Below are 54,659 nucleotides of genomic sequence, written 5' to 3' on the forward strand. Positions count from 1 at the left end.
GGAGGCTACAAAGACAACAGAATAGTGGCCCAGAAAACTTGGAAGCGAGTTCAGCTTGGGCTCTAGGAGCTCAATTGTTGCCCACTGCCCAAACCGCGCTGTATAGTACAAATAGACGACAGCCATACAGGAAATACTCAGTAGAACGCTCCAAGCTACTGTTTCAGTTCTAGAGAGAGGATCTGCCTTCTCAGAGGCTTTGAAATATGCTCGAATGCCCATCAGTCCTGGCAAAATGAACAGAATAACGCTAATGAGGCCTAATCTCGGTACGACCGGTGGCATCGGTAATAGGACTATTCGAGGACCCGTAATTTACTATTTGGTATCTTGTCAAAGTCGATTAAGAGACTGTCTAAGCACGTGTTCTCACAGTTCAACAGCAAAAATGGTTGTCACAATATGATGCGCCAACCGGTTGAGCAGATATCTCTATTGCACGGTGGCCCCCTCGGGATCGGGAGTGGCAGTCTCAGCGACATCGCCCTCGTACACGACGGGTTCGATCAGAACGGTGTCGTGGGTGAGGACGGGGCGCTTCGACCGACCGTCTTGCTCATAGTCGATAACGCGCGCCTCGAACAGGATGTCGAGGTCGCGACTTACGATGCTGATATCCCGGTCGACGGCACGGGCCAGTTCACGCTTCGACGCGGGCTCCTGGTCAGCGATCACGTCGACCAGCTCCATCCGCTTGTCAGTGAGCACTTCCTGCGCGGTATCACGGCGCAGGATCAGGGCATCGTCCAACCCAGCGGTACTGAGTTGCTTCAGGAACGCAACGTTCGTGAGTCCATCTTTCGTATTCATAGTGCTGTCACACGAGGCACCGAATCCATGTTGACATAGTAGGTCAACATATAAATACTTGCGGGATCAAAGGCCCGATAGACGGGTACACCAGCAAACCAAACATACCCGGAATACACAATGACTCGGCCTGTGGATTACGATTGGGCGTTAGACGAGTATCGAGGACGTATGTACTACATACACGCATACGGAGAGCAAGACGACTTCTCGGTCTCAGTATACTTCGCGAGTGGCGACGGCGACGACAAAACGGAAATCGTACGCGTCGACACCGCACACGGGACGACTCATTTTCACAAACTCTACCGTCGGGACGAACCCGCTCCAGAAGTCGACTGGGGACTCTGGGAGACGGTCACCAAGTTCACGGAGAACTGGCGGGAGTACGCACGTCGCTACGAGCAACGATCAGGGTAACAATTACACGGCACCCAATTCGTCTGAATAGTATACAGCTGGAAATGGCAAATCCTAACTCTGCCCCATCGGACGATGGAAACCCCGATCCAGACGACGACTCGTTTCGTACCCACTACCCTTCGGGGTGGCTCATGATCGCACAACACGAAAGCGTCGCGCTCATGGTCGACGCTCTGCTCGATCTCCCACCCCACCGGGAGTTCAACCAGTCGGAACTCGCAAACCTCGCTGGCGTCAGCCGACAGTCGGTAAGCCGGCATCTGGATCTCCTCACGACACTTGGAATCATTGAACCGGCGGAAAACCCGGGCACACCGCGTTACCGGTTCAACCCTGAATCGGAGGTCAGCGAGGCGCTGATCCGCCTCGACGGCGCGGTCAACGCTGTCGGCGCGGAGACTTCGTCGTAAAACACCGTCCCGTGGTTGGCCTCCCACCCGCTGGCCCGACCGGGACCGGACGAGGTGTTTTGCACACCGATGCGAGGTCATTGCCCGTCCACGGCGTTATCGGCGTCTGGGTGTACATACGCGATTGGGAAAAGATCACTCACCGTCAAGTGCATCGCTAAAGTCATCGCGTGACGGTAGATCCGCAAGAACTGCGCCAGATCCCTGCATGAGGACGTCGTCGAGGTCGTCGGCGGTCGCAGCCTCACCGTCTGCGAGCTGTTGTATCGACTCTTGCACGGCCTCCGCGAGGGACGGCTCCCGGTCCTCAAACGATCTGACAGCGTCGACAACCGCTTCGTCCGACGCATCATCGTCGGGATCCGATGCTGGAGGGCTCATCGCATCCCAGAGAAACTGCCCACTCAGTCTTGAATGTGTTGACGGATGGACTACAACCGTGCTTTCAGATCCCGAAGCTCGTCGACACTCAGCGCCTGCTGGTCGGCAAGATATGCTTCGACGTCGTCGACGGATTCGATCGGATTGAACGCCGCGACCTTCCGGCACGCCCGCGCGTCGAACTTGCCGAGATTCCGGTACCGATGCTTCTTGACCGCAAACACCCAGAGGACGACATATTCGGGAATGTCGGTGACGAGTTTTACGTAGATACGAAGATCGCCCTGTCGAAGCTGTTCGAGCTCCTCGCAGGTGGCATAGGCTTTCTCGACGACTGACTCGGGTGCCGGACTCGCGAGACAGGTGATCATCGCCGAGAGCGCGTTTCGGGACTTAGTGGCGTCGAGATCGTGGATTTCGGCTGCAGCCTTCTCGTGGAAGATCGCAACGCCCTCGTCGGTATCGGACAACGAATGCTCGCGAACCACACCTACCGACTACTCCACACTACCGGCGAATAAAAGATCGGGATGCAAAGAGAACCAGTCTGGCGTCAGGACGACAGGAAGGCCTCTTTCACGTCCTCGGCGTCGGCCACTTCCTCGTCGGAAAAGTCTTCAACACGTCGCTCAAGCTCGTCAGCCAGCGACTCGTCGTCGCCGCCCTCCCGCTCCGGCGTTGAATGACTCATTGAGTTACTAGGTCAATACCGGCCCATGTGTATAAATGTGTATGCCGACCGGCACACCGCGTTACCGTTACAACCCCGAATCGGAGGTCAGCAAGGCGCTGATCCCGCTCGACGGAGCGGTCAACGCTATCGGCGCAGAGTAACAGACTACGATCGTACCCACACGGAATCCCGCGCCCGCTCGTTTATCTTAGCGGCCGTTTCGTCGGACGGTTCCGGAGCCACCCGCGCCGACCAGACGGCCGGCGCTCCCTGGCTGTCACGTCGCGCGACAAGCTGTTCGGCCTCCATCCGATCGAGAAGTCGTGTTGTCGTCTCGACTGTCTGATTGATCCCGAACTGTTGAAGGCCATCGGCGACGTCCTGGGCCGTCAGTTCAGCATCATCGGCGTAGTCAAAGACCTTGAGGATCGCCTGAAAGCTAGCAGACGCTGCGTCCTGTCCGTGGTGCTCGCGGTCGTCGGCCATAGTTCACGCCACCTCTGGGATATTTTCTTTAGCTATTCGTTGAACTCAATGCTATTAACAGTTGCTGAACCACCGCCAGCATATGCGAACAACGGCCGTTTCACAGATCCTCTAGAGTCTGGTTCTCGTCGAGTACCGCGTCTGGGGGTGGCGAATAACTGGGAGAAAGCCCCAGCCGCTCCCGGAGTTCGTCAGTCGAACACGCCGATGCATCGTCGCAGCCTATCTCCGCGATCCGTTCCGCAAGACTATCCCCGTTCCCCAGCTCGATGCGATCCAGATCGTCGTGTTCGTCGTCAGCCATACGGACAGCCTACGGTACGGTGGCCTTTCACGGTACTGGTGCCGATCGGTTCGGCCGAAACTTCGATCGATATCTCGCGAACTTCGATCGGTTTCCCCTAAACTTCGATCGGTTCGGCGCGAACTTCGATCGGTTTTCTCGGAGTTTTGAGAGTAAAGACACGTCTCACCGTCGGTTGAAACCCCGGCATGCTGGGAGCGAAACTGAATCGCTCCACCGATGACCTCTATTCGGAAGGCCGGCCCGACGCCGGCCCCCTTTACCATAGTGGGCACCCTTGCGGGTTACCCGAGCGCAAGCTGCAACGCCGTCGCGATGATGCCGGCGATATTGACCACGATCGCCAGCAGGATCACCGCCGTCGACGGCGTACTGCAGCCCGCATGAAGGAGGTCAACCAGCATGCGGGTTGAGGGCATGAACTGCCCTCGATAATCTCTATGCGGAGTTCCGCTGAAAAATGTATCGGCACCCGATACGCGTCGCTCACCGGCGGAGACTGCTGCGGGTGAAAAACGCCCTCACCCGCACGCTGGTTGACCCAGGTGGATATGGGGCGAGATATTACTTAAAATCAACGGTTCATAAGGTTTTCAGGCAATTTCCGGCACACCACCCGGCACCTCGGTCGCGCGGTAAACGGTCCCGCTCGTCGCCCCCTCGGCGACGACACTCTCGTACTCTTTCAGCTTCGCGACCGCGCGGGTGAACTGCCCGCGGGACAGCTCCTCGCCGAACGCCTCGGCGTATCGCTGCCGGACTTCACGTGACCCGATCGGGCCGTCGGCCTCAATGATTTCGAACACGCGGCCGTGCCGTTCCGGCAGGCGTTCGATCGCGTGCTTTCGCAGCGTCTCGTAGACCTCCTCTTTGGCCTCGGCGACATCTTCGGCTGTGATCGGTGGGGACTGCACCTCGTCGGCGGTCGTCTCCAGATACGTGACCGCCACGCGTGCGTTGCTCGCCGCCACGGCGATCGTCCGGAGGGCGCGTTCGTTGATCGCACCCTCCGCAAGCCCCGCCTCCTGGCGCGCTTCGATGATCCGATAGAGTTCGCGGTCAGAATACGGTTCGAAGTGGATCTCTCGTGAGCCTTCGAACCGAGACTCGTAGATGCCATCCAGCCCGCCGAGGAACGTATCGCGGTCGTTGACGATCAGGATCAGCGACACCCAGTTGATCCCATACAGGTTGTGGAGAACGTTGTACTCGCTCGGTTCGAGTGTGTCGACCTCGTCGATGACCACGACGAACGGCTCGTTCACACGGTTTTTGATGCGCCGAACCAGCCCCGACGCGCTTTCGGCGTCGAGCGCCGAGCTGTTGATGGGGAGTTCCTCGGCGACGCCGCGGAGGATCGACCGCCGGTCAGTCGCGTTGATGCAGGATACATAGGCGGTTTTGAAATCCGCCAAGCTGTTCTCGTCGAGATTCGCGAGCATATATCGCGTCGTCGCCGTTTTCCCCGTGCCTGTCCCACCAAAGAGAACCGTGTCCGTGGCCCGCTCGCCGTCCGTGATCGGGTCGAGAACGCTGGCGAGGGCCTTTTTCTCGGTCCGTCGCCCGACGATCTGGGGGACGTAGGCCTCGTCGAACACCCGGGAGTTCTCGATCATACTGGTAACTATCTGGTACCTGCGAAATAAACCCACGCCGACCGGAGTAAAAGTATAATTCGGTGACAACACCGACCCACCCGCGTCAGACACACCGATTTGCGAGTGTCCACACTCACTGTTGAGCCAATCCCAAAGTGGGGGGACACACCGATTTGCGCGTGTTCAGCCAAACACACACCGTCTTGCACGTGTTCCACCCCACCCACACACACCGTTTTGCGAGTGTCCACGGGCCAGCGGGTACCCATCCGTTTGGAGAGTGGCAAAGACTCGACGTACGACGGCCGAGGGGCGGTGCCTCCACGAGGACAGGAAACCAGCAGCAAGCTCGGGGAAGCGGCCGGACAACGTCCGTCCTTGCTTCCCACTTATCGCTCGTACGGTCCCTGTTCAGAACAGCGCAGTATAAAACTTTCCACTAGTGGGAAGTTTCTGACATGGACGGGGACCGTGATCCTCCGCCGCTACCGACCGCGTAGCTCGGGTTCACGCACCCGCCCTCCGCCACTTCGGGATGAACACTTGCAAACCGGTGTGTCTGTGTTTTATAACGACCGGGACACACGAAACACTCGCAACACTCGCAACGGGGGTTATTTATGCCCGGGCTCTGTGACATCTCTCATGGCGCGGTTCGCTCAGGGAAGCGATATCTTCGACAACGAGGACGCCCTTCGGGATAACTACACGCCCGACGAACTGATCGAGCGCGACGACGAAATCGAAACGTACGAGGCCGCCCTCCAGCCGACCGTCAACGGGGCGCGACCGCGGAACATCTTCGTCTATGGCGAGACGGGCGTCGGGAAAACCCTCGCGACGCGGTACATCCTCGACGACCTCGAAGCAGACCAGGAACACTTCGAGGGCGTGTCGATCCGCGTGGAGTGGTTGAACTGCAAGGACCTGACGAGTTATCAGATCGTCACCCAGCTCGTGAACAAGTTCCGCGAGCCACCGAACGAGATCAGCCCGTCGGGGTACGGCCGCGGAACCGTCAACCGGATGCTCTGGAGCGAACTCAACGACCTCGACGAGACGCACGTCCTGTTCGTCCTCGACGAAGTGGACTCCATCGGCAGCGACGACGATTTGCTCTATCAACTCCCGCGGTGCAACGACAATCAGGTCACTGAGACGAAGGTGGGCCTGATCGGTATCTCGAACGACTTTACCTTCCGCGAATCCCTGAGCGCACGCGTGCAGTCGAGTCTCTGCGAGCACGAGATTCACTTCAAGCCGTACGACGCGAACCAGCTTCGCCGGATCCTCGAACAGCGCGCCGGCGAGGCCTTCCTCCCGGACGTGCTGGCCGACGACGTGATTCCGAAGGTCGCGGCGCTGGCCGCCCAGGATACGGGGAGCGCCCGGCACGCACTCGACATCCTGTACAAGGCCGGATCGCTTGCTCGCGAACGACAACAAAGCGACGTCACAATCGAGAACGTGAACGAGGCAAAGGATCTGGTCGAACGGGGCGTCATCGAGGACGAACTTCGGGCACTGCCAACCCAGAGTCACCTCGTCTTACTCGCGATCCTGCGGCTCCATCGGGAAGGCAAGGACCCCGTCCGTCGCAAGACGATCTACAACGTCTACGAAAACGCCGCGGAGATGATCGACACGGACGTCAAAGCCTCCCGGACGATCCAGAACCGGCTCAGTCAACTTTCGCTGAAAGGCTTCCTCGCTGTGGATGAACGGAACGAGGGCGTCAAGGGCGGGAAGTACTACCAGTACAGCCTCGACGTCCGCGAGGAGATCGTCGAGGATGCGTTGCGACAGGATCGGCGGATCGAGGATCTAATCTAAATCCAATTTCTGTTTGAGAAGTTCTGTACGGTACCAAAACGGCATATTTAGAGCGGAAACGTGGGGTGTGGGCGTTCCGACCGCGATCCCCTCGGAAATCGCACCGGGCTTTTTCTGCACCCGCGACGCAGTCACACGTGCGTGTTTCTCCTCGGTTGGGGGAGCGTGCATCAGCGAAGTGATCGCCGGGCTGCTGGTGACAGCCCGGCGACTGGGGGCCTACCCCAGGCTATTGCTGGCGAAAACGCCACTATCGGTTCTTTGCGGTTTACCCAACGTCCTGCCCATCCGGTGGCAGTGGCGGGCAGGACTGACCCATTGTTGATTAGTTTTGTACAGCCCACAAACTATTAGTTGGTTCCCGGCTGTGTATCGATCGTAGGACTCACGCCATCACCTGTGAGCCTACAGCTGAACGGGCAGTTCGAACAGACTGCGACCAACAGCCAGCCAACCAGCCAATACACCCATCCCGTTTTCAGCCCTTGCCGACACCACCGAAAGCGACTACTGACTTCTGGTGACAGGCCAGCGGCCGTTCGAGTAACGCTGTCGACTCGTTAGGTACGGATCGAATACCTGTTTATATCCTAGAGGATAATAGCCGGAAAGTTAATGTGAGCCTAACCATGAGCTAACATGTAGAACTACCCGAGAAGTCCGTCCGTAACAAAGGGAAAACACAGCATGACTCAAACTGGGATGCCCAACAGCGGCGATCGTGACGGTCGGCCAAACGGCGGCAGTGGTGATCTATCGGAGATCATCCGCGCCTATGCAGCCGAGGAGCTGTCGCTGGGGCAGGCCGCGAACCGGGCCAACGTGTCGCGGTTCCGAATGCGGGAGATCCTCCACGAGAACGGTGTCGAACTCCGTCTCGGACCGGGTTCGATGGAGGAGCTCAAGCGGGAACTTGAAGTCGCTCGCAACGCCGGCGAGGAATGAGCCCGGGCGGGTCTGCGAGCGGGCAGCGCTACATTCTTGACGCGACGGTCCTTTCGAACTTCGCCGCTACCAACTCACTACAGATACCTGATGCACTCTTCCCTTCAGTCGCCACGACGCGGACTGTCCACCAGGAACTCAAAGATGGTGTCGAGCAATATCCCTATCTCAGGGATGCACTCGTCTGGGCAGAGACTGAATGGGAAGTAATCGAACCGAATGAACTAGCGCGTGCGAAACGGGCTGAATTATCCGGCCACATAGATCTCGGCGAAGCGAGTGTGTTGGCAATCGGGGCGATCAACACTGATCCGGTCGTCACCGATGACGGCGAAGCCCGTGACCTGGCGAACGCGATCGATGTTGAGTACACCGGCTCTATTGGGATCCTCCTGCATGCGGCCGAGCGAGAAATTATTAGCCTCGCTGAAGCAGAGAGATTACATCACAAATGGGTCCACGAACACGGGTTCCGATCTCCTGTTGAGAGTCTGCTTGAACTGGCCGACACCCACTGATAGAATCCGTCTCTTTTCATGACCGTGGCAAAACACGCCGCTATCGATTTGTTCCGGGCTTAACCAACACGTCTGGCGGAGACTGCCCGACCGTTGGTTAAGACTGCGGCTTGCACCCCCGCGTTTCCAGTGCAATATTCGCCCGACCTATCAGATTCTCGACTGTGATTAGATAGATGGCCTAGACGAACACTCACGAGTGTGCAACAGCGCTGAGACCGTTGAATTCGAACCCATGCTATCCCCGAACCTATCGGCTCATAGTAACTACTAAGTGGGTGGCCGCCAACTAGAGAAATGACTCACACGGGCTTGCTCGGCAAAAGCCCGGGCCGGTGGTGGGACACCGAGCCCGTGTGGTCTACGACAAGACCATGAGCAAATCTACGCCCGCCGCTCAAAAGTCTAGCGGCACGACCCGCACCGACACGTACGACCAGTCCCGCTTTACCGCCGTCGACGAGATTCCGCGTTGCCTCGACGCGAACGACCTCGACGCGTGTGCCCCGCCGCGGGCTCGCGAGGGCGACACCGAGCGGTTCTACGCCGTCGGCCGGCTGAACGGCGTCATCTCCTACGGCCCGGACGAACTGCAGAACGCCGACGGCTGCCGGGTGCTCTACATGTCGCCGGGCCAGCGCGTCGTCGAGTACCAGTTCGCCGCGACGGCCGACGAGTTTGCGGACATCCCGGTGTCGATCGACGTCCCCACCGACGCCGAGGCGATCGCCACACCGGCCGACCGCGTGGCTGACCGCTACGCGCCGGTCCTGGCGATCCACGCCGAGCGGGAGGGCCGGTAGATGTGTCGCTACTGCGACCGCCCTAACGACGCCCACGAGGGACGGTTCTGCTCGACGCGATGCGAACTGAAGTTCGAGCATCTGATGGCCGAGGCCCGTGAAGCAGAGCGTGACGCCCGACGATCTCGCCGGCATCAAGAGTCGTGAGAGCGAGGGTATCACGCTGGACCAATCGGCGCTCGCGACGACGTCCATCCGCCAGCAGCACTGGCTCTCGCTAGTGCTGGTCGACGTACTGGAGTGGCGCGAGCCGGCTGAGTGAGTAGGTGGGGCTAGTGCCGGATCGATTCCAGTTTGAAATCCGGACGCCGATATGACATGGATAGATCGAGAACGCGATTCGTGAGTTCTTCTAGGTCGTCTTTCACGTTTTCTGGGATCGGTTCGTTTTCCTCCATCGTTTCCCACGTCGACATTCGGGAGAGGATATCCAGCGAGAACGATCAGACTGCCAGAGTATTCCCATTTATTCTGAGCTATTCGCGGCGTTCTTCGTAGTCCGGGATTAGAGCACCAACCGTACTCCAGAACGAGTCAGAGTGCTCCTCATGTGCTGAGTGCGCCAACTCGTGAACTTTGACGTAGTCCTGAATGCGGACGGGCACCTGTATTAGCAGCCAATTGAGGCGGCCAGTGTCATCGTCGTATTCTCCTCCTAGCCATCGATTTCTCCAACCTCGCTGTGTCTCTTCCAGTCCCAATCTCGATCTAAAACGGGATGCTCGTTCTGGAAATTCCTCTTCAGCACGTTTGACGAACCAGTCAACAACGGTCTAGTGCTTTCGGCGAACACTGACCTTGTCAGGGTCTGCATCGAAACGGTGGACACGGAGCGTAAACGTCTGATCGTCAAACGATAGTTCAGGCTGGGGAACATCCACATCAACGACTTCGAGCGGGTACTGCTTCCCCCTGTCTGTTGGGAAACGATCTTTCTGCTATAGTCTGTCAGCAGGATTTAAGATGGTCACCTAAGAAAGGCTGAACAACCGAGTGCTCGCGTCGTTCCGATCACCAGACAGCGGGCCAAGAGGAATCAGATGTCCACTGATGAATCCCTATCCGAGATTGAACAACACGTTCGTAACATTGCTGAAGGCTATGTCGATGAACTAAACGGCCGACTCTCTACGCACGACCTGGAAGCCGTCCTGCACGGAGAAAAAGACGACCTGACGAGTCGGGACCTCGGATCGAAACCTGAGACGCACGTTCAAAACAACTTCATCCACCCGTTACTCGACGCGATGGGCTTAATGTACACCGAAGAGCCCTACGGTAGTGGCGGTGGTGGTGACAACACACGAGACATCGTCTGGCCAGATTTCGAACTCGACAACATCACTGAATACACCATTGGAGAGAACAAAGCCCCAAACAATCTCGAGGAGTCGCATCAGCAAGTGCTAGATTACCTCGACCGGCGGTCTATTGGGGCAGACTACGCTATCGCCACGGACGGACTTCGTTGGCGAGTGTACCGTGTTGAGCAGGGCGGAGACACGACTGAGTTCCCGATTGTCCGGTGCATCGATCTGCGCGACCTGCTATGCGAGATAGCGCACGAAAAATCCTATATTGCGGCAACAACGCTGAACAATGTAGAAATTCCTGAAGAAATCAGAAGGTTCACCAAATTGTTCGAGCACGAAGCGTTCGAGCAGTTCGTCACGCAAACTGCACCACAGGAACTTCGAGACAGTCGGCAGCAGGATGTCGAGGAGTTCTATCAGCTTTATATTGAGTACCTGTTCGGAGAATCGAGTGAATACGACGAGGCGACATGTCTCATGGACGATATTCGTGCGCCTGACGAGGCGACCGACCACGAACAGCGTCGGTTCGCGGTCACGCTGATGAACCGGTTGCTGTTCATCAAGTTCCTGGAGAAGAAGGACGTAGTACCGCCAGGAACGCTGATTGACCGCGTAACAGCGTACGAAGAGAACGGCGACCAGTTCGCAGGGAACTTCTATGAGACACAAATCAAACCGCTGTTCTACGACCTGTTCAACCAGCGTCGCGGCGAACGCGAATCCAAACACCAGACTGGCTGGTTCGACGACATCCCGTACCTAAATGGCGGTCTATTCAGGCCGAATGTAACCAACGAAGGTGACTACCGACTGGAAGACCGCACGCTGCCAGACATCATCCGCGAAGTCGTGGAAGGTGAGCGGCTGTCCGACCCAGATGGGACGCTCGATCCCGCGATTCTCGGTAGTGTATTCGAGATGACTATCAACCATATCGGTGGAGAGTTCGGATCGCAAAAGGACATCGGGGCGTACTACACGCCGGGTGACGTAACTGACCACATCACCAAGAAGGCAGTTGATCCGAAGGTCAAAGAAGTGGTCGTCGACGCGTTCGCCGAAGATTACGACGACTCCGTCAGGGAGCAGATGGAGTCGTACTCGCTCGGTGACATCCTACGGAAGGTTGAGGAAGGGGAAGGGTGGTTCGGTGACCCCGAGGCAACACAAGATGCCTACGACAAGCTCGGCGAACTGCGTGTTGTTGACCCCGCGTGCGGTTCTGGCCACTTCCTCACGACTGCCATGGAAGAAATCCATCGTGTCCGGCGTGGGCTGCTCCGTGGACTGAATCGTGGTGATGCGCCGAGTGAAGCAGACGACTACGAGTCGAAGAAAGAACTTGCGCTAAACAGCATCTACGGCGTCGACGTAGACCCCATTGGCGTGGAGATCGCGCGGTTGCGGGTATGGCTAAAAATCATTGAGGACGAGTGGCGTGAAGAGTTCGGTCGCCTGCCGAACATCGAATTAAACGTTGTTGCTGGAAACAGCCTCGTTGGTCTACCGGTCGAGCAGGAAGGACAGATTCAGGCGGACGTCTGGGATGACAGCTTGGATGAGCTGGTTGAGCTTCGGCGGCAGTACAAAGACGAAGACGAAGAAACGGAGAAGTCGGAAGTCATCGATGCACTCAATGACATTCGTGGTGACCTCGACGATGAATACCTGAAGCGCCTGACGCACACATATGAGTCCGAAATCGAGACAATAGAGGAGTGGGAGAGCGTCATCAGTAGCATCCAAGGCAGTACGCTGCATCCCACAATCAAATCGATTCAGATTCAACGGGAGGATGGCGAACCGCTGACCGACGATCAGATAGAGCGCCTCGACTCAATGGATTGTCGGACACACACTTATTCGGCACGTATGGACGTACAGAGTCGGCATGAGGATTTAAAGGAAGTCGACGGAAGGAGTACCCGATCACATGCTAGCGTTCGTGATGAGATTGTCGAAGAACTAACTGAGTTGTTTGAAGATGGGTTTGTGTTCTCTGAGGTGGTGAGGCAACCGGTCAAGTACGACCTTGACGAGATTCTGGGTGATCCGTTCCACTGGATTGCCGAATTTCCTGAAGTCGCTGCTAAAGGCGAGAATGGTAGTCATGATATTGAGTTTGACATCGTCGTTGGTAACCCTCCATATGGCGATATTATGGGCGATGCGTCTCAATTATTGACGGACGGGTTCGAAACTGGAGGAATGCAGGACATTGCTGCTCACTTTGTTGAGCGGCAAATCCAACTTCTCTCGAATACTGGATATTTTGGAAATGTCACTACGCTAAAACTCATATACCGATCGAATCTAAAAAAGTTGCGTGATCACCTACGTGGCCACTTCGAGCAATTGGATGTCGCATGTTTCGCTCATCGTCCCCAGCAGGTCTTTCCGAATGCAATTGTCCGTGTAGCAATTATGACCGGTCAACGGATGGATATGGATGGCGACGGAACGATTAGGACCTCTCAGTTCCTACAATTCAATAAAGAAAACCGTCAAGAGGTATTTAATAATATCTCGTTCAAGAGTGTTGAGGGGTACGAATTACGGGACTGTATTGGTGGTTCTGCGGATACTGATTACGAGGTAATTCCAAAGATTGGTACAGATATCAATATTTCATTCCTTAATAGTCTCAAGGATAAATCTGATAGAATTATTGCTGATGTCGAATCTGAGGGAGAAACGCCAAACGTTGTCTATCGTCGTCGTGGAGGTGGCTACTGGCTGAACGCTGTTCCGGAGAATATTCATGGCGAAGATGCGACCACTATCGACGAATTGTATTTTGACGACAGGCTCACACAGAATATGGTTTTTCTAATTGTGAACTCTTCAACCTTCTATGTCTATTGGGTTGTTTATGGGTTCTTCTACGTTCTTAACACCGGGCATATTACGAGGTTCCCCATTCCCGAAGAAGAGACGCTTGAAGAGAACTCAGATGAAATTAATCAACTGGCGGATGAACTGTGGAATGGGATGCAGAAAGTGTATAGTGGTGGTTCACGAGACCAATTCAATATGCCTGCATTGAAACCGATCATTGACCGTATCGATGATCTATTTGGTGAATTGTATGACTTCGATGAGGATGTGGTGGAGTACCTGAAGGATTATAATTCAGAATACGGTCGTAAGGGTAGCGATTCAGAGGAACTCAGCTCGTACATAGAGGCAGAAAGTGTGGACAGTTAACAAAGACAGGTCCCAACCAGTTTCAGGGCGTATGACCCGAGGGGAGTGGGTCCAAGTATTGTTAGTAAGACTCCATGCCCGCGTCTACGACACTCGTTGTTCGGTTGTCTATGTTTTTGGATATGACTTAGACTCCGCCGTCACCTATCATCGGAAGGCAATCCGGGTTTGATTCGATACCAGAACCTAGGACAGGCTCAGTTGTAAGGATTCGAACCTCGGAAGTCATAGTCCCAAAGCGGAGTTACGAAGAGATCTACAACGAAGGGAAGGTAAAGATACTAAGAAACGAACCAGAACCGGAAGGAATGGACGATGCAATGGAGTTGCGCCTCCAACGTCTTGATGAAGCGACAGACGGAGCATTGGACGGTTAAAAAGTGCAGGACGGTGACCTAATTGAGGACGGCGAGATGGACCATGAAAAACTGTATGAAGCAACAGAGATTTCACGCCTCTAAGCAGCTAACTCTAACCCGCGAAGATCATACCATTATGATCACCGTGTCCTCAGTGGCATGATCAACTCTACTCACAGTTTTCTCTCGCTCATACCGAGAAGAAAACGAGAAGTGATCACACCTCACAGTAACGAACCGTTTGTACGGCATCAGGCGGGAGGCAATTTACCGTTCCGCTTTCCCGCCCTCATCTGTGAGGGGATCGTCAGGGGTTGCGTGATCAGGCCTTCGTCTACACGGCGATCATAACGGTGTGATCACTCGGCGGTCTCACCACTGTCCTCACCGTCGTCATGGGCGGCGTCCATTACGTCGTTGGTGTACTCGATCCAGCGGTCGCGGTCGCCGACGAGCCGATTCGTTTTCTCGTCGGTGTCGAACTCGATTATCCCGTCGCTGTACTCGGCGATCCACCGCATCACCTGTTTCACCGTTTCGTTGTGTGGCTCGACGATGTCGAGTCGGTCTTTGAGCCGCCGCGTCGGCAACTCCCGTTCGATGATGTCCTTCACCTTCGTCGACGGCAGGACGAGCCGCCCTTCGTTGCTGTAGGCGTAGTCGTCGAAGTAGGGGAACACCCGCGCGGCGAGTTCCTTCCGCTTGGGCACGCCATGGTCGCTGGCGTCGAGTTCCGTCACCGTGTTGTACATCTGGTGGATCGGGAGGAGGTCTCCGGGATCGGGGCCTTTGCCAGCCTCGGCGACGACCTCGCCGGGATCGATCTCCCCGATCTCAATATCGTACACCCGATCGTCTAGCTCTTTCACTTCCCGTTTCCGGTTGGTGACCATATTCCCCATGGGAAGGCCACCGATCCAGATATTCCCGATTTCTTTCTTGTCGCCCCGCATTTCGACCGCGGGGCGTTCCTCCAGGTCGGCGACGCGCTCGCGAAGGGCGTCGCGTTCGTCCTCCGCTTGCTCGCGCCGCTTTCGTTCTTCGGCCAGCTCGGTGGCGAGCCCTTCGACTTGCTCTTGCAGATCCTCGACGACCGCGGCGAGTGACTGGCCGTCGGCGGCCGGGCCGGCGTCGACACTCATGCCGACACCCCGGCGACTGATCGGATACTCTTACAACGATACGTCGTGGTAGTTGTGACTGGTGGCATTGGAATCACCTGTGACATTGGAAATCGGATCGATGCCACGGGACCGCGCCCGCGGCGGTTATCGCGGGTCACCGTCATGGTGACTGAAGCGTGTGTCTCGCCCGGCCGCACCCGCTCCAACGGGTAGCCGGGCCGTGCCCGCTGCAACGGGCACTTTCTGCCCCGAAACGCTGGCGACGAGATGCCTCCGTGGGTTGGGACACTGCTGGGTTTGAACCATTCCGTAGTGCCAGCGAACCGGGGCGCGTGGTTTGACCGGGAGACCGTGATCGCTGTTGCACCGTCGCGGCGGTGTGCCATCACCGCCGCGGGGGAGTCGGTATGTGTGATCGCCCGGGCCGCTGGTCCCAGCCCGGGACGATCCTGATGTAGGCTCTGCTGCCTCACTCTGATCCTCGCTTGGCTGAACGCCACTATGGACGGGGGCGCAACCCCACGCGGGAAAACGCGACGGTGCCCAAACACCGCCCAAAGCGTTTTGTGCGCCCACCTTGCAGGACCACACGGCGGTTCTGCCAGCCACAGACGCCACTCTCCGGGGGCTCCTGATACGCCCGCCCCCGGACATCCTGCCTTCGGTGACAGTCGGTGTGAGCGACATCTGTGACAGTAGACCAGTCATAACGCAAGTACAATAAACCTACCGCTGGTAGGCTACCAATAAGCACCAATCGATAATACCCAACCAGTAGCATGAAATCACTGGATGACCAAAACAATCTAACGTGATCTCTGAGATGGGTAGAACACCGATGAAGCTCCGCCCTGTGGACTTTTCACTACTTGATGAGCTTACTGAGGGGCGGAATGTTGCGGGGAATCTCCATCAACTATTGGACGTATCCCGTCAGTACGTCAACGAACGCATGGGCCTTCTCCACGACTACGGCCTGATTGAGCGTGTAGGCCCGAATGAGAGCGTTGGCCTGTATGAGATTACAGAGTCGGGCCATGCTGCACTGGAGCTACGCGAGTACTATGGTGAAATTGAAGACTTTGATGCAGCGATCGAGGACTATCTCGCGGGTAACTTTGATCCGGGCGAATTAGAGGAGTAAATCGCTACGATGCCCCGAACCCGTGTTTGGTGAGCGCTTTAACTTCCCGTGAGGAAAACGTCGTTCGGCCCAAACTACTCCAGCCACGGCGGCGTGCCGGACCCGCCGACCTCTACATCGATCCCGAGCCCTTTCAGGTACTCTTCGGGATCTTCGATCGTCTCACCCTCCCCGAAGTGACTATCCAGGGCATCGGCGAGCTGTCGGAGCGCCTCGGCTTCGGAGTCACCAAACGAGGCAACACCCGTCTTGACGTGCCGGGCCGTTACCCGGCCGTCGTCCTCGTGAACGAACTCGACCCCATCGGGCCCCTCCCCGTTCGGCTCCGAAACCGTTGCCATATCTACCGGTATGCCGTGAGGGGTGCTGAAACCTTTGACCGGAGGAAACTACTCAGTACGCGGATCGCCAACGATCTCATACAGCCCTGGCGCGATTTTTTCAACGTGGCGGTGTTCGACAAACCGATTGAGCCGTTCGCTCGCATACGGCCTCGAAATGTCGAGTTCGTCGGCGACGACGGCGAATTTCTACGAGACACGGCACCTCCTGATGCGCTACCGCGACCTAGGATGGGTGAGACGGGCGAGTGTCCTACTCCTCAACGATGTCCGCCTCAGCCGGTGGGGCGATCTCCAGGTTCTCGGCTCCGCGTTCGATTGCCTCGGTCGTCGACCCGGTCGCGTCGGCAAGCTCCGCGCTCAACTCTGTAAGTGAAAGCGCGTCCTCGGTTGGAGACTCACGGCCCATGCTTCCCTCTATCCCGCCGCGACAGAATAAATCCGCCAGTTAGTCTTCGGAGTCACCGCTCTTCGGGTCACCGTCGCCCGCGTGACCGAGCAACAGTCGGAGGAACGACGGCGCTTTATCTGCCGTTTCGCCGCCGAGTTCACGGCCGGATTTGGGTGACTTGACCATCTTGACCGAGAAACCTGAACCCGCTAATCGTCGTTTCCGGACCGCTGTCGGCCCTTTGCAACACGCTCGCCACCGCTCAACAGGCTCTCCTCTGCCTGCTGATTAGCGTCACTGTCTGCAGCCTCATCTTCGGGCATACTAGGGGATTGCTGATTCAGACGGATAGCCGTTTGCCGACACATAGACAACAGAATGGACGATTAGTGTTAGCTACAGGGCTTCGTCGGCCAACGTAGCGCGTCTACTCGCCAGACTCGCCGCTCTCACGAAAGTCGCGGATGACACGGCGCACGGCTCCCCAACCGCCACGATACCCTCGGGCCGGTTCGGTGTTAGTCTGGCTCATTTCACTCGTATGTTGCCCGCCTTGACTGATAAAACCTGTGTCTGCTCAAAACCGTCTCGATGAGTATCCGATCAGGAATCCAGTGGCGAGAAGTATGAGTACAAGGGGAACTCCATGTACAAGAGACCCTTTGAAATCCACCAACACATTTCTCACGGGCCCGTACTCATCGGAAGGTGTAGCAGTTAACAAGAAGCCAAATGAAGTATAAACAAGGCCGATTCCGAGGCTCAACTGTGTCAGATCCAATGAAAGACCATTAATGGCTCCGAGGACCTCCATATCATCGATCCACTCTGCGTATTTCCTGTTCATGGCGGGAACAAGCTCTTCCTTTGAGCTGTGATCGGTCCACTCATTCAATACAGCCTTCCCTGGCCCGAAGTATGGGTCCGAGACGTTATACGTGTGCAATCCCAGCAGAATTGATAACAGTAGGTACGCTCCGCCCCACAGCACGTACGTACTACTGAGCGATACCCCCTGATCACCGCTGAGGGACGTAACTCCGAGGAGTCCGCCAATAATTATAGCAGTAATACGAACTGTTCTGGCCGCAACATCGTCTACGTCATGTAGATTTTGAATCTGATGGTCAAGAACGATCCGTGACTCCTCTCTGATCAATTCCTCTTTTTTGCTTGTGTCGTTGTCATTGTCTCTCTCTGTTACTCGAACATCAACATCAACCTCTGTAGATTGTGACTCCAGATCATAGCCGAGGGCTTCTAGGATAGAGACTAATAAGTCATCCTTGCTTCTCGACATATGTACGGCACGCGTACTGTAGCTATATCAAAACCCCTCCCATTGAATTAACGCCACCGGGTGTACTGAGCACGATCGCCATACGCCATCAACGATTCCTCACTAATCGTTTTCACGATGTGGAAGGTCACCAAGAGATTAGTCCAACGACTGCCTTGTATACCCTGGCACAACGGCGATCATATTCTACCGTAGATACGGACGTCAACAGAACGTAGGCCACTACCCCACGTTCCTCACCGAATTAGTCCCCCAGGTTCTACCCGATGGGCCTAATTCGCGTCCTCATTCTTATTGAATACTGGTGAACGTATTAATGTTCGTCACTGCGGATTTCATATGATCTGCGACACAGCCGATCTCGGCAGACATGATGCTCAGTAACCCTCGGAGAAACGTCGTCGACAATCCCCCTGCCAGCCCATTTTCGGAGCTGCCGCTCTTCGAGATGCGGTAGTTGCCTCCCGTGCTCTCACGAGATACTGCTGATCGTGTCGACGCTCAAAAGGCACCCCCCACTGACGAGCTCGTCCGGTAGCAGTTCCGGACTGCTCATTGTTAACCAACATCTGTCCGAAAGTGTCCGCGAGTGTTGGTTAAGACTGTGTGTCGACTCCCCCACGTTTCCAGTGCAATCATCGGCCTACCTATCAGATAACCGAATATGAAATATGAGACTGTTCAAACCCGAGCTCTCGAACGCGAAACCGATACGAAACCGATGAATCCAGAACAGCGATAAACGCCGACATGTCGGAATAATAGTAACTACTAAGTGGGTGGCGCATACACTAGACAGTATCCAGCGCGGGTGTCACGTCCGGCAAAAAGCCCGGGCCGGTGCGCCAACACCGACCCGCGTTGGTCCGTCAAGACCATGAGCAAATCTCGCGGCAGCGCTGATAAATCCAGCGCCACGACCGAACCGACTGACGACTACCCGCGGGTCCTCGACTCGGAGACGTTCGACCACGTTCCCCAGTCCTGGCTCGACGCCGGCCGCGACGCCGACCCCGCGCCGGACGAACGGCTGTACGTCGCCGACGCCTGCCACTACAGTCACTTCCTCCGCTGTCGCGGCCGCACGGCGACGACGGCGAATTTCTACGAAACGCGGCACCTTCTGGTGCGCTACCGCGACCCCGAGACCGGTGACACGGTCGAACGGTCGTATCTGGCGGCGCTCGTCGACGGCGAGATCGTCCCGAAGGTGTTCCAGCGCGGCTCGCCCGAGCTGTTCGCCGCCAGCGTCGCGGTCCCCGCGGAGGCCGAGTAGCGATGTGCCGATACTGCGACGCGCCTGATGCCGACCACGATGGGCGCTTCTGCAGCGACCCGTGCGAGGTCGCGTTCGAGCACATCCGCGCCGACGCTCGCGAGGCCCGCCGGGACGCCCAGCAGGAGGGTCGGCGATGACGGCCGAGTTCCGCGTCGACGTCGAGACGGCGCTCCGGGGCGCGCAGGTCGACACTGGCGAGATGGTCCACTGTTTGGGCTGCACGGCACAGCTGTTCGAGGGCCGCCCCGTCACCGTGATCGCGCGGACCAGGACCGGCGGCTGGGACGTGGAGGCGGTGTTCTGCGCCCAATGTGCGCCCGACGAGCTGGCCGGCGTCGAGCGTCGCGACAGTGAGGGGATCGCACTTGCCGAAGCCGAGCTCGCGACGGTGACCCGACGGCAGCAGGTGTGGCTGTCGCTGGTGCTAGTGGACGTGCTGGGGTGGATCGAGCCGCGGCGCTAATCGGCAATCCAAAAGAAAACTGCTGGTGATCCGTGAGCGTTACGAGCTCACAGTGTAGGTCCGGATGACGTTCTGCTGGTCCCCCTTTTCAGCGATGACGCTGAATTCGACCGGTGCGTTGTAATTGCTACCGATTTCAGTCGTCGCTGAGTCACCAACGTTCTCTAATGCGTATGTTTCGGAACTTGTACGCGTGCCGTCAGACTGCATGTAGTCCGACGTAGTATTTGCCTTAATGTACACCCCGTCTGCATTCCCAGCGTCGGTCAGTTGGAACGTCACTTCACTCCCCGATTCTTCAATGCTGACTCCGGCGTTTGCGTTCTCTTGCTGTCCGCTACCAAGGTCGAGAACGAAGGCACCAATGACGGCAGCGAGGATCACGGTTATAGCTACCATTAATATGACACCTATAACCGGCGAGACTGCCCGATCGTCGTGATTGGAATTGAATTTTAAGTTCATTATTCGTGCGTGTAGGTCCGGATCACGTTTTCGCTATCGCCGTTCACTGCGATGACCGTAACCGTGTCGTCGGTTCCTAAACCATTCACTGTAACTGTCGATCCAACTGAGCTCATGGTGTCACCACCCGGGATACTCCCGCCGTCAGTTTCGACCCTGACATTATCGGCATTTCCAATGTCAGTTATCTGAACACGGACAGTGTCACTGCTTTGTTGCTCGATGGAAACGCCAGCATTTGCGTTTTCTGACTGGTTACTGCCGAGATCAAGGACAAAGGCCCCGATGACGGCAGCGAGGATCACGGTTATAGCTACCATTAATATGACACCTATAACCGGTGAGACTGCCCGATCGTCGTTAAACGAAGAGAATTGAAGCGCCATTATTCGAAGTCGTAGTTCCGAATGACGTTTTCGTTGTCTCCGTCAACTGCGATCACGGTAATCGTGTCACTCCCTTCGGTCAGGCCCCCAAACGTTTCCGAGTCACCGACCGAATTGAGTTCCTGATTGGAACCAGTTGACGGTTCGACACGAACCTTTTCTGCATTCCCCATGTCTGTGAGTTGCACCTTCGCTGTGGTGCTGTCCACCTTTTCGATCGAAACACCGGCATTGACGTTCGTGTCTTGCCCCTGCCCAAGGTCAAGGACGAAGGCCCCAATGACGGCCGCGAGAATCACGGTTATAGCTACCATTAATATGACACCTATAACCGGGCTCACGGCACGGTCGTCGTCCGCTTTAAACATTGTTTTGATATTCATGGTTGGTTTGTGCACCGCCAATACAGAACGACTAAGTGTTGGCATCCCAATTGATACCATGACGCGCGAGGGAGCGATCAAGCCGTCCCCGCGCCGTCGTCGTTCTGCGATTGGTCGATGTCAACCTAGCCGACACATCGGATATACTTATAGTTGATCAAAGCTCCATAGTTCATCGGGATTCCAAGGGCGCGTATCCAATCGTCAAGGGCCGATTGAACAGGTTTCTCAGTTGCTCTGTACATCAAATATGCGTTAGGTATATCCCCGCAACGGCCTTTCCAACAGTCAATGCCCTCACTGGTATCGCCCGAGGAGTTCTGCAGAACGTACCGCCCCGGGACCAAGGACGATACCGATGCTTGGGATCTCGTCAGGCAGTATCGAAAAGCTATGACGGCAAGCTTGGAACTTCGCGGCGGCGACGGCGAACGCGCCGGATCGCAAGCGGTGTCGTCACACCTCGATCTCCCACGGAGTCGAGTTCGAACGTGGGTTGACAACGACGGGAAACCCGACGCGAAGCGCGGGCTTGACCGGGCCCGTAAATTCGGCTGGATCGATGTGGAAATCACGTCAACGACGTTTGAAGGGTTGAATACTTTTGTCGCACAGACGTTCGCTGGTGGAGGGATCGAATCGAAAGACCACGATCCCGGCTTTGCACTCCCGAACGACGAGATCGAACGGCGATTGAAAGCGGCCGCTGAGAAGGCCGGATTTGACTATCGGATCGAACGCCGTCGGGGACGGGCTGACGAACTTCGGGCTTCACCAGGTGGGACGATTCTTGGCCGCGTGCTGATCGTCCTTGGCGCACCTGTTGGCCGAAAGACACAGGCCGACATTGCTCTGCCGAATTACCTCGACGACGCTCCGCAAGATATTCGGCTGGAGTTCGCGAAAACGTACGTGCTTAATCGTGCCGCGGAACACGACGGGAAGGATACACTGACGATCATTGAAGACCGACCGCAATCGTATCGCGACGAGCTGGCGGCGTTCTTGGAGCAGACTATCGGCGAACGTGTTACGTCTGGGAAGCAAAACGTGACCCTGTCAGCCGACGCGGCGCGGGCGATTGTCTGACCGACACGCCTGGTTTTTATCACCCAGTCGGGAGAATGGCGACGCTATGGAGGTGAATCAGCCTGACGAGACGCGATGTTGACATCCCCGATCCGCTTGACGAGTGGGTTGACGAAACCTTCGGGGATGTCACGAAGTCGCGCACCGAAGCGTACACGCTCGCACTCTGGTATGCCCGCTACCAGTGGCAACGCGATCCCAAGCGCCCAGACTCCAACGACTGAGCGCCTGTGCCGATCAGTCGCGGCCGGCGGGTAAGAAACCATCGCACCCTTCTTCCGGGAAGTTACACGAAGATGATCGGATAGTAGTACGGACATCCCCGGAACTATCTGATCCGACTGTTCTCCGAACCTCTCACGGAAGATATCGTACTATCTCCCGGTAGCTTTTTGGTCACGGGACTAGTCGTATCTGGTAATAACGTCGTCGGAGCCGCGCCTGCAACGGCATGATCCCCTCGGTGCCAGCGCCCCTCGCGGGGACGACCTGGCTGAAACTCACATTGGCCGGGGAACACTCGCCACGGGCGAGGGCGGATCTCACGCGACGGATGACTAGCTGTTACTCCCGTCAACTATGACCCAAACCCAGACACGTCCACGGCCCGCCGAGCGCAGCCTGTCGGACACCGACAGCCCCTACACGACCGATCGGGACTGGTGGTACGACGACCTCGACGCCGACGACAGCACACCCGACCGCGGCCACGACGAGCTGGCCGGCACCACCCGCGCCGAGTACGTCGCCCACACGATCCTGAAACGCGGCGCGGACCTGCTCGACCCGATCAGCCTGAACGAAGATGCCGCCCCCGCCGACCTCCACGACGAGGGCGAGCGTGTCCCCGTCAGCGAACCGTCGGAGTACGTCCCGAAGCGCCACGACGGCAGTACGTTCGCTGCACAGGACTACAACGCACACGACAAGCGCTGGCGCGTCAGCGAGAAGTACGGCTACCTCGTCCGCGGGCCGATCATCGCCGACCGCCCGACCGACGAGTTCCTCGACCACGTCCGCGGGGCGCTCGACGCCGCCGAAGCGTGGTGTGATCGGACGCTTCCCCAGCGCGAACGGACGGCGATCGTCGACCGGGCCGAGCGGATGAAGGTCGGCGGCGCGCACGACGTGACGGCCATGGCCGAGGTCGTGCGGTGTATCGATTCGCCCGGCCGGGCGCTCGACGACGACAACTGAGAGGAATCTCATTCATGTCCACACACGATACCCCCGAGCAGCAGCATCGGCTCCAGCCATTCGAGGACGTGGCCCTGCTGGCGGCCGCGGCAGTCACCGTGCTGACGTTCGTCTACGTCGGCCACGGGACTGGCGTCGAGGCCAACCCGATCGCCGAGTGGCTGATCGCGACGACCGGCTTCTACGGCTTCGCCGCCGTCCGCCTGACGGCCGTCGGTGTCGCCTTCGTGATCGCCCGCAAAATGCTCACTGACCACCCGCGCGTCGCGACCGGCTTCGCCGCGCTGTGGGCGGTCGCGATGCTCGCAAATGCCGGCCACGATCTGACTTGGGCCGTCGCTGGGGGCATCCCCGCTGGTCTCGTTCTTGGTGACACGATCGCATTCGTTGGGCTGACTGCCATGTTCGCTGCCTTGTGGTCATCCCGAGGAGTGTCGCCCCCACGGTCAGACAGCCGACAGGCTCGGGCGATCGTGTTTTCGATCATACTCGTTGTGTCGATCGTGCCCGCATCAGCGGCCGCTAGTCCATCGGCTGAAACAACAGCCACCCAATCGACGCCGCTGTTCGACCAAGAGAAAAACGATAATGGAAACATTACGTACGATGACTTCGAAGACTACCAAGTAGGCGCAATACCCGAGGGATGGGATGGTGGAGAAGTCACAGAGAACTCATTTTACGGCAATCAGTCATATAAACTACCCACTGATACAAGCAATTCAAACTCACTAACAAATGTCTCTAAATTAGATGCAAACATCACTGGCACGGTGAAAAATACCGGTGCAAATTCTAATTCGTTTGAATTGTATAAAGAGAGTGGCTATTCTGGCGAATGGATATTTGATCCCAGCAATGGTGAAATTAGAACATATGACGCTGGTAGTGGTAGTTGGGTATCTGTAAGTTTGGGGATAGACCAGTCGACTTGGTACGACTTCCGTATCGTATATAATGAGACTCATCAGAAAATGCGGGTGTGGGAGGCCGGGACTGAGGAACCGAATACATGGGATCTTGTCGTTCAAACCGCTCTTTCTGAAGGAAACTCTGAATTCTACGCATTTGTGTCATCGAGTAACACAGATGCGTATTTAGATAGAATGAGACTGAGACAGAAACCGCCAAAACAACACGTTTCAGGGAAGGTCTTGGACAAACAGGGCAACCCGGTCACTGACGCCACCGTCACCATCTCCCAGAATGGAAGTACAGTCGATAGTCTCACGACCAACTCCACTGGCGAATATGCGACCAACCTCGAAGACGGCACCTACGATATTTCAGTCGAGAAAACCAACTACACCACCAACGGCACGACGATCACCGTCTCGGGGAACCCCGTGACCGTCGACGACATCGTCCTCGAACAGAAGAAGGACATCTCCGGCACCATCACGGCCGACACCGGCGGTGGCATCGCGGCGAATATCGACGTCTACGAGAACGACACGCTCGTCGCCGAGACAACCGCCAACGACGGCGGCGGGTACACCGTCGGGAACCTCACAAAAGGTACGTACACAATCCTCGCGAACAAGTCGGGGTACATCAACGCCTCGACGACCGCGGAACTCGGGACCAGCTCGGTCAGCGACGTGGACATCACCCTAACTGCGTACGGCGTCTCGGGGCAGGTCATTGCGTGTGCGGCGACGGATATCGACTGCAACGATCCGAAACCGGTCCCGGACGGCACTGTCATCGAGTACTACGGCGTCGACGAGAGCAAATTAGAGGTGGCCGATAACAAGGAGGCCCGCGCCAAGGAGATCCGGGACCGGATGTGGCAGTTCAATAAGTCGGAACTGGATTGGAAAAAGTATCGGAACTTGGAGGATTCAGTATTCGACACTGACCAACAGTACGTTGCCGTCCATGACCCGGACGACTGGGAGGAGACCGGCGATGAACACTTAGATTCGCCGACGGTGAACCCGTCGAGCGACGAAGCTGTCGCACTCTCTGTGTGGGACGGCTCAAAGGGCGGTGGCTGGAACGCCCAAGACGGCGCGGATAACTCGCTCCCAGGTGCGATCGTCGACGACAGGGACATCGTCATCAAGCAACTCAACTACCGCGGGAACGTGCAGGACACCGACGTTGTCGAAACGACAGTCACCAGTTCCTCCGGTGGGCCGCTCAGCAGCGACCACGACTATGCGCGCGTCTACCTTCCACAAGGCTTCTACCGGGTTCATCCGGAGGGCAACAACGCCACCGCCTACACCATCGCTGTCGGCGACCCGATTCAAGCTATCAACAAGAAGATCAAGCGGCACAACGAGAGGCTCAACGAAACGGCGAACGAACTGACCGAACGCGCCAAAGAGATCCGGGAGCTTGAGGGCAACGGCACGGTGGTGAGCGGTACGACGAGGACCTACACCGACGCCCGTGGCCGGTCGGGGATGTTCAACTTCACGCTCGACAACAAGAATGTGAACGTCCTCGCGGTCCAGGCTTACACGCCGGTAGCTGACAAGTACGCGATCAAGGATCTGCAGAACGCGAGTATCAACGACATACGGGAACTGTACGCGAACGGCTCCTACAACGGCACGTTCTACGTGACCAAACAACCACAGGACGTGTCGATCCCCCAGGCCGGTGCGAAAATCGAAACCGTCGAGATCAGCGCCGCGCCGCTGGCGGACATGGGGCGGTTCGACAATCTCTCGTCGTGGCTCAACGACTACTTCGCGAACAACTCCCAGCTGTTCTCCGGCGCACCACTTGACGTCGAGAACTGGGAGTCGTTCCTTGACCTCCGGAACCGGTTCATCGGCATCGTCGAGAACAGTTCCGCAGCGAAGCAGTACCTCGCCGAGGAGTACCCCGAGTACGCGAACACGACCGGCGGCGAGACGACGCTGACGCTGGAGCGGGTCAACGCCAGCGACACCGAGAACGTCTCCCGGCAGGATGTCCGGGATTACGTCACCCAGACGAAGGCGCTCGGTGACGCGGTCCGGCACGCGCCGATGGAACTCGATCCCGAGAGCATCGAACAGTCTGTCGACGAGCGCGTCGCCTACTACAGCGACACCATCATGGCCGGGCGTGTGCTCACCTCCTTCGAGAACGTCGACGTGGTCGCGACGTTCGCTGACGGCTCGACAGAGGTCATCCCGACGCAGGACCTCTCCTTGAACACGCTCGCCGCCGCCGACTCGTCGCAGGTGGCGATCGACCGTTACGAGGTGCCCTCCGGCAAGGACATGACCGGCGTCCGCATCCAGTTCGCCGAGGCGGCCGAGGGCACGCTCGACGCGGAGATCGAGAACGCCGAGCGAACCATCTCCGAGGAGATCGCTGTCCCGATGGACATCAGCAAGTCCGACACCGACGTGACGGTCAACTTCGAGGACGGGACCCAGCGCACGCTCGACGGCGCGAACTGGTCGGTCGAGGACCACGCCGGTCCCGGTGCGACCATCGTGGTCGACGAGTGGACGGTCCCGGCCGGCAAGACCGCCGTGACGCCGCTGGAGGTCAACACGCAGTCCGTGACCGAGGTCGGCGCGACGCTCAACGAGACGAACTGGCTCGACTCGACGGTGACGTTCACCGACGGCTCCCTCGTCGGCGGCCCGTCGTTCGACCCGAGTGATGTGGTCGTGCTGGCGAAGTACAACGGGAAGCAGGAGGAAATCGGCCAGGAGTACTGGTCGATCAACGAGCAAACCGTCGGCCCGGACCAGATCGAGATTCAGGACTACCCGCTCCCGCCGGATGTCGCGAACGTCAACGTCGAAGTCGTCGCGGCCGGTGATGCCGGTCTCGGGCGGACGGAGTTCGGCGTCGACAATCCCGGCTTCACCGGGCAGGAACCGGGCATCAAGTCGATCCCCATCTCGACGCTGACGCCCGGCCCGAACGAACAGGTCAGCTTCGAACTCACGCCAGCCGACCGGGCGCTGTTCGGGAACGTCACCGCCGTCGAGGTTCGGAGCCCGAGTGGCGAGCAACTCGCCGCGACCGTCGAGAACGGCACCGTGGAGTTCGAAACCGACGGGGCAGGCGCACACAGCGTGCGCGTGCAGTACACTGCGGCGGACGGCTCGGAGTTCGGGACGGTGTTCGACGTGACCGCCGCCGAACAGCCACTCGACGCGCCGGCGACGCTGACCGCCCGGTCGGGGACGAACGACCTCTACGCGCTGGCTGGCGACCAGCTCACCGAGGGACAGGTCGACCTGTCCGGCAGCACCACCGTCGAGGTCGCCGGTCGGATCGGCACTGACGACGAGATACCGACCGAGGTCCACCTGCACCTGGAGGGCGTCGAGGAAGCGACCCGCGGTCAGACGACGGCGACGCTGGTTCGCGGTGCGAACGGCCAGGGCGTGCAGGACCACGTCACCTACACGATCCACACGCAGGGCATCCCGGAGGACGCGTACGTCTACCGGGGCGAGACGCCCATCCCCGAGGATGGGATCCCCGACGGCGAGGTGACCCACAACGGGAGCTACACGGTGATCACGCTGGTGAGCGACGCCGACGCGTCGGTCACCTACCGCGTGGTGCGGAACCCCGATTTCACCGACCGGATCCAGTGGCGCATCCGGCTGGCGCTCGAACGGATCAACCTCCCGGTGCTGTTCCTCACGCCGACCGACCTCGGGAACGGTGGCGCTGTCGTCGGCGTGCTGTTCATCATCGGGCACCGTCGCCGGCGAGGGCGCGGCGGTGTCACGGTGAACACGCCCAGCCTTCCGGACCCCCTTCGAGCGGACTAACTCAAGGTGATTTGCATGCAACGCACAAACGCCATTCTGGTAGCAACGCTGGTCGTCCTGACAACCGTCGCGACGCCGTTCGGGACAGCACTCGCCGCGGCTCAGACCGCCGAGGAACCGGCGATCGTCGAGTACGGCGGCCTCGACGGCAAGCCCTCGTTCATCGTCACGCTCGCGAACGACACGAACGCGACGGGAGACCTGCGCGGGTGGGCCAACGAGAGCGACTCGCGGACCATCCTCCGACTGTCGGAAGAACATGATACGGCGGTCATCGCCGCCCCCGAGTACCGCGTTCGGGATCTGGGCTTCTGGGAGCGTGTCGGGTCACTCGACCTCGATACGCTGCTGAACGGCGGGGGCGGACTCGCGACGGTGTCGTTCGTCGAGGACGTGTCGCCGAACTACCGCATGTCGACGCCGGACCCGGTGACCCTGCAGAACGAGGGCCAGTGGTCGCCGCCGGAGATCCCGACGCAGGCGAAGTTCTCCGGTCCGGGTACGGACTACCTGTTCGGCCAGCAGATGCCGACGCAGGGCATCGGCTTCGCAGCGGACGCCCCACCGACGACGCCGGCCGATGCCCGGCGCGTGATGGGGATAAACAACGTCTCCGTGACGGGCGAAGGCGTCACAGTCGTCCCGATCGACAGCGGCTGTTCGGTCGGGAACGGCCAGTACCTCGGCAACGGATCGGTCGACTCGGAGATCCGGATCGTCAACGAGAGCAAGTCGTGGATCGGAGAGGACAACCCGACGGTCGGTGAGCAAGGCTTCGAGGCCGTCGCGGACTCGAACAACCACGGCACGTGGGTCACGCACGCGATGGCCGCCAACACCACCAACGACACCTACGATGGCGTGCTGCCCGACGCTGATATCCTTTGTCTCCAGACGATGGACTCGGAGGGGTCAGGGTCGACCGCGGACATCGTCGACGCCGTCCGCTACGCCACGGACTACCACCAGAACCACTCCGGGAGCATGGTCATCTCGATGAGCCTCGGCAGCCCGCTGTGGAACGAGGCGCTGGCTGACGCCGTCGACGACGCCCGCGAGGAGGGCATCATCGTCGTCGTCGCCGCCGGCAACTCCGCCCAACTGCGGAGCCCCGGGATCGCGTCGCCGGGCGACGCCGCGAACGTTACGACCGTCGGGGCGGTGACCGGCGAGCCCGCACAGAACGCCTCCCGCGCGTACTTCTCACAGTACGGGCCGGACCCGGGGACGCTCGACAACTCGGGTGGCACCTCGGAGGGGGCCGACGTCGACCTCGTCGCGCCGGGGATGAACACGACGGTCCGGACGCCGAACGGGGACCTCACGATGAGCGGCACGTCGATGGGGACGCCGTACGTCGCCGCGGCGATGGGTGCGGTGATGGAGGCTCATCCCGACTGGTCAGCGGACCGCGTTGAAGCACAGGTGTACGCGAGCGCCCGTCGTATTCCGAACGTCTCGGAGTACGCGGCCGGCCACGGGATGGTCGCACCTGACCGCGCGATCGCCGAGGAGAACGCCAGCCAGTCCCAGACCGAGGCGATGAACGGGCCGGCGTCGACCCGGCAAGACCTGTACGACCACATTTCGGACGCGCAGGGTGGGTTCATCGCCCGCACCGCCGCCTCGATCGAGGAAGCCCTGTAGGTGCCCACTATGCCCACTCGACGAAGATTCGTTGTGCGAACCGCCCAGACAGCGGCCGGACTGTCTCTGCTGGGCGGCGTCGCGAGCGCCGACACCGACGGCGACTACACGGCCCAGCCGTACCTCGACGCCCAGCCGGACCACGTCACCATCGAGTTCGACCGGGGTCTGCTGGAAACGTACCAGCCGATGCTGCGGACGGGCCACCTGAAGTACCGTCCGAACGCGCTGTACGGGTGGGTCGCCAGGTCGTCCCAGCGCGACAGTCTCATGCTGGTGTACTGGGCCGACTACGACAAGCAGGAGGGGCTGACGTACAAGGACAGCCACCTCGGGGACCACGAACCCATCTACGTCAAGGTCGACGCGGCGACCGGCGAAGTGCTGTCGGTCATCTACTCGGCGTACCACTGGCTGGCGGCCTCCCAGTCGGGCATCCTCGTGCCGATGTACGAGGAGACACACCCGCAGTTCCACGTCGTCCGACCGTGGCATCAGGTCCGCATCACGGAGGCCGAGGGCGTGTTCCCATCGATTCGGGACTTCACGGCCGCTATCGAGGCCGACGGCCGCACGTTCGACTCGGTGTTCGAAAAGTGGCTCGTCGCCGACCATCTCGCCGACTCGCTCCAGCCGGGAACGGTGACGGACCCGTGGCGGATGACGGATCGGGACCACTGGTGGCGCGACCTCGGTGCAAGTTTCGGGCTGCCGTTCGTCGACGACCTCGGCATCTCGCCGAAGGCAGTCCAACTCAAACTCCTCTACGAGCTGTCGACGATCCCGTTCGTGGACCGTGGCGGCGCGGAGGTGTCGGACCCGATCGACGGCTGACGCTTCACGACTGCCGGTTGCCCGTTCGGTTGCGACGCCGGGTTCGACTCCCGGCGGCGGGCGTTTGGGTGGCGACCTATCGCCATGTACCCCTACCCGTTCCAGCCATGTCCATAGACAGTTCCACCCCTGACCGGAGCCTGATCCACCGGGCGTACAACCGCCTCGTCCGGCCGCGACTCCCGCGCTCGGAGATCAGCGTCTACGCGGGCGTTCCGGTCCGCAACACGCCCGTCCTCGACCGGGAGCGGGTCCACGCCGAGTACAAAGCCGGCTTCCTCGACGCGATCGGGGAGACGGTCGTCGACGGCGACCGCGTCTGTCTCGTCGGGTTCGGCCGTGGCGTCTCGACGGTGTATGCCGTCCGGGCCGGCGCTTCCCACGTGACGGCCATCGACGGGGCGACCGAGATGCTCGCCATCGGCGAGGAAACCCTGGAGATGACGGGCCACCGGGGACGCGTGACGACGCTGCACGCGATCGTCGGCGAGGCCATCGATCTGTACGGCGACGGTGACGGAGCCGACACCGTCCCGCCGGCGGACCTCCCCACGTCCGACGTGCTGGTGCTCGACTGCGAGGGCGCTGAACTGTCGATACTGGCTGGTCTGGAGGACCCGCCGCAGAAAGCCGTCGTGGAGACCCACCCACCGAAGGGCGCGGCTGACGACGCCGTCCGGGAGCGCATGCGCGAGGCCGGCTACGCGCGGATCAACGCTCGCGAGTACGAACCTGACCGCCCGGAGAAGACGGTGTTCGTCGGCTGGCAGTGACGCGCCGCTCACGTGGTCCTTGCACAGTGTTCGATTCCTGTGGTGAGCCTGCCCCGGTCCCGGGGGCGAAACCGGGCACGACGGGCGACGCCCCGTCGCTGGCACCGCTTCCGGCGGCGGTAACAGTCGGACCGTCGGTTCGGTTGGGAGGCAGCGGCTCCGCCGACGCCTCCGTTCCGGCCGCAACTCATCATCGCCAGCATGCGGCGGTTCAACTCCGTCGGTGCCTGTGCAACCTCATTCTCGACCATGCTCAACACGTTCCGCACCTTGCGCTACGAGTCCGGAGGCATCCCGCCGCCTGCCGGGCCAGCAGGCACGCACGTCCCGTTTTCCAACCAACCACCTGACAACACCACACGAGACACTTCATGACACTCAACCGCAAGCACGCCGCGGTGTTCCTGGCGGTGCTGGGGACGACCCTGCTCATCGCCGGTGGCATGTCGGTGCTGGCGCAGTCCTCGGACTCGCCGGACTACACCCAGGCCACCCAGCTCACCGACGGCGACAACATGACGCAGTTCAACGGTAGCGACGGTACCGGCTCGGCGTATTACCTCAACCGGACCTGGGAGTCCTCTTCTCCGGAGATCCGGGCGATCGACCCCGAAACCGGGGAGGTCCACGTGACGTGGACGAAGTCGGACCTGAGCGAGACGGTCAACGACTCGACGAACAACACGTGGGCCTACCGCGCGAACTTCACCGAGAGCCATCTGGCGGACATCCCGATGGACTCGGGTGAGAACAAGAACGTCACGCTCCAGATGGTCCACGATGCGACCAAGAGCGCCGAAAACGAGACGGTGACCAACTGGACGGTCACCGCCGAGAACGTCGAAGGCCGGACCACCTACCGCATCGGGCCGACGGTCGCCGCGAACGACGAGATCGTGACCCTCGACACGGACGGGTTCACGATCGAGACGTTCAACCTCTCCCTGATGCAGGATGACTACGCGCAGTTCGAGCAGGAAAACGTCCCGATCAACGGGAGCGGCTCGGACGTGATCATCCACTACGCGAACGAAACGTCGGTGAACGCGCTCGAACAGTCCACGACGGACTACGACTCGGGCGAGTGGGTCAAGCGCACGCTCGTCGAGGCCGAGACCTCGGACGGCGAGTCGATCCGCGTCCCGGCGTACAAGAACGAACTGCCGGATGATGTCGACGCGCAGTCCGACACCTACGCGCTGATCGACACGAGCGACAACACCATCCGGACCCACGCCGGCGATGAGTTCGAGGACGACACGGAGATCGAGGCGGTCGGTGTCCGTGCGAACGACGACGCGCTGGCGTACCTGCAGTTCTACCAGAGCAAGTTCTTCGGCCTGTCGCTGGGGCTGGAGAGCCTGAACTTCACGTTCGACTTCGGCGGCCTCATGTCGCTGACCGGCGGCACCGGTGCCCTGCTCGGCAGTGCGGTCCTGTTCGGGCGGCCCGAGTCGCCGTTCGACGAGGCGTCCTAACGCCGCCGACCTTCTTTCGACCGCAGTCACCCGTTTGGCTTGCGACGCCGGGTTCGAGTCCTGGCGGCGGGCCTCGAGGCGTCGGCACCAGCAGCCGACGACCTCCGCGAGAGTTGTCGTTCGACGCCGAGCGGTTGCCGCGCACTGCCTGCTAACCGACCGACGATCCTAACCAACTCATGTCAACGAAAACCCAACAGCACAACGAGAGCAGTTCGATCCCGCAGCGACTGAAGCACACCCTTCGAGGCCCGTACGTGGCGACGATGCTCGGCAACGGCCTCGGCGCGTTCCTGTTCGTGTGCTTGATCAACGGCAACGTCTTCCCGCCAAACCCCGTCGCTGGGTTCGGCTACGCCGTCTCCCACGGCGTGGAGACGATGGTCTTCATGGCCATCCTGATGGCGACGACCGGCGTGTTCGCGCTGCTCGGCCTGCTGATGTCCGCGAAGCTCCGGACCCGGTAACGCCGACGGGTCCGATCGCCGTTCAACTCACATTCTTTCAGTACATGACACGAAATACCAGACTCACAACCGTTTTCACCGCCGTCATCCTCGTCGGCGCGCTCGCGACGGGCGGGGCGTCCGGCGTCGTGGCGGCTCAGGAGGACACGTCGACCAACGAGTCCACGCCGTTCGACGGACTCGTCGGAGCCAACCAGACCGTCGACGAAGACGCGGGCCTCGTCGATCGAACGCTTGCGGACGTGGAGCGGCGGCTGGCGACCATCCGCGGGGCCGTCCGCGGGCAGGTCGCCCGTGCGACCACCAAGATCCACGTGTTCATCGGCGACGAGCCCGCGACCAACTCCGACCGGGCCGCACAGTTCCGCGAGGCAATGAACGAGAACGCGTCGGTGTTCCGCGAGGAAATCAACAGCCGCGAGAACGTCACCATCACCGACGGCTACGACACGCACGAGCTGGTCGTCACGCACGAAGACTCCGACCCGGCGACCGTCTACGTCGTCGTCGAACACAACGCCACGCACGTGACGGCGATCGAGGCGCTCAACGAGAGCCAGTTCCAGGCCCGGAACCGAACCATCGACGAGACGTGGCGGGCCGAGAGCAACGGCGCGGTCGACCTGTCGGAACTCGTCGGGCGCTTCGCGACGCGGATCGAGGACGACGACCCCCTCGACCGGGAGTTCCAGGGCGAACTGTTCGGGGAATACTGCGGGGCAACGAGCCTCGCCAACCCCGAGGAGTGTGACGTGCAGAGTACCCTCTGGATGAACACGACCTCGGAGGTGCTTCGCGATGCCGAATAAGGGCCGCCGTCGCCGTCGGAAGCGGGACAGTCGCGGCAAACTGTACGACCCCAAGCAGAAGCGTGACGCCGGGAAACAGGCCCACGAGAACCGCCTGCAGACGGCCGTCCGAAAGGCGTGGTGGGCGGTGAAGGGCGGGGTGTGCATGGTCTGGGACGCACTCACGTTCTGGCGGTGATCCCCGATGTTGGATACACTCAAGAGCGGCGTGTCCTGGCTCGTCTCGGTCCCGCTCGGGATCGCCCGAACCCTCGGCCAGATCGCGACGGGCGCGAAAGACTACGCGCTGGAGGGCACGCTGACCGCGGAGATCGGGAACTTCCTCTACAGCGTGACTGTCACGGCCGCTATCAACGCGCTCACCGCCGACGACCCGGACGACCAGGTGACCGGGGCGCTCATCATGATCTGGTGGTCGTTCTGGACATCGCTGTTCACGGGGTTCGTGACGGCCGTGTTCATCCTGTTCTGGCTGGGCTTTCTGTTCTGGGGCGTGTTCCGGTGGTCCGACGCTGGCGACCAGGCGTGGAACCGCATCACGCCGGACTGGTCGCCATCACTCCCGTCGCTCCCGAGCAAGAAGTTCGAAGTCGGTCGACGGAGGGATGACTGATGGCTCGGAAAGACAAGTTCGGCCGGACGCGCAAGGGGGCCACGAAGGGCGTCACCAGCCGGCTGGAAGGGCTGAACCTCCGGAGCCTGTGGGCGCGTGGGGAGTACCTCGCGTTCTTCGCGCTGACGACGTTCATGTTCATCGGCGTCGTCATCCTGCTGGTAACGATCGCCGCGGGTGGGGGCATCACCGCGGTGTTCGCGAGCATCGTGCTGTTCGTGTGGATCGCCTCGATCGTCGACCTCGACACCGTCCGTTCTGTCGCCCAGTCGCTGTGGGGATCGAGCGCGGCCGAGCGACTGAAGGACCTGTGGGACCGGGTCCTTCCCCACCGAAACCGCCGGGGGCAGGCGTCCGTCCGGGCGGTCGTCCTTGCTGGGTTGCTAGTCCTGTCGCTCGTCGGGGGGTCGGCCCTCGCTGTCAGCGGCGTCGGGGCGACCGACACGACGACCACCCAGTCCTGTTCCACGGAGATCCTGCATGACCACTTCCAGAGCGACACGGCCATCTCGACGTTCAACGACTCCGGTGAGGTCTCGTCGACGAAGGCCAACACCCGCGTCACGGTTGCGGAGACGGACGCGTTCTATCGCGTCCGGGCGGACAACCCGAACGGCTACTGTGTCGCGTTCACCGTCCGCATCGCCCCGGAGATCATCCCGGCCACCGAGCGCGGGCAGGTCAGCAGCGACAGCGGGAACGTCTCCGCGGAGTGGCACGACGTGACGAACTTCGACACCGACCGGACGTACACGGAGATCACGTTCGTCGCGCCGGCCAACTCCGAGGTTCTGTTCGCCCCGTCGAAGCCGACCGTCGTCATCCCGGCGTGGCGTGACACGCAGAAGCGGGAAGCACAGGGCATCCTCGATCGGCTGGAGAACTTCAATCCGTTCGGGAACGAGACGCTGGAGAAGCGCCACTACCAGTTCTCCGGGACTGAAGCGAACGGCAGCTACGTGACGGTGCCGCTCCAGAACGAGTCGACGAACCAGTCAATCGACGAGTGGCAGGCAGTCTATCGCGTCTCCGAGGACGACCCGTGGCGGCCGATCGACACCGAGAGCGACGACCCGGTGTTCGTCCGGGAGGTCGACGGGAAGGTGCAGTTCGTGTTCAACGACAAGGACGCGGAGGTAGAGTTCACGGCGAATCCCGACACCAGCGACACGATCCGCTACGAGACGCGGTCGATGCGGGCCTCGTTCCACGACGCAATCTCGTTGAACTTCCTGACCCTGACGGCTGTCGTACTGGCGCTCACAGCGACTCCACTAACCGCTCGTTACGGGAGGGATAGACGATGACGAGCGCACTCCAGTTCGCGGCGTACGGCATTGCTGTACTGGTCATTCTGATCAGTCTGCTAAACCCCGGAGGAAAAATCCTCGCCGGCTTGGCGGCGGCGTTCATCGTCGTCGTCGGCTGGCTCGGCCCGTTCATACGCGACTTCGTCCTCAACGCGACGAAGGGGCGCTGGGACGGCCGCCAGCGAACCGGGCGTGATGGGGGTGAGAACCCGTGAACTGGCTCTACGGCCTCGCCGCAGCGGGGATCGCTCTGCTGGCGGGGTACATCCTGTACGCCCGCCGACGACAGGAGGTCAACGCGCTCGATGGTATCGTTCGGGCGATCCTGATCCTGCCGTGGCTCATCGCGGCGATCATCACCATCGTACAGGGCTACATCGGCGTCGGGATGGTACTGACGGCGCTGTTTTTCAGCCTCTTTCTCACGAACGCCGACCGGGCGCGGAACAACTACGACGGGCAGGGATCGAGCCTGCGCGTCCGCATCGCCAACTGGGAACCACCATGGGTCCGGAACTGATCCGGCCCGTCGACGGCGCTTCGCCCGTTTGAACGGTTCAAACACCACTATGACACCAATACCTGACGCTACCAGCCGACGGAGGGAGTATGGCGACCGACTACGGTGAGGGAACGGCCCACCCGGTGCGGAACACGATGCAGGTGTACATCGACTGTGACCTCGCACGCAATCCGAACCTCCCGTTCGACCCCGGCGACACCGTCCGCCAGCGGGTCCTCCGGGAGTACCCGGTTGTGATCCTCTGGCCGGCTGGGCAACTCCCGGCCGAACGGATGGTGATCGACCCGCCGGACCCGTTCGACCTGCCGTGGCCGCTCGACAGTATCGACGCGCGAACCGACCTGCTTTCCCAACACGACAATCCATGAGTACACCAAGTGCAGCCGAGAGCCCGCACCGTTCCGAGTTACAGGAGATCCGGCGGGAACTCCGGCAGAAACACGACTACGTCGAGGACGACGCCCAACTCTGGTGGGAGATCAGCCTGTTCCTCGAACAGACGGCGACCCATCATGACGGGAGTGTCCGGACGCTCGTCAAACAGACGCTGGCACAGCTCCAGTCCGATCCCAAGCACAAACTCTACGACCACCGTGGCGTCGACAACCCCGAGGCGGCGTTTCCCGAGGCCTGCGAGGGTTGTCCACACTACGGCATCCAGTGTCCCGTGGTGACCCGCAAGAGCGTCACGGACACGCTGGACCGGCTGTACGAACAGTACGAGGGCGACGCGCTCGTCTCGGAACTGTTCGACCTCGCCAACCAGCACGACTGTCACGTGCTGCAAGGGACGCTCGACTCGTACGACCAGGACGAGCGGCAGTACCTCGCCAAGGGGCAGGAACTCCGACGGCGGGCGACCGCCCACATCACCAACGACGACCAGATCGGGCAGGACCTCGACGCCGACCTGCTCGACGACCTCGACATCGATCCCGCCGAGTTCGGGATCGACCCCGAGAACGTCGAGGATCTGAGCGCCACGCCGGCGGCCGTCGCGAACAACGGCGACACGTCTCCGCCGCCGGGCGTCGCCGAACGCGTCGAAGCGACGACGGCGGCCGTCCGCGGCGATGACGAGGACGAGGATGACGACGGAGGGCGACGATGACCGCGACGATCGCTCAGTCCGCGTTCCCCGTCTCGACGGACCTGCTGTCGACGTTGCTGATGGCCGTCGCCATCGTTCTCGGTGCGCTCGCGTCGCTGTGGCTCGTCGGCAAACTTGCCGCGTGGCGACGCGGCGACGCAACGAAGACCGACGACACCGAACAGCGCCTCCGGGAGGACGCCGAACCGGGCGTCACGAACGAGACCATTGGCCTGCGGAACTACCCGAAGCGGTGGACGCCGACGGCGAAACTGTTCCTCGTCGTCGCCATCCTCTCGCTGGTGATGGTCAGCTACGCGGCGTATTCCTACGCCCAGACTGGCAGCCCGAGCGACACGCCGTACCTGCAGGAGATTTCGGCGCTGCTGTTCGGCACCATCCTCATGTACGGCGGCGTGTGGGTCTACCGCCGACAGGAGGCGAAGGCCACGGAAGTCGACATCATCCGGGAGACGAAGAAGGGGAATACGGAGGAGACGCTGTACGTCGAGAAAGAGCGCATCCGACCGATACAGGACGACGACGGCGAGGCAATCGCCGTCGAAGCGCCGCTGTTCCACAAGACCCGCCTGTTCGGGCTGTTCTGGAAGCGGAAGTTCAACGCCGACGAACCCGAACTCCGGGACCGGGACTACCGCCTGCCGACCGACCGCACCATCGTCCGAGTTCCCATCTCCGACGAGTCGACGACGGTGCAGGGCGACTACGACAAGATCACCGTCCATACCAAGCGGATGGAACCCGTCGACCTCTCCGACCGCAACTACGATTATCGGTTCCAGACCTCGGACCGCAAATCCTCGTCGGAGGTCGACCAGCTCCACCAGACGATCGAGGAACTGGAGAGCGAGTACCGCCACGTCCGAAAGATGAACGCGGTGCTGAGCAAGCAGGTCGACGAGTACGAGCAGATGCTCGAAAACGAGGAGTACTTCATGAACAAGCGCCAGCGCGAGTGGCTGTCGATGTTCCTCCCGATCATGACGGGGATGTCGAGCCAGCGCGCCTCGCACCTCATGCAGATGGACCCCGAGGACGCAACCCAGCCACAGCAGGGCCAGAACGGGGCGGGGATGCGGAAGTGGCCCTCGAACGCGCCGACGAACGGCAGCGCACCCGACCCGTCGGCCCAGTCCGACGCACAGACCTCCGACTAACCGACTGTACCCATGACACGACACACCCGACACCCCGACAGCGACGGGTCTACCGCCCGCCGGATCGGTCTCCTGGCGCTCGTCGTCGCCGTGCTGGCGTCGAGCCTGGCCGTGCCCGCGGCTGCGGCCGGACCCACGCCCGACAGTACCCAGACCGACTTCGCCGACCAGCCCGTACAGCAACCGTTCGACCCCAACGAGACGACGACAGCCCCGCCACAGGAGGGCAACGAGACGGACGGCAACAGCACTACGACGAACGGGACCGACCCGAACGGAACCGACGGCAACGGCACTGCAGGCCCGGTCACGGACGCCTCGCAGGTCCGGATCACGCCGGACGTGCCCGACGAGGACTACGTGAGCGTTACCGTCGCCGAGAACGACGCGGTGTTCAACACCAGCGGCGGGTTCGCCACGTTCACGCTCTCACGACCGGTCGAGGCCGCCCGTATCACCCAGCAACAGGCCGATGCAAACGTACTGGCCGGCGGCCGGGTCGTCCGCGTGGCCTACACCGACGATGCGGCCCGACGGAACTCGACGAGCCTCTACCAGCTCGATCTGTACTTCGCGGACGGGTCGAACAAAACCGTCGACCTGTACGCCACCAACACCGCGCTGTCGGCCTCGACGGCGATCGACCCCGACTGGAAGCCGTTCATCGACTGGGCGAGTTCGCAGGCCGATAGCGCTGACTACAACACCAGCGTGAGCGGCGTGCTCTCGTGGGCGAAGGACACCAAGAACCGCGCCGAACTGTTCAGTGGCCTGTGGACCGACCAGATCGAGAACTACGTCTCGCTCAAACTCGCCCAGTTGCTCAACGCCTTCCAGTGGGTCGAACTCGTCGCGATTCTCACTATCGTCACGATGTACTGGTCGCGCAAACACGGCTGGATCCTGAAGTTCCAGCAACTCTCGATGCCGATCGCCAAACTTCAGCGGGAGGCCGCCCGGCAGGACTACGAACGGTCCCGGAAGGCCGCCGCCCAGCACAAGCTCGCGGAAGTTGAGGAGATCGGCACCAACGCCGCCCGGTACTGGCGATCGGAGATGGGCGTCGAGACCGTCGACGACATGGTCGAACTCGCGTGCAAGGGGATCGTCGCGAAGGACGAGAACGGCGACGTCCTGTACGACGAGGAGGGCGACATCGTCTACGCCCATCACGGCGTTGAGGATCTCCTGCAGGTCGACCCGGTGACCCAGCGGACGCTCCGGGAACAGACGTGGCTCAAGCCGATCCTTGTCGACCCGCGACTGAACGCCGCCACGGCGTTGTCGAACATCGAACGGGCGCTCCGCGTGGCAGAGAAGGAGTACAAGCGAGGCAACGAGGTGCGCCAGACGCGGATGCAGGTCGAGGAACTGATCGAGGAACTCACTAGTTCGCGTGGTTACGACAGCCAGCCGTCGTCGGTCCCAACCGGCGACTCCCTTGGAAACGGAACGGGAACCGGCACGGGCGTCGGTTCGCCGAGCGGGGGTGACTGACCGTGTCGCTTGACCGCTACGGCGACGACGAAACCCAGGCCCACGTCGCGGAGCAAACCGACTCGTCGCTGGTGGTTAGCTTCTTCCGGAAGTTGTCGCCGGACCCACGGAAGGCCCCCAGTCGGATCGCCAAGATCCTGCTGGGTGTGTTCATCTTCCTCGTTACACTCGGTATCTGGGGTGCGTTCTACCTAAACGTCGACAGCGGTGGGTCGTCGTACTGGTTCCTCCGGACGGTCATCGGGTTCCTGAAACACCCGATCGTCCCACCGCTGGCGAGCATCGTGGTCTACTACCGGTACGTCGGCGCGCGTCGCTCGTGGGCCGCCCGGACGGCCGCGGACACGACGGGCTGGCTCATCGAGTCGGTGCAGCAACTCGCCGACGAGATGCGCTCGACGAAGGGGATGCGGCCGGTCATCGTCACCAGCGACATGGACCAGGCCGAGATCGAGGACTACCTCGACAAGGCACTGGCCGGCGAGGAGTACGACGCCGAGACGATCGACTACTGGTCGCAGGTCAGGAACGAACACGCCGGCGACGGCGACGCGTCGGGGGGTGTGACGCCTGCGTCGGCAGACGAGCGCGAGATAGCCGGCGAACTCGAAGCCTGCGACCCCGTTGACATCGATCGGGAGACGCTACAGGACGGCGTGGACGACGCCGAACGACTGGCGCTCTCGCTTCGGAACGCGGACCCGTCGTTCCAGGCCGACCCGCCGGACGCGGTGGCGGGCTGGCGGGACGATACCGACGCCGACGCCGCTCCCGAGCCCGACTCCGCCGGTCTTCTGGCCCGTCACTGGAACGCGCTGACTGGCGCTCTCGGCGGCCCCTTCGGTGGGTCGTCCGAGACCCCCGAGGCCCCCGACGACACGTCGACGTCCACCAGCGAACCCAGTACGTCGCGTCGTGCGCCGGACCCGTTCGCATCGCCCTCGGATGGGGGAGACGAGCCTGCGGCTCCGTCCGAGTCGGCCAAACCGACCGGTGACGACGCGGTCCCGTGGCATATCGCCGCGACGGAGGAACTGAAACAGCAGTCGCTGTACATGACAGCGGCGCTGGGGTCGGGGTCGATCCTCTGGCGGCTGGGCGTCCCGTACCTGTTTGTCGCCGCGATCCAGCTCATCTACTCGGGGCTGTGGGTCGGTCCCGTCACCGCCGCTGTGATTCTGTTCGGGACGAGTCCGCTCATCGCGCTGGGGACGTTCTACGGCCTCGCCAAACTCCGATCACGGCGGATCGACAGACACCGAACACCGAGTGAAACCGAGTTCTGGGAGGCAAAGATGGGCCTCGTCAAGGCCGTCGACACGCCGGACGTGACGTGCTACATGGGGCGGGCGGCCGGGCGGTCGTACGCTTCGTATAGCCGCGAGGAGTTCATCACCGAGTTCGCTGCGCGACTGCACCAGATGACCGACGAACACGCCGAGGTCGCGCCCTCGGTGATGGAGCAGTACGCGCGGAACCTCCGGCAGATGAAACCGAACCTGCCCGGACACACGCGGAACGTCGAGATCCCGTCGATCAACCGGGAGATCAAGACGACCGTCGAGAGCGCCGAGGACGAGCTGATACCCAAGAGCAAACTCGCCTACCAGGTGATCACGAAGGCCAGCGACACCCGGTTCGGCCGGAACCTCGGACACGACCCCGCGCTCGTTCGGGAGCGCTACCGGGAGATGGTCGAGGACGAACACTCGCTGGCTGAAATTACGCTCCCGACGGAAACGGCGTCGGGCGAAGAAGTCGAACTGACGCTTGTGTACCCAGCGGATAAGCGCCGGCTCCCCGAGATGAGCCAACTCCAGTCCCGCTTTAGCGAGCGGTTCATGGGGGCACACGGGGAGCCGATCTACGACCTGCCGGACGTGGAACCGACCGAGGACCTCCACGGGATCGACGTGCCCGACCGGGCCTACGAGCTGATGCCGAACCCACCGGAGTTGCCCAGCGCCGGCACCGCGTCGGCCGACTAGTCGTCTCGCCACAAAACTACCCGAAAACGACCGTTTTCATACACAATCATGAGTAGCCACATTCCAGATCCAGAACGTTCAGAACCGGATCCGTTTGAGGATGTTCAGTCGGACGACGAAGCCGATCTTGATGCCGTCCTCGAAGGGATTACAGCAGAAGGACAGCAACGGCAGGCCGACGAACAGCGCGCCGAACACCAGGCGACGGTTCGATCACTCGTCGTCGAGGCACGGCAAGCCTTGACCGGGCAGTCGCCCCGCCCGGTCGAAGACCTTCTCTTAGCTATCCACTGGCACCTCCGCGAACATCCGGATCTCTCCGATGTGCTTGCACCCTGGTACGACGGCGAGTACATCACTGACGCGGAGAAACTGGAGTTCCGCGATCAGATGGGTCTCCGGGATCGGCAGCAGTCACCTCCGGATCCGATGGCCGAATTCGAAACACAGGCGCGGCTCGGGAAGGAGTTGGGGTATCTCAATTCCCTCCGAGACCCCTCGAACTACGCCCCGGTCCGGCTGGAGAAACTCGACCCCGACGAGGTCCCCCACGCGCCCGATATCGACGAGGTCACACCGATTGGCCGCCGGCGCGTCGGAGCTGGCGACGCGGCTAATCTGGAGAACAAAGAGGTCGTCATTCCACACGACGACTGTGACCATATTTTGGCGATCGCCAAGCCCCGTGAGGGGAAAGACTCGACACTCACGTCCATCGGAGTGAACCTCTGGCGCGAACACGGCTACAAGTACGTCTCGCTCCACGACGACGGCCGCATGGAGACGCCGATGCTGTCGATCCCCAACGACGAAAAGCAGATCCGGGAGAATCTGAAGTGGTTCAATCAGCAGCCGAAGGCGATGGACACGGAGGTGTTCGTCCCTCGAATGGAGGGCGTCCCGGATGTCCTCCCGGCGAACTTCCAGACGTTCACACTGGGGATCGACATGCTCACGCCGAACGATATCCTCCGCCTTGCCGGCGTCACGGAGTCCGATCCCTCGATGGAGATGCGGATCAAAGAGGCGCTGAAGATCACGCTGAATCGGTCCGAACAGGTCGACGAACTCATCAACCTGCTGTTCGACTTTGCTGAAGGCCTGGAAGCAACGATCTCGTGGACCGAACTACGCGACAAACACCAAGACGGGGAGTATGTCGAGACCTACGAGACGTCGATGGAACTCCCGGCGGAGAAGGCTGTCAGGAAAGCAACGCAACGCCTGGGTCGCTTAGCGAGTGAGGGATTCATCACGAGTCCCGAGGCAGCAACGAATATCGACTTCCACGAGATGATCCGCCGGAATCACAAGTCGGCGGTGCTTTGCTGTAACTTCATCGACGCCTCGGATGGGTTCAAGTACACCATCATGGACCTCTGGCTCCAGAAAATCATGGCCGCTCGGGACGAAGACGGCCGGCTCCCTCGGGTCTGCCTGGAGGTGCGCGAGTTGAAAAACGTCGCCCCGTCCCAGATTCAACACGCCCGCTACCGAGACCAGATACGGGCACTTCAGCAGACATTTCGAATCATTACCTCGCAGGGTGGTTCGCGACGTGTCTTGCTACTTGGCTCGACGCAGAAATTCAACGATATTCTCCGCCCCGTCCGGAACAACATGGACACGAAGATCCTCCTCCGGCAGAGCCAAGAGCAGGTGGGAGAACTTCACAAGACGTTCGAATTCGACAGCGAGCAGTTCCAGCAACTCCGGACGTTCAACACCGGACAGGGGATGATCTATGCCGACGGGGAACCATACTGGCCGATCCAGTGGCGCGGCGCACCGTGCGGGCTCGGGCTGGGCGACCGCGTGTGGCGTGATCGGTACGGCCTCGCGTGGGGCGCTCGTGTCCGAGAGACTGGCGACGTTCCATGGTTGGACAGTGATGCACCGCCGTGGTGGGTCGACGTGATCACGGGGGACGTAGTTCGTGACGATCGGAAGCCGAGCGTCGGTGGCTGGTACCTCCTCCCTGACGATTTCCCAGCTCCGATAGCAGCGGTCGAGGATGCCGAGCAAGCGACGGAGCAGATCACCTCCCGGCTTATTCAGTGGGTGTTGAGACAGCGCCGAGAGTACCGTATTCCGTCGAACCTCCAACTCGAACCTGTCGGTGGAGCGGACCGACAGCGCGATATCACACTCGAACAGATTGGGCAGGAAACGACACACGAGGATATCGCAAAGCGCCACGATATCCCGCCCTCGATCAAGGCCTGGCTTCGGAAAGCGCCATCGACGCGGAAGACGTACATCGAAGTCTGTGAAATCGTTGCGAACGGGCAGTACGACAGTTACAACGAGATATATACCGAACTGGATCCCGAGTGGTCCGAGGGAACGTTCCGCAACCACGCCGCAAAAGACGATGGACTGAGCCCGTGTCTCGACAACACGGACGAGGGATACACGCTTCGGCCGGTCGGCAGGAAGGTCTTGGAGATCGACTGGGGAGCGGTTGAGACTGGATTACAGGAGGTCGGCCAATGAGCATGGACTGGACGGCCGCGTTTGAAGGGCCGCTCTCGGAGTACGTACCCACCGACACTACTGCTCGAATCCGTGTTCCATGGCCTGAACTCGACGACACGGATCACGACCTTGCTCGTGTCGTTTTAGAAGACCCACTTTCGGCGTTTCCCGCAGCTGAAGATGCACTCGCGGAGTTGGGATATACTGATACAGCGTTTCGTGTGTTCGACCTCCCCGAGAGCAGAACGTATCGCGTCGGCAAGTACGGATCAGACGCACTCGGGACGCTTATCGGTGTCCACGGGGAAGTCGTCAACGTCGAAGCGATCAAACCGTTCGCCGAGACAGCGGCGTTTGAATGCTCCTACTGCGGCACGTTGAACCCGATGTCGCAACCTGGCGGGAAACTTGTCAAGCCGTTTGAGTGCCAGAACGAGACCTGCGAAAACACGAACCAGTGGTCGCTCAACGTCAGCGAATCGGAGATCGCCGACTTTCAGGAAATCCTGATCAAGCGTACCGAATCTTCACTCGACGATCCGCCAGTCGAGGCCGTGTACCTGTGGGACGACCTCTGTGAGACGTTGAGCAAAGGTGACGTGGTGACGATCGTCGGCACGTACGACACGCTCCCGTGGCCGGACGAGGCAGTTCTGAAGACGTATCTCGACGCCGTCTCCATCAACAAGAGCGAACAGCCGGCAACCGTGGACGAGGTCGCCGACTGGAAGGTCAAGAAGTGGACGTTCGAAGAAGCTGACCGCCTTTGTGATGCTGGTTCGGGCTACGATTGCTCCAAACGCGATGTTCTCAGAAGCGTCTCAGACGAATACGGAGTTGCTGAAGGTGAGATCAACGCTGCGATCGATAATCTCGAAGAACAGGGATATGTTTCTGAGTACCAAGACGGGCGGATTCAGATCACTACTTCGTCAGATCCCACTTTCGAGCCACCGGCTGAATTGTAGTGGCGGAAGGCAATGCCCCCATTACAAAATATTCGGCTCAAGGAAGCTTCTCTACCCCGATATCAGGCGATGAGATTACTTGCAGGGGTGTAACACCCCCGTGCGGTGGTACGGACGTACGTATCTAGAGCCAACCCCCCATTACTACAGAAGGGAGGCAGTGCCGACACCGCGGCGTCCGGTGGGGCGGTGGGGGCCGGCGGACAGGGCGGAGAATAGCTGAACAGACCGAACACAGCCGTTTTCGTACTCAGTATGCCACCAGACAGCCACGACGACGAGCCACAGCAGACCGACCAGACCGCGCTTCGGCAGTGGATCGACGGGCTCGCCGAGGAGTACGGCGTCGACGTCGACGATCTCCTCATCCAGAGCCGTCGCAGAGATCCGATGTACAAAGGAACGACCGCGGACCACGCGAAAGCACAGTGGTTCGCCCAACTGTGGGAGCAGGCCGTCGACGAACGCGAGAGCGACCGCATCCACGTCCGCGGGGTCCACTACGCCGTCTACATGAGCGACGGGGACGTCGCGCCCCCGACCGACTGCTCGTGGGACACCTACGACAACACCCAGCGGTGCTACGACTACCTCGAAGAATGCGCCGTCCTCGCGCGCATCCTCGGGTACATTCCGTTGGACGGAATCATCGACAAGCGTGCGGATACGCGGACCGTGACCCGCTATGGACGTCACTCTGTGGAGCCTGACCCCGAGGGTTTGCCCTCGCCGACGGGTGTCGAGACGCCCCGCATCCCCGACCCGGGGGACCGTGCGGAACTGGAGTTCGCCCCCGAGGAGACGACGTACTCGGCCTGGGCAGCCGAGCGCGTGGCCGAGCGTGCGCGCGAAGAACTGTCGTTCGACGAGGCGCGACAAAGCCCGTTCCACATCGAACTGTGGTCGGAGAAGACCCTCCCGGACTACCTCCGGGGACCGGATGGGCTGGCGGCTCGGCACGGCTGTAACGTCGTCGTGGAAGGCGAGGGCGACCTTTCGCTGACCGTCGCGCACGAGCTCGCCCAGCGAATCGAAGCGGCCGGGAAACCCGCGGTGATCCTCTACCTATCAGACTTCGACGTGAACGGCCACGCGATGCCGGCTTCGATGGCAGGGAAGCTGGCGTGGCTCAAGCAACGCGGCGACCTCGACCAGCGCGTGCTCGTCGAGCGACTGGCCGTCACGCCCGAGCAGATCGAGGAACTTGACCTTCCGCGCAAGCCCATCGAGGAGAGCGAGGCGACGGGGACCGGCGGCGTCGCGTACAATCGCCGCGTCACCGAGTGGGAAGAGGAACACGGCGCGGGGGCCACGGAGTTGAACGCCCTCGAACAGTACCCCGACGAGTACCGCCGGATCGTCGCGGAGGCCCTACGGCGCTACTCGGACCCGGAGATCCCGACGAAGAACCGCGAGGCCGCCGCCGACTGGAAGCTGGAGGTCGAGGACCGCGTTCACGAAGAACTGCTGGCCGACGGCGTCGACGACGATCTTGACGAACTCCGGCAGTGGGTCGACGACTTCAACGAGGCGTACGCGGCGGTCGCGGACGTGTTCGAGCGCCTGCGCGACCTGAAGGGCGACGATTCGGAGCTGGGCGAGTGGGAGGCCCGCGTCGAGGACGTGGTCGGGGACGTCGAGTACCCCGTGGCGAGCGTCCCCGAGGGCGACGCGGCGCTGCCCGACGATCCGATCTACGACAGCGAGCGTGGCTACGTCGCGAACAAAGCGCGGATCGACCGATATCGGGCGGGAGGAGACGGATGACAGAGGACGAACCGACGTTCAACCGAGCCCACGCGTGGGCGTTTCGGGCCCTGCTGCTCACCGTAGCCGCCCTGCCGTCGATCCCGTACGGCTGGATCTGGCACGAGACAGTCGCCCCCGTATTCGTCGTGCTGGCCCTGCTGGCGGTGTGGATGGTGCTCACGGTCGTTGCCGAACGGCTGGAGGGCCGGAGTGTGAGACGGCAGGGACAGGTGATGCTGGCCGAGCAGGCCGGTGTCCCGCTCGACCAGGACCAGCGAAACGAGTGGAACGACCCGTACGACGCTGAGGAGCGTGATCGGTGACGAAAGAAGTTCAGACAGACCTACGTCGCGACCCGGCACGCTATCCGGTACCACTGTCTCGTGGTGGCCGCGATCGCGTACCCGATCCCGTGCAGGAGTACCGTAGCGACAGCGAGTTCGACGAGCCCAGCGGGGGACACGGGCAGTTGCATCTGTAGCGATAATCTAACGCGTTTCAGTTAAAAACTCGGTCACTCGTCGCCGAACACCTGACTCCCGATCTCGGACAGCTCACTCGCTTCGATGTGGCTGTACATCTTGCTTGTCGTCGCCGGGTCGGCGTGCCGAAGGGCTCGCTGCGCCGCCGAATGATCGGCCTCCCGGAAGTACATCTCACCGGCCCCACGCCGGCCGCCGTGCAGCGTCAGGTAGTCCTTCGAGTCCTCGCTGGTGTCGACGCCCGCGGCATCGCTCAGCCGCTTGAACAGCCGCCTGCCGCCGGAGGTAGACAGCGCCGGCGGCCGGCTGTCGAACTCCCGGATCGCTTCGAGCGGGTCGTCGAACGGTTCCAGCCACTCCTCCACGTCGGCCTCGTCGTGGCCGCGGTCGCGGAGGTCCTCGCGGACCGCACCCCACAGTGAGGGCCGGTGGAACGTCGGGAACAGCGGCCAGTCGTCGCTCGCGGGGTCGAGCACGTCGTGCCACCGCCGCAGCGCGGGGAGCGGCTTGTCGGTCAGCGGAGCCTGCTCGTCGTCCTGGCTCTTGCCGAACACGTCGATCGTCCGGTTCTCCAGATCGAGGTCAGCCCACGTCGCGCCGTTGCGGCCGTCGCGATCGTCGTCACTGCGGGACAGGACCTCCGCCCCACGGACGCCGGCGTAGCCGATGAGGTACGCGAGCGCGCGGTCACGAACGGGGGCGAGAGCGTCGCTTCCTTCCTCGTCGATGGCTTCGTGCGCCCGCTCGTCGACGTACTGCAGGAGCGTCTGTCGCTGCGCGGGACTCCAGAACTGCTGGTCGGCCGACGAGCGCGACGGCCGGTCGGGCATCTCGTCGATTACGGTCGCCGAGTCGGCGGGGTTGTCCTCGAGGTCGCGCCATGCGACACACCACGCCAGATACGACCGGACGGCGTTGAAGTATGTCCACGCGGTCCCGCGGGTGATTCCGCCGTCGGCGTCTCCGTCGTTCGCCTTCACGCGCCGGGCAAGGTACTTCGGGTAGCGGGCGAGCGTGCGTTCGTCGATGCCCTCCAGGTACTCCGTTCCAGTATGCTCGTGCATCCAGTCGATCCACGTCGGGAGGATGCGTTCGAGCTGGGCGGCGTACGCGCCGGAGCGGTCGCCGCTCTCAGGGTCGACCGTCTTCGCCTTGTAGTCGAGGAAGTCGTCTAGTGGGTCAGCGAGTGGTGTGTTCCCGGCGCTGACCCCGGGAGTAGCGTCGTTCTGGCTGGGGTCCATCGTGTCAGTGTACCCTACAGCGTCGACCCACTAGAATGTACTGTTGTTTTTCAGGCTAAACGTGAGTGGGTGCAGACACGGCGTTTCCGGTAGAGAATCGCAAGACGGCTGTACGATAGTCTTGTTGAGCGGTGGTTCTAAACCACATATGACTATACAAAACTGTGGTCTCTATCGCTAGTCACGAACTCCGGCGCAACAAGCGTCTGACGCCCGCTCCCACCGCCCGAGCTTAGAACGTGAGAAGAACGCCGATGCCGATGCCGACGAGAACACCGATCGCCACGCCGATGAACACGCCATCCGCGGCTGTAAGCGGCGGCGACTCGTCCCAGCGTCCGCACTGCGTGCAGCGCTGTCCTGATCCCATGAACGCGTCGTCGACGTAGTCGTGGCCGTGGAGGCGGCAGTACAGCGGGGCAAACGGGCCGTACGGAAGCGACGGCGTGACGTGATCGGTGTCTGATTCGCTGTTCTCACCGGTCATAATTCCCTCCGAAGCAACGCCAGCGACCCCAATACCGGCTGCCAGAGGATTCGAACAACGTTCCCAGCGGCGAGGGCCGCCCTCGTCCTCATGGACAGCGAACCCGAATCGCGGTTCCGATAGTAGTCGTGGACTTCCTCGACGGCCTCGCCAGTCCCGAAGTAGTAGTCCAGATCGTTCGCGAACTCGTGGCGGAGGAGTCCGGTGAACGTCTTTGCGGCGTCCGTCGCGTGCCCTCGCTCGTGCTGGAGAATGAGATCGTGGGCTTTCGGATACTCTTTCAACTCCTCGTCGAGGACGATGACGTTGTACCGGTAATCGTAGTGGTTCTCAGCGCCGGGGAGGTAGTAGACCTCCGGGTCAGCGTCCTGCTCGCGGGTCGTCGTGCAGTTGCGTTCCATCATGCGTTTTCTTCACGCCAGGAATGTTCGATTACGCTCTCGTCGTAGGTCACGTACTCACAGACTGCACAGACGGCGACCGAGGCCGCGTCGGGCGTGGCGATCCAGTTTCGCGATCCACAGCTATCGCAGGGTTCGCCCATCGTCCCGTGGTCATACAGATCGCGGTGCTTCGCACAGAGCGGGCGGCCGTTCCGAGTCGCCGCAGGGTTCGTCTGGCACGCCGAGACGCCGCAGGACTCGCCTGCGACGGCTCCCGACAGCGCTGTGATCAGGTCGTCAGCCATCGTCCTCGAACCCGTAGCCTTCTCGGAGATCACTTTCAGCACAGCCAAGCCGGTTCGCCGCCTCCATCCGGCAGTAGGATTCGTCGCCGCCGTCGACTTCGATCCACTCACCTGTCGTAGCGTCGTGGAACACGCGGGTCATGCCGTCTCACCGTCCTCCCGTTCGATCCGCAGTTCGCCCGTGACGCGAACCGTCTCGGGGAGCGTTCCGGCGCTGTCCGGTTCGCCGACGACCTCGACTGCCGCGTCGCCGACATCCACCATCCCGATGTTCGACAGGTCGATCGAGTCGGCGACGGTCGTGTCGATTTCGACCGTGACGGTGTCGGGGTTCTCGTCGGTCATCGGTCGGCCCCCGGTTCGCCGGCCTCCTTGTAGTCGACCTCATACTGCCGCCCGTGGAACTGCCGCGTCCACGCCGGACAGTCGGTACACTTCCAGACGGTCACCATCTTCCCCTCGGAGACGGTCATCCCGCCGCGGACCCACTGGTGGTTGTCACACTGCCAGCCGTCAGACTGAGGGATGAGGACGCTTCGGTTCGACTCCTTGTAGCCGCCATCCCACGTGCCGGCAAACTCTGAGAGCGTCTGCCGGTACTGATGCGACGCGTAGTCCCCGGAAAGCGACCACTCCAGATCGTGCAGGAGTTGAGCGATCCCCTCCAGCAGTTCCGCCTCGTCCTCGTCGAGCCGCGCGCGCCGCTTGACCTCGCGGACATCCTGGAACAGGTAGTCGAGACTGCCGCCGCTCATGCCGAATCGGCCTCCGTAACCAGCAGTTTCTCCAGCCCCTCGCGGTCGTCGTAGTCCTCCGGCAGCGCGTCGGCCGACACGAGGTCGTACATCAGCGACGCCAGTTCCGAGACGACCATCTCGCGCCGCTCGGGGTCGTCCTGTTCGAGGTGCCGGACGTACACGTCGTGGCGGATCTTCGCCCACTGTTCGCCGTCGAGGTGGCTGATGTCGCGGGCTTCGTCCCACGTGTGCTCGCAGGCGGTGCGTTCGGCGTCGCAGTCGGCCTTGACGTACTCGCGGCAGGGCACGCAGATGAGCAGGCCCGGCCAGTCAGTGTCGCTACTCGACATCGATCTCCACCTCGTCGCGCTTCGCCGCCGGCGGCAGGCGGTCCTTCGCATCCAGGCGCTCGACCACGTCGTCTGGGAGGCCACCCGCGGCCGGGTCCATGACCGTCGTCACCTGCCGGTTCGCCAGCACCGAGACGATGAAGATGTCCGCCTCACACTCCGCACAGCGGATCACGCCGACGTCCCGGTCGGTGTCGAAGCGGAACTTCTGCCGGCGGTCGCCACAGTCCGGACACTCCGGACAGACGAGCGGCCCGCTCATGCGAAGTCCTCCAGGCTCGTCGGCTTTGGCCTCGGTTCGGTGTCGATCCGGTCTTTCGAGACGGTGCCGATCGGGTAGTCGTCGTTGGCGTAGCCGTGGAGTTGGTCGACGACCGTCTCGAACGGGCCGTACGCGTCGGGAACGGGGACGCGTTCCTGACACTTCCAGGTGTAGTCGAAGGCCCAGAACGCTAGGTCGCCGTCCTCGACGGTGACGTACATCGGATTCGGGTTCGAGTCGATCCGGACGGCCTTCGTGTCTGGGTTCTCCCACAGCAGTTTCAGCGCGCGTTCTGCCGTGTGGTTGCACTCCGTCTCGGTCGGTCGCAGGTTCGTACGGTCGATCTCCGTGTCTTGATCGTGCATTAGGTCTCGCCTCCGTTGCCGTCGGTCGCCGTGTCGACTGAGCGAAGTTGATCCGCCAGCCCTCGTTTGAGCCTGACCTGCGTTTCGTCGTAGCCGTCGCCATAGCAGAGGGAAATCCCCTGATGGTATCTCCCCGCGTCCGTGGTCGTCTCCAGCGATTCCAGCACGTCATCGTAGTCCTCGCTCGGGACCACGATCATCCAGTCGTCGGGACTGTCAACCCACTCAGCGAACTCTCGTATCCGCTCTGCAATCTGCTCAGTCCCGCCCGTAGACGGCTCACTCGACACGCCGGATCACCTCCCGCGGCCGCAGTTTCTCGCAGGTGTTCGCCTTCGAGTCGAGGTCGTAGGCCAGCGCCTTGCTGTCGTACTCCCGCTCCCACGGCGGGATTACGACGCGGTACTCGTGCCCGTCGACGGCTTCGACAGTAATGCCGGGACCGAGGCGGTCGGGGTCGATCCCCAGATCGATCACCTCGAACTCGGCTTCGCCGTGCTCGACGAACTCGGTTTCCGAGTCACCATAGACGCGCTTGGTCGCGACGACGGGACTCCAGCCCTCGCGCGGGTCGTACTCGGCCGTCAGGTCCCACAGCGGGGCGCGGTGCCCGTCCTCGGCGACGGTGACCGCGTGGGTCGTGATCGCGCCTGTGCTGTGTTTTCGGATGTCGTCGACCGTGCCGACGAACCGGTCCGCGTCGGCGGGCGTGACCCGGACCGTGTCGTCCGTCGCGAGTGGTTCGAGGTCGGGGTGGGTTGGTTCGTCCGCCATCACGCATCACCCTCGTTTTGCTGCGCGTTCGGCTCGATAGTCTGTAGCTCGTCGAGAAGGTCCTGCATCTCGGTGACCTTCTGCGAGATGTCTTGGAATCGGCGCTCGACGTTGTCCTCGAAGTGTTCCAGTTCGTTGTCGAGACTGTTGAACTGGCCGCCCTCCAGCGCCTGCACGAACTGCTTGGCCTTGTTCAGCCGTTCAATCCGATCGTCGCTGATCGGGTGGACGTACCCCAGTAGCCCAGCGTCCCGGAGTTTGTCGACCGTCTCGGCCTTGTCGTGCAGGTCCTCAGCCTCACGGTCGAGCCGACGGTCGGTCAGTTCCTCCTCCGCCTCCTCGTAGCCGCGCCGGCGGGCTTCCCGGAGGTCCTGTTTCGTATAGTTGGACTCCCCGCCGACGGTTTTCTGGATAAACCGCCCCCAGAACGCCTTGTCGGGCTCGCCCTGCTGGTGCTCGGTCAGCTCCGAGTCGACTTGCTTCCAAATCTGCTCGCTGTTCGGTTTGAGTTCGAACAGTCCCCAGCCCTCAGGTAGCTCCGACTCCTCGACGACGCCGGACCAGGCGACGACGTACCACTCGTCGCAGGCCGTGACGAAGTAGTCCGCCTTCGCACCCTCGTTTTTCTCCGAGAGCCAGTCGGAGCGACTGGCCTTGAACTCGAAGCCGACGACCTTGAAGTTCCGCGACGGGAACGTGTTGACCGCGATTGCGTCGGCCCGGCGGCCGTTCGGGCTGGCCAGTTCGAACGCCAGCGACCACTCCGGTGGGTCGAAGCGGCGTTTGATGGACAGCTTGATCTTGCTGGTTTTCTCCGCGTCGGTCAGGTTCTCCGGGGGTTTGTTCATCAACTCGCGCCACTCGTCCTGTTCTGTGTCGGTGAGTGTCTCCTGCTGTGCGTCGCTCATTCAGGCATCGCCTCCGTTGCCGTCCCGTTCCGCCGGATGGATCGGCCCGAGTGTCTTCCAGATGTCCCTCTGCAGGTACGCCGCGTCCGTCCAGTACTCGTGTTCGCCGCCCCGATACGCCCGCACCACCTCGTAGTGTTCGGCGCAGCCGTCGGCGTCCTCAAGCAGGGGAACGATGTCATCGCCGAGTTCGTCAAGCAGCACGAACCCGACGCGGGTGGGATCCTTTTCGACGGCGATCTCCGTGACGACGGCCCACTGCCAGCCGTCGTACTCCAGCACCGTGCCTCGCGTGACGCCGTCGAGATGCGGGTGGTCGAACTGCAGGGTTTCGCCGCCGGCCATCACTCGTCACCTCCAGCGAACGCGTCGAGCGACTGGTTCTGTGCCTCACGCATCGCCTGCTGGAGTTCGGCGACCGACTCTACGCCCTCGCGGTCGTCGTAGAACGTCAGCAGCCACACGGTCGCCTCACGGAGTTCCGAGCGGTCCGCCCCCGTTTCGACGCTGTGGACCTCCGTGCCGTCGATCGTGAACACGAAGGTGTCCTTCGGGCCGGGCGTGCGCTTGGACGTACGCGTGAGTGC

66 protein-coding genes and 1 pseudogene (2 of these 67 running past the window's edge) are annotated in these 54,659 nt (G+C 61.1%); 35 read left to right on the top strand and 32 right to left on the bottom strand.

Annotated elements, in window-relative coordinates:
• Together EYW40_RS18210 and EYW40_RS18215 are read right to left on the bottom strand one after the other, a co-directional pair.
• Positions 1 to 285, bottom strand: partial view of a DUF6338 family protein gene (locus EYW40_RS18210; RefSeq protein ID WP_259370038.1) — the beginning only. The gene continues 561 nt to the left of window position 1, outside the view; only the first 285 of its 846 coding nucleotides appear in the window; it begins with the start codon at positions 283 to 285; the stop codon falls past the left edge of the window.
• 147 nt (positions 286 to 432) lie between these two features.
• Positions 433 to 810: an HVO_A0114 family putative DNA-binding protein gene (locus EYW40_RS18215; protein WP_237560645.1), complete on the bottom strand. Its 378-nt coding sequence runs from the start codon at positions 808 to 810 to the stop codon at positions 433 to 435.
• A 120-nt stretch (positions 811 to 930) separates the two neighbouring features.
• Here EYW40_RS18215 and EYW40_RS18220 point away from each other — a divergent pair, with 120 nt between their 5' ends.
• Together EYW40_RS18220 and EYW40_RS18225 are read left to right on the top strand one after the other, a co-directional pair.
• Positions 931 to 1,230 (top strand): DUF7718 family protein, encoded by a 300-nt coding sequence (locus tag EYW40_RS18220; protein WP_449271854.1) that lies wholly within the window; start codon positions 931 to 933, stop codon positions 1,228 to 1,230.
• A gap of 134 nt (positions 1,231 to 1,364) precedes the next feature.
• Entirely contained in the window at positions 1,365 to 1,643 is a 279-nt protein-coding gene (locus tag EYW40_RS18225) for a winged helix-turn-helix domain-containing protein (protein WP_237560646.1), read from the top strand.
• A 135-nt stretch (positions 1,644 to 1,778) separates the two neighbouring features.
• Here the strand turns inward: EYW40_RS18225 and EYW40_RS18230 are convergent, their stop codons facing one another.
• The 6 genes from EYW40_RS18230 to EYW40_RS18250 form a co-directional block, all read right to left on the bottom strand.
• The gene (locus EYW40_RS18230; RefSeq protein ID WP_135823054.1) at positions 1,779 to 2,024 is read right to left on the bottom strand and encodes a hypothetical protein; all 246 of its coding nucleotides are present in this window, start codon (positions 2,022 to 2,024) and stop codon (positions 1,779 to 1,781) included.
• A gap of 50 nt (positions 2,025 to 2,074) precedes the next feature.
• On the bottom strand, positions 2,075 to 2,512 hold the full coding sequence (locus tag EYW40_RS18235; RefSeq protein ID WP_135823055.1) for a hypothetical protein: 438 nt from the start codon (positions 2,510 to 2,512) through the stop codon (positions 2,075 to 2,077).
• A 65-nt stretch (positions 2,513 to 2,577) separates the two neighbouring features.
• Entirely contained in the window at positions 2,578 to 2,715 is a 138-nt protein-coding gene (locus EYW40_RS19720) for a hypothetical protein (protein WP_161973245.1), read from the bottom strand.
• 147 nt (positions 2,716 to 2,862) lie between these two features.
• Entirely contained in the window at positions 2,863 to 3,183 is a 321-nt protein-coding gene (locus EYW40_RS18240) for a hypothetical protein (RefSeq protein WP_135823056.1), read from the bottom strand.
• Positions 3,184 to 3,283: 100 nt separating this feature from the next.
• On the bottom strand, positions 3,284 to 3,487 hold the full coding sequence (locus EYW40_RS18245; protein WP_135823057.1) for a hypothetical protein: 204 nt from the start codon (positions 3,485 to 3,487) through the stop codon (positions 3,284 to 3,286).
• A 593-nt stretch (positions 3,488 to 4,080) separates the two neighbouring features.
• A complete protein-coding gene (locus tag EYW40_RS18250; protein WP_161973246.1) occupies positions 4,081 to 5,085 on the bottom strand; it encodes a Cdc6/Cdc18 family protein in 1,005 nt (334 codons plus the stop codon).
• 645 nt (positions 5,086 to 5,730) lie between these two features.
• Between EYW40_RS18250 and EYW40_RS18255 the strand changes: the two genes are divergently transcribed.
• The 5 genes from EYW40_RS18255 (at position 5,731) to EYW40_RS19725 (ending at position 9,446) form a co-directional block, all read left to right on the top strand.
• Entirely contained in the window at positions 5,731 to 6,918 is a 1,188-nt protein-coding gene (locus EYW40_RS18255) for a Cdc6/Cdc18 family protein (protein ID WP_135823059.1), read from the top strand.
• A 687-nt stretch (positions 6,919 to 7,605) separates the two neighbouring features.
• Positions 7,606 to 7,863 carry a UPF0175 family protein gene (locus EYW40_RS18260; protein ID WP_202614603.1) on the top strand — a complete coding sequence of 86 codons (258 nt, stop codon included), beginning with the start codon at positions 7,606 to 7,608 and terminating at the stop codon, positions 7,861 to 7,863.
• A complete protein-coding gene (locus EYW40_RS18265; protein ID WP_135823060.1) occupies positions 7,860 to 8,381 on the top strand; it encodes a PIN domain-containing protein in 522 nt (173 codons plus the stop codon). Before EYW40_RS18260 ends, EYW40_RS18265 begins: the two co-directional genes overlap by 4 nt.
• Before the next feature lie 356 nt (positions 8,382 to 8,737).
• Positions 8,738 to 9,184 (top strand): hypothetical protein, encoded by a 447-nt coding sequence (locus EYW40_RS18270; RefSeq protein ID WP_161973247.1) that lies wholly within the window; start codon positions 8,738 to 8,740, stop codon positions 9,182 to 9,184.
• Positions 9,185 to 9,281: 97 nt separating this feature from the next.
• Positions 9,282 to 9,446, top strand: a complete 165-nt coding sequence (locus EYW40_RS19725; protein WP_161973248.1) for a hypothetical protein — start codon at positions 9,282 to 9,284, stop codon at positions 9,444 to 9,446.
• A 214-nt stretch (positions 9,447 to 9,660) separates the two neighbouring features.
• Here EYW40_RS19725 and EYW40_RS20235 read toward each other — a convergent pair.
• Positions 9,661 to 9,936, bottom strand: a pseudogene (locus EYW40_RS20235) (M48 metallopeptidase family protein); the annotation flags it as partial.
• A gap of 288 nt (positions 9,937 to 10,224) precedes the next feature.
• On the opposite strand from EYW40_RS20235, the gene EYW40_RS18280 reads away from it, so the two are divergent.
• Positions 10,225 to 13,707: an Eco57I restriction-modification methylase domain-containing protein gene (locus EYW40_RS18280; protein ID WP_135823062.1), complete on the top strand. Its 3,483-nt coding sequence runs from the start codon at positions 10,225 to 10,227 to the stop codon at positions 13,705 to 13,707.
• A gap of 718 nt (positions 13,708 to 14,425) precedes the next feature.
• On the opposite strand, the gene EYW40_RS18285 is transcribed toward EYW40_RS18280, so the two are convergent.
• Positions 14,426 to 15,208 (bottom strand): hypothetical protein, encoded by a 783-nt coding sequence (locus EYW40_RS18285; protein ID WP_135823063.1) that lies wholly within the window; start codon positions 15,206 to 15,208, stop codon positions 14,426 to 14,428.
• A 793-nt stretch (positions 15,209 to 16,001) separates the two neighbouring features.
• Between EYW40_RS18285 and EYW40_RS18290 the strand changes: the two genes are divergently transcribed.
• A complete protein-coding gene (locus EYW40_RS18290) occupies positions 16,002 to 16,334 on the top strand; it encodes a hypothetical protein (protein ID WP_135823064.1) in 333 nt (110 codons plus the stop codon).
• A gap of 74 nt (positions 16,335 to 16,408) precedes the next feature.
• On the opposite strand, the gene EYW40_RS18295 is transcribed toward EYW40_RS18290, so the two are convergent.
• The 3 genes from EYW40_RS18295 to EYW40_RS18300 form a co-directional block, all read right to left on the bottom strand.
• Positions 16,409 to 16,675, bottom strand: coding sequence for a type II toxin-antitoxin system HicB family antitoxin (locus EYW40_RS18295; RefSeq protein WP_135823065.1), 267 nt, complete (start codon positions 16,673 to 16,675; stop codon positions 16,409 to 16,411).
• 253 nt (positions 16,676 to 16,928) lie between these two features.
• Positions 16,929 to 17,084 (bottom strand): hypothetical protein, encoded by a 156-nt coding sequence (locus tag EYW40_RS19730; RefSeq protein ID WP_161973249.1) that lies wholly within the window; start codon positions 17,082 to 17,084, stop codon positions 16,929 to 16,931.
• A gap of 559 nt (positions 17,085 to 17,643) precedes the next feature.
• Positions 17,644 to 18,366, bottom strand: a complete 723-nt coding sequence (locus tag EYW40_RS18300; protein WP_135823066.1) for a hypothetical protein — start codon at positions 18,364 to 18,366, stop codon at positions 17,644 to 17,646.
• Positions 18,367 to 19,243: 877 nt separating this feature from the next.
• On the opposite strand from EYW40_RS18300, the gene EYW40_RS18305 reads away from it, so the two are divergent.
• From EYW40_RS18305 to EYW40_RS18310, 3 genes are read left to right on the top strand one after another with little or no spacing between them, the layout of a single operon-like run.
• Complete coding sequence (locus tag EYW40_RS18305; RefSeq protein WP_135823067.1) at positions 19,244 to 19,642, top strand: hypothetical protein; 399 nt, start codon at positions 19,244 to 19,246, stop codon at positions 19,640 to 19,642.
• Positions 19,643 to 19,644: 2 nt separating this feature from the next.
• The gene (locus EYW40_RS20110; protein WP_202614604.1) at positions 19,645 to 19,782 is read left to right on the top strand and encodes a hypothetical protein; all 138 of its coding nucleotides are present in this window, start codon (positions 19,645 to 19,647) and stop codon (positions 19,780 to 19,782) included.
• Positions 19,779 to 20,108, top strand: a complete 330-nt coding sequence (locus EYW40_RS18310; protein ID WP_135823068.1) for a DUF8112 family protein — start codon at positions 19,779 to 19,781, stop codon at positions 20,106 to 20,108. Before EYW40_RS20110 ends, EYW40_RS18310 begins: the two co-directional genes overlap by 4 nt.
• 39 nt (positions 20,109 to 20,147) lie before the next feature.
• Here the strand turns inward: EYW40_RS18310 and EYW40_RS20410 are convergent, their stop codons facing one another.
• Genes EYW40_RS20410 through EYW40_RS18325 form a run of 3 tightly spaced genes read right to left on the bottom strand, consistent with a single transcriptional unit; the run spans position 20,148 to position 21,342 of the window.
• Complete coding sequence (locus EYW40_RS20410; protein WP_310732464.1) at positions 20,148 to 20,573, bottom strand: type IV pilin domain-containing protein; 426 nt, start codon at positions 20,571 to 20,573, stop codon at positions 20,148 to 20,150.
• The gene (locus EYW40_RS18320) at positions 20,573 to 20,959 is read right to left on the bottom strand and encodes a type IV pilin domain-containing protein (RefSeq protein ID WP_135823069.1); all 387 of its coding nucleotides are present in this window, start codon (positions 20,957 to 20,959) and stop codon (positions 20,573 to 20,575) included. The genes EYW40_RS20410 and EYW40_RS18320 overlap by 1 nt, the downstream gene beginning before the upstream one ends.
• Entirely contained in the window at positions 20,959 to 21,342 is a 384-nt protein-coding gene (locus EYW40_RS18325; protein ID WP_135823070.1) for a type IV pilin domain-containing protein, read from the bottom strand. Before EYW40_RS18325 ends, EYW40_RS18320 begins: the two co-directional genes overlap by 1 nt.
• Before the next feature lie 291 nt (positions 21,343 to 21,633).
• Here EYW40_RS18325 and EYW40_RS18330 point away from each other — a divergent pair, with 291 nt between their 5' ends.
• Both EYW40_RS18330 and EYW40_RS18335 read left to right on the top strand, forming a co-directional pair.
• A complete protein-coding gene (locus EYW40_RS18330) occupies positions 21,634 to 22,431 on the top strand; it encodes a hypothetical protein (protein WP_135823071.1) in 798 nt (265 codons plus the stop codon).
• Positions 22,432 to 23,010: 579 nt separating this feature from the next.
• Positions 23,011 to 23,628, top strand: coding sequence for a hypothetical protein (locus EYW40_RS18335; RefSeq protein ID WP_135823072.1), 618 nt, complete (start codon positions 23,011 to 23,013; stop codon positions 23,626 to 23,628).
• Between the two features lie 8 nt (positions 23,629 to 23,636).
• Here EYW40_RS18335 and EYW40_RS19735 read toward each other — a convergent pair whose 3' ends face one another.
• Positions 23,637 to 23,948, bottom strand: coding sequence for a hypothetical protein (locus EYW40_RS19735; protein WP_161973250.1), 312 nt, complete (start codon positions 23,946 to 23,948; stop codon positions 23,637 to 23,639).
• Between the two features lie 786 nt (positions 23,949 to 24,734).
• On the opposite strand from EYW40_RS19735, the gene EYW40_RS18340 reads away from it, so the two are divergent.
• From EYW40_RS18340 to EYW40_RS18440, 21 genes are all read left to right on the top strand, one after another.
• Positions 24,735 to 28,376, top strand: coding sequence for a carboxypeptidase-like regulatory domain-containing protein (locus EYW40_RS18340; RefSeq protein WP_259370039.1), 3,642 nt, complete (start codon positions 24,735 to 24,737; stop codon positions 28,374 to 28,376).
• A 15-nt stretch (positions 28,377 to 28,391) separates the two neighbouring features.
• Entirely contained in the window at positions 28,392 to 30,023 is a 1,632-nt protein-coding gene (locus EYW40_RS18345) for a S8 family peptidase (protein ID WP_135823074.1), read from the top strand.
• A gap of 33 nt (positions 30,024 to 30,056) precedes the next feature.
• Positions 30,057 to 30,857, top strand: a complete 801-nt coding sequence (locus EYW40_RS18350; RefSeq protein WP_135823075.1) for a hypothetical protein — start codon at positions 30,057 to 30,059, stop codon at positions 30,855 to 30,857.
• 107 nt (positions 30,858 to 30,964) lie between these two features.
• On the top strand, positions 30,965 to 31,630 hold the full coding sequence (locus EYW40_RS18355; protein WP_135823076.1) for an FkbM family methyltransferase: 666 nt from the start codon (positions 30,965 to 30,967) through the stop codon (positions 31,628 to 31,630).
• Between the two features lie 371 nt (positions 31,631 to 32,001).
• Entirely contained in the window at positions 32,002 to 33,108 is a 1,107-nt protein-coding gene (locus EYW40_RS18360; protein WP_135823077.1) for a hypothetical protein, read from the top strand.
• 179 nt (positions 33,109 to 33,287) lie between these two features.
• A complete protein-coding gene (locus tag EYW40_RS18365) occupies positions 33,288 to 33,575 on the top strand; it encodes a hypothetical protein (RefSeq protein ID WP_135823078.1) in 288 nt (95 codons plus the stop codon).
• 44 nt (positions 33,576 to 33,619) lie between these two features.
• Entirely contained in the window at positions 33,620 to 34,384 is a 765-nt protein-coding gene (locus EYW40_RS18370; RefSeq protein WP_135823079.1) for a hypothetical protein, read from the top strand.
• Complete coding sequence (locus EYW40_RS18375; RefSeq protein WP_135823080.1) at positions 34,374 to 34,562, top strand: hypothetical protein; 189 nt, start codon at positions 34,374 to 34,376, stop codon at positions 34,560 to 34,562. The genes EYW40_RS18370 and EYW40_RS18375 overlap by 11 nt, the downstream gene beginning before the upstream one ends.
• 6 nt (positions 34,563 to 34,568) lie before the next feature.
• Positions 34,569 to 34,997 carry a hypothetical protein gene (locus EYW40_RS18380; protein WP_135823081.1) on the top strand — a complete coding sequence of 143 codons (429 nt, stop codon included), beginning with the start codon at positions 34,569 to 34,571 and terminating at the stop codon, positions 34,995 to 34,997.
• Positions 34,997 to 36,304 (top strand): hypothetical protein, encoded by a 1,308-nt coding sequence (locus EYW40_RS18385; protein ID WP_135823082.1) that lies wholly within the window; start codon positions 34,997 to 34,999, stop codon positions 36,302 to 36,304. Before EYW40_RS18380 ends, EYW40_RS18385 begins: the two co-directional genes overlap by 1 nt.
• Positions 36,301 to 36,522 (top strand): hypothetical protein, encoded by a 222-nt coding sequence (locus tag EYW40_RS18390; RefSeq protein WP_135823083.1) that lies wholly within the window; start codon positions 36,301 to 36,303, stop codon positions 36,520 to 36,522. The genes EYW40_RS18385 and EYW40_RS18390 overlap by 4 nt, the downstream gene beginning before the upstream one ends.
• Positions 36,519 to 36,827: a hypothetical protein gene (locus tag EYW40_RS18395; RefSeq protein ID WP_135823084.1), complete on the top strand. Its 309-nt coding sequence runs from the start codon at positions 36,519 to 36,521 to the stop codon at positions 36,825 to 36,827. The genes EYW40_RS18390 and EYW40_RS18395 overlap by 4 nt, the downstream gene beginning before the upstream one ends.
• An 89-nt stretch (positions 36,828 to 36,916) precedes the next feature.
• Positions 36,917 to 37,198, top strand: a complete 282-nt coding sequence (locus EYW40_RS18400; protein ID WP_135823085.1) for a hypothetical protein — start codon at positions 36,917 to 36,919, stop codon at positions 37,196 to 37,198.
• Positions 37,195 to 37,941, top strand: coding sequence for a hypothetical protein (locus tag EYW40_RS18405; protein ID WP_135823086.1), 747 nt, complete (start codon positions 37,195 to 37,197; stop codon positions 37,939 to 37,941). The genes EYW40_RS18400 and EYW40_RS18405 overlap by 4 nt, the downstream gene beginning before the upstream one ends.
• Positions 37,938 to 39,098, top strand: a complete 1,161-nt coding sequence (locus tag EYW40_RS18410) for a hypothetical protein (protein ID WP_135823087.1) — start codon at positions 37,938 to 37,940, stop codon at positions 39,096 to 39,098. The genes EYW40_RS18405 and EYW40_RS18410 overlap by 4 nt, the downstream gene beginning before the upstream one ends.
• A gap of 12 nt (positions 39,099 to 39,110) precedes the next feature.
• Positions 39,111 to 40,595 carry a hypothetical protein gene (locus tag EYW40_RS18415; protein WP_135823088.1) on the top strand — a complete coding sequence of 495 codons (1,485 nt, stop codon included), beginning with the start codon at positions 39,111 to 39,113 and terminating at the stop codon, positions 40,593 to 40,595.
• Between the two features lie 2 nt (positions 40,596 to 40,597).
• Positions 40,598 to 42,583, top strand: coding sequence for a hypothetical protein (locus EYW40_RS18420; protein WP_135823089.1), 1,986 nt, complete (start codon positions 40,598 to 40,600; stop codon positions 42,581 to 42,583).
• 48 nt (positions 42,584 to 42,631) lie between these two features.
• Positions 42,632 to 45,079: an ATP-binding protein gene (locus EYW40_RS18425; RefSeq protein ID WP_135823090.1), complete on the top strand. Its 2,448-nt coding sequence runs from the start codon at positions 42,632 to 42,634 to the stop codon at positions 45,077 to 45,079.
• Positions 45,076 to 46,029, top strand: coding sequence for a minichromosome maintenance protein MCM (locus tag EYW40_RS18430; protein ID WP_202614605.1), 954 nt, complete (start codon positions 45,076 to 45,078; stop codon positions 46,027 to 46,029). Before EYW40_RS18425 ends, EYW40_RS18430 begins: the two co-directional genes overlap by 4 nt.
• A gap of 255 nt (positions 46,030 to 46,284) precedes the next feature.
• On the top strand, positions 46,285 to 47,796 hold the full coding sequence (locus tag EYW40_RS18435; protein ID WP_135823091.1) for a hypothetical protein: 1,512 nt from the start codon (positions 46,285 to 46,287) through the stop codon (positions 47,794 to 47,796).
• The gene (locus EYW40_RS18440) at positions 47,793 to 48,101 is read left to right on the top strand and encodes a hypothetical protein (RefSeq protein WP_135822971.1); all 309 of its coding nucleotides are present in this window, start codon (positions 47,793 to 47,795) and stop codon (positions 48,099 to 48,101) included. The genes EYW40_RS18435 and EYW40_RS18440 overlap by 4 nt, the downstream gene beginning before the upstream one ends.
• 191 nt (positions 48,102 to 48,292) lie before the next feature.
• Here the strand turns inward: EYW40_RS18440 and EYW40_RS18445 are convergent, their stop codons facing one another.
• From EYW40_RS18445 to EYW40_RS18510, 15 genes are all read right to left on the bottom strand, one after another.
• A complete protein-coding gene (locus EYW40_RS18445; protein WP_135822972.1) occupies positions 48,293 to 49,501 on the bottom strand; it encodes a tyrosine-type recombinase/integrase in 1,209 nt (402 codons plus the stop codon).
• Positions 49,502 to 49,733: 232 nt separating this feature from the next.
• A complete protein-coding gene (locus tag EYW40_RS18450) occupies positions 49,734 to 49,988 on the bottom strand; it encodes a hypothetical protein (protein WP_135822973.1) in 255 nt (84 codons plus the stop codon).
• Entirely contained in the window at positions 49,985 to 50,392 is a 408-nt protein-coding gene (locus tag EYW40_RS18455) for a hypothetical protein (protein ID WP_135822974.1), read from the bottom strand. Before EYW40_RS18455 ends, EYW40_RS18450 begins: the two co-directional genes overlap by 4 nt.
• A complete protein-coding gene (locus EYW40_RS18460; RefSeq protein WP_135822975.1) occupies positions 50,389 to 50,676 on the bottom strand; it encodes a hypothetical protein in 288 nt (95 codons plus the stop codon). Before EYW40_RS18460 ends, EYW40_RS18455 begins: the two co-directional genes overlap by 4 nt.
• Positions 50,669 to 50,818, bottom strand: a complete 150-nt coding sequence (locus EYW40_RS19740) for a hypothetical protein (RefSeq protein WP_161973233.1) — start codon at positions 50,816 to 50,818, stop codon at positions 50,669 to 50,671. Before EYW40_RS19740 ends, EYW40_RS18460 begins: the two co-directional genes overlap by 8 nt.
• Complete coding sequence (locus EYW40_RS18465; RefSeq protein ID WP_135822976.1) at positions 50,815 to 51,021, bottom strand: hypothetical protein; 207 nt, start codon at positions 51,019 to 51,021, stop codon at positions 50,815 to 50,817. The genes EYW40_RS19740 and EYW40_RS18465 overlap by 4 nt, the downstream gene beginning before the upstream one ends.
• Entirely contained in the window at positions 51,018 to 51,431 is a 414-nt protein-coding gene (locus EYW40_RS18470) for a hypothetical protein (RefSeq protein ID WP_135822977.1), read from the bottom strand. The genes EYW40_RS18465 and EYW40_RS18470 overlap by 4 nt, the downstream gene beginning before the upstream one ends.
• Positions 51,428 to 51,763 (bottom strand): hypothetical protein, encoded by a 336-nt coding sequence (locus tag EYW40_RS18475; protein ID WP_135822978.1) that lies wholly within the window; start codon positions 51,761 to 51,763, stop codon positions 51,428 to 51,430. Before EYW40_RS18475 ends, EYW40_RS18470 begins: the two co-directional genes overlap by 4 nt.
• Positions 51,753 to 52,025: a hypothetical protein gene (locus tag EYW40_RS18480; RefSeq protein ID WP_135822979.1), complete on the bottom strand. Its 273-nt coding sequence runs from the start codon at positions 52,023 to 52,025 to the stop codon at positions 51,753 to 51,755. The genes EYW40_RS18475 and EYW40_RS18480 overlap by 11 nt, the downstream gene beginning before the upstream one ends.
• Positions 52,022 to 52,390: a hypothetical protein gene (locus tag EYW40_RS18485; protein WP_135822980.1), complete on the bottom strand. Its 369-nt coding sequence runs from the start codon at positions 52,388 to 52,390 to the stop codon at positions 52,022 to 52,024. Before EYW40_RS18485 ends, EYW40_RS18480 begins: the two co-directional genes overlap by 4 nt.
• Positions 52,390 to 52,680, bottom strand: a complete 291-nt coding sequence (locus tag EYW40_RS18490) for a hypothetical protein (protein WP_135822981.1) — start codon at positions 52,678 to 52,680, stop codon at positions 52,390 to 52,392. Before EYW40_RS18490 ends, EYW40_RS18485 begins: the two co-directional genes overlap by 1 nt.
• Positions 52,670 to 53,164 (bottom strand): hypothetical protein, encoded by a 495-nt coding sequence (locus EYW40_RS18495; RefSeq protein WP_135822982.1) that lies wholly within the window; start codon positions 53,162 to 53,164, stop codon positions 52,670 to 52,672. The genes EYW40_RS18490 and EYW40_RS18495 overlap by 11 nt, the downstream gene beginning before the upstream one ends.
• A complete protein-coding gene (locus EYW40_RS18500; RefSeq protein ID WP_135822983.1) occupies positions 53,164 to 54,072 on the bottom strand; it encodes a hypothetical protein in 909 nt (302 codons plus the stop codon). The genes EYW40_RS18495 and EYW40_RS18500 overlap by 1 nt, the downstream gene beginning before the upstream one ends.
• Positions 54,073 to 54,417 carry a hypothetical protein gene (locus tag EYW40_RS18505; protein ID WP_135822984.1) on the bottom strand — a complete coding sequence of 115 codons (345 nt, stop codon included), beginning with the start codon at positions 54,415 to 54,417 and terminating at the stop codon, positions 54,073 to 54,075. It abuts the gene before it with no gap.
• Positions 54,417 to 54,659 carry the 3' portion of a hypothetical protein gene (locus tag EYW40_RS18510; protein ID WP_135822985.1) on the bottom strand. 189 nt of this gene lie beyond the right edge of the window, so only the last 243 of its 432 coding nucleotides appear in the window; its start codon lies beyond the right edge, outside the window; it ends in the stop codon at positions 54,417 to 54,419. The genes EYW40_RS18505 and EYW40_RS18510 overlap by 1 nt, the downstream gene beginning before the upstream one ends.

It is taken from the genome of Halostella litorea (assembly GCF_004785955.1).
GTDB classification, from domain to species: Archaea; Halobacteriota; Halobacteria; order Halobacteriales; family Natronoarchaeaceae; genus Halostella; species Halostella litorea.

What these genes read in the sequence shown, in the direction of transcription:
- EYW40_RS18215 (WP_237560645.1), bottom strand. Translation starts at nt 810, where the DNA reads ATGAATACGAAAGATGGACTCACGAACGTTGCGTTCCTGAAGCAACTC.
- EYW40_RS18220 (WP_449271854.1), top strand. Translation starts at nt 931, where the DNA reads ATGACTCGGCCTGTGGATTACGATTGGGCGTTAGACGAGTATCGAGGA.
- EYW40_RS18225 (WP_237560646.1), top strand. Translation starts at nt 1,365, where the DNA reads ATGATCGCACAACACGAAAGCGTCGCGCTCATGGTCGACGCTCTGCTC.
- EYW40_RS18230 (WP_135823054.1), bottom strand. Translation starts at nt 2,024, where the DNA reads ATGAGCCCTCCAGCATCGGATCCCGACGATGATGCGTCGGACGAAGCG.
- EYW40_RS19720 (WP_161973245.1), bottom strand. Translation starts at nt 2,715, where the DNA reads ATGAGTCATTCAACGCCGGAGCGGGAGGGCGGCGACGACGAGTCGCTG.
- EYW40_RS18240 (WP_135823056.1), bottom strand. Translation starts at nt 3,183, where the DNA reads ATGGCCGACGACCGCGAGCACCACGGACAGGACGCAGCGTCTGCTAGC.
- EYW40_RS18245 (WP_135823057.1), bottom strand. Translation starts at nt 3,487, where the DNA reads ATGGCTGACGACGAACACGACGATCTGGATCGCATCGAGCTGGGGAAC.
- EYW40_RS18255 (WP_135823059.1), top strand. Translation starts at nt 5,731, where the DNA reads ATGGCGCGGTTCGCTCAGGGAAGCGATATCTTCGACAACGAGGACGCC.
- EYW40_RS18260 (WP_202614603.1), top strand. Translation starts at nt 7,606, where the DNA reads ATGACTCAAACTGGGATGCCCAACAGCGGCGATCGTGACGGTCGGCCA.
- EYW40_RS18265 (WP_135823060.1), top strand. Translation starts at nt 7,860, where the DNA reads ATGAGCCCGGGCGGGTCTGCGAGCGGGCAGCGCTACATTCTTGACGCG.
- EYW40_RS18280 (WP_135823062.1), top strand. Translation starts at nt 10,225, where the DNA reads ATGTCCACTGATGAATCCCTATCCGAGATTGAACAACACGTTCGTAAC.
- EYW40_RS18285 (WP_135823063.1), bottom strand. Translation starts at nt 15,208, where the DNA reads ATGAGTGTCGACGCCGGCCCGGCCGCCGACGGCCAGTCACTCGCCGCG.
- EYW40_RS18295 (WP_135823065.1), bottom strand. Translation starts at nt 16,675, where the DNA reads ATGGCAACGGTTTCGGAGCCGAACGGGGAGGGGCCCGATGGGGTCGAG.
- EYW40_RS19730 (WP_161973249.1), bottom strand. Translation starts at nt 17,084, where the DNA reads ATGGGCCGTGAGTCTCCAACCGAGGACGCGCTTTCACTTACAGAGTTG.
- EYW40_RS18300 (WP_135823066.1), bottom strand. Translation starts at nt 18,366, where the DNA reads ATGTCGAGAAGCAAGGATGACTTATTAGTCTCTATCCTAGAAGCCCTC.
- EYW40_RS18305 (WP_135823067.1), top strand. Translation starts at nt 19,244, where the DNA reads ATGAGCAAATCTCGCGGCAGCGCTGATAAATCCAGCGCCACGACCGAA.
- EYW40_RS20110 (WP_202614604.1), top strand. Translation starts at nt 19,645, where the DNA reads ATGTGCCGATACTGCGACGCGCCTGATGCCGACCACGATGGGCGCTTC.
- EYW40_RS18310 (WP_135823068.1), top strand. Translation starts at nt 19,779, where the DNA reads ATGACGGCCGAGTTCCGCGTCGACGTCGAGACGGCGCTCCGGGGCGCG.
- EYW40_RS20410 (WP_310732464.1), bottom strand. Translation starts at nt 20,573, where the DNA reads ATGAACTTAAAATTCAATTCCAATCACGACGATCGGGCAGTCTCGCCG.
- EYW40_RS18320 (WP_135823069.1), bottom strand. Translation starts at nt 20,959, where the DNA reads ATGGCGCTTCAATTCTCTTCGTTTAACGACGATCGGGCAGTCTCACCG.
- EYW40_RS18325 (WP_135823070.1), bottom strand. Translation starts at nt 21,342, where the DNA reads ATGAATATCAAAACAATGTTTAAAGCGGACGACGACCGTGCCGTGAGC.
- EYW40_RS18330 (WP_135823071.1), top strand. Translation starts at nt 21,634, where the DNA reads ATGCCCTCACTGGTATCGCCCGAGGAGTTCTGCAGAACGTACCGCCCC.
- EYW40_RS18335 (WP_135823072.1), top strand. Translation starts at nt 23,011, where the DNA reads ATGACCCAAACCCAGACACGTCCACGGCCCGCCGAGCGCAGCCTGTCG.
- EYW40_RS18340 (WP_259370039.1), top strand. Translation starts at nt 24,735, where the DNA reads ATGAGACTGAGACAGAAACCGCCAAAACAACACGTTTCAGGGAAGGTC.
- EYW40_RS18345 (WP_135823074.1), top strand. Translation starts at nt 28,392, where the DNA reads ATGCAACGCACAAACGCCATTCTGGTAGCAACGCTGGTCGTCCTGACA.
- EYW40_RS18355 (WP_135823076.1), top strand. Translation starts at nt 30,965, where the DNA reads ATGTCCATAGACAGTTCCACCCCTGACCGGAGCCTGATCCACCGGGCG.
- EYW40_RS18360 (WP_135823077.1), top strand. Translation starts at nt 32,002, where the DNA reads ATGACACTCAACCGCAAGCACGCCGCGGTGTTCCTGGCGGTGCTGGGG.
- EYW40_RS18365 (WP_135823078.1), top strand. Translation starts at nt 33,288, where the DNA reads ATGTCAACGAAAACCCAACAGCACAACGAGAGCAGTTCGATCCCGCAG.
- EYW40_RS18370 (WP_135823079.1), top strand. Translation starts at nt 33,620, where the DNA reads ATGACACGAAATACCAGACTCACAACCGTTTTCACCGCCGTCATCCTC.
- EYW40_RS18375 (WP_135823080.1), top strand. Translation starts at nt 34,374, where the DNA reads ATGCCGAATAAGGGCCGCCGTCGCCGTCGGAAGCGGGACAGTCGCGGC.
- EYW40_RS18380 (WP_135823081.1), top strand. Translation starts at nt 34,569, where the DNA reads ATGTTGGATACACTCAAGAGCGGCGTGTCCTGGCTCGTCTCGGTCCCG.
- EYW40_RS18385 (WP_135823082.1), top strand. Translation starts at nt 34,997, where the DNA reads ATGGCTCGGAAAGACAAGTTCGGCCGGACGCGCAAGGGGGCCACGAAG.
- EYW40_RS18390 (WP_135823083.1), top strand. Translation starts at nt 36,301, where the DNA reads ATGACGAGCGCACTCCAGTTCGCGGCGTACGGCATTGCTGTACTGGTC.
- EYW40_RS18400 (WP_135823085.1), top strand. Translation starts at nt 36,917, where the DNA reads ATGGCGACCGACTACGGTGAGGGAACGGCCCACCCGGTGCGGAACACG.
- EYW40_RS18405 (WP_135823086.1), top strand. Translation starts at nt 37,195, where the DNA reads ATGAGTACACCAAGTGCAGCCGAGAGCCCGCACCGTTCCGAGTTACAG.
- EYW40_RS18410 (WP_135823087.1), top strand. Translation starts at nt 37,938, where the DNA reads ATGACCGCGACGATCGCTCAGTCCGCGTTCCCCGTCTCGACGGACCTG.
- EYW40_RS18415 (WP_135823088.1), top strand. Translation starts at nt 39,111, where the DNA reads ATGACACGACACACCCGACACCCCGACAGCGACGGGTCTACCGCCCGC.
- EYW40_RS18425 (WP_135823090.1), top strand. Translation starts at nt 42,632, where the DNA reads ATGAGTAGCCACATTCCAGATCCAGAACGTTCAGAACCGGATCCGTTT.
- EYW40_RS18430 (WP_202614605.1), top strand. Translation starts at nt 45,076, where the DNA reads ATGAGCATGGACTGGACGGCCGCGTTTGAAGGGCCGCTCTCGGAGTAC.
- EYW40_RS18435 (WP_135823091.1), top strand. Translation starts at nt 46,285, where the DNA reads ATGCCACCAGACAGCCACGACGACGAGCCACAGCAGACCGACCAGACC.
- EYW40_RS18440 (WP_135822971.1), top strand. Translation starts at nt 47,793, where the DNA reads ATGACAGAGGACGAACCGACGTTCAACCGAGCCCACGCGTGGGCGTTT.
- EYW40_RS18445 (WP_135822972.1), bottom strand. Translation starts at nt 49,501, where the DNA reads ATGGACCCCAGCCAGAACGACGCTACTCCCGGGGTCAGCGCCGGGAAC.
- EYW40_RS18450 (WP_135822973.1), bottom strand. Translation starts at nt 49,988, where the DNA reads ATGACCGGTGAGAACAGCGAATCAGACACCGATCACGTCACGCCGTCG.
- EYW40_RS18455 (WP_135822974.1), bottom strand. Translation starts at nt 50,392, where the DNA reads ATGATGGAACGCAACTGCACGACGACCCGCGAGCAGGACGCTGACCCG.
- EYW40_RS18460 (WP_135822975.1), bottom strand. Translation starts at nt 50,676, where the DNA reads ATGGCTGACGACCTGATCACAGCGCTGTCGGGAGCCGTCGCAGGCGAG.
- EYW40_RS19740 (WP_161973233.1), bottom strand. Translation starts at nt 50,818, where the DNA reads ATGACCCGCGTGTTCCACGACGCTACGACAGGTGAGTGGATCGAAGTC.
- EYW40_RS18465 (WP_135822976.1), bottom strand. Translation starts at nt 51,021, where the DNA reads ATGACCGACGAGAACCCCGACACCGTCACGGTCGAAATCGACACGACC.
- EYW40_RS18470 (WP_135822977.1), bottom strand. Translation starts at nt 51,431, where the DNA reads ATGAGCGGCGGCAGTCTCGACTACCTGTTCCAGGATGTCCGCGAGGTC.
- EYW40_RS18475 (WP_135822978.1), bottom strand. Translation starts at nt 51,763, where the DNA reads ATGTCGAGTAGCGACACTGACTGGCCGGGCCTGCTCATCTGCGTGCCC.
- EYW40_RS18480 (WP_135822979.1), bottom strand. Translation starts at nt 52,025, where the DNA reads ATGAGCGGGCCGCTCGTCTGTCCGGAGTGTCCGGACTGTGGCGACCGC.
- EYW40_RS18485 (WP_135822980.1), bottom strand. Translation starts at nt 52,390, where the DNA reads ATGCACGATCAAGACACGGAGATCGACCGTACGAACCTGCGACCGACC.
- EYW40_RS18495 (WP_135822982.1), bottom strand. Translation starts at nt 53,164, where the DNA reads ATGGCGGACGAACCAACCCACCCCGACCTCGAACCACTCGCGACGGAC.
- EYW40_RS18500 (WP_135822983.1), bottom strand. Translation starts at nt 54,072, where the DNA reads ATGAGCGACGCACAGCAGGAGACACTCACCGACACAGAACAGGACGAG.
- EYW40_RS18505 (WP_135822984.1), bottom strand. Translation starts at nt 54,417, where the DNA reads ATGGCCGGCGGCGAAACCCTGCAGTTCGACCACCCGCATCTCGACGGC.